Origin of the sequence: Nonomuraea sp. B5E05 (assembly GCF_039880665.1) — a bacterium.
Classification (GTDB): Bacteria; Actinomycetota; Actinomycetes; order Streptosporangiales; family Streptosporangiaceae; genus Nonomuraea.
On the sequence record NZ_JBDPMJ010000005.1, the window covers coordinates 284,085 to 339,486 of the forward strand.

Below are 55,402 nucleotides of genomic sequence, written 5' to 3' on the forward strand. Positions count from 1 at the left end.
GGGTGACTTCGTCAAGATCCTGGGTTCCTTCGAGAAAGCCACCGACGAGCTTCTGGCCAAGCTGAGGACCGAACTGGCCGGTCACTGGGAAGGTGGCGCCGAGGAGTTCTTCAGGCAACACGAGCAGAAGTGGCAGCAGGCCGAGGCACAGATGCGGCTGCAGCTGGACGAGCTGCAGCGTGCCGTCCAGATCGCCAACGAGAACTACCGGGCCGCGGAGGCCCGTAACAAGGCCATCTGGTACGACGGCTGAAACCTGAGACCACGTAATTTCCCCGGCCACCGTACGCGGTGGCCGGATCATGTGAAGGGGGGCACATGGGCGAGTCGTGGCCAGGGCTCGACGACACCGACGACGAGCTCTACTACAACGTGGGCAAGATGCGGGCCGTCGCCGACGACCTCGAGGTCGCCCTGGCCCCCACGCAGGGCGCGGGCGGCACGAAGGAGGGCGTGACGGGCTCTGTCGAGTCTCTCACCAGGTATTTCTCGCTCGACGAGAGCCACATCGGCAAGTGGCCCGCGGCCAGCGCGTTCGCCGCGAGCGTGAGCAGCATCATCCCTGACACGAGCACCTACGGCCCGTACTGGATGGGAAACGGGCATGGGCTCGCCCAGCTCTACCAGGCGTACGTCGAGTGCTGCCAGGAGGTCGTCCAGGCGATCAGAGAGAGCGCCGACGTCTACGAGAGAACCAACCCACCGCAGGCTGACGCTGGAGAGTGAGCTGAGTGGCAGAGCGGAGCGTCACCGTCCGCGATTCGTCCGTCAGGCCGACGGAGGTCTGCATCGCCGCGAAACGCGAGCAGATCCTGGCCTGGCTGGAGGACACCTCGCCCGTGGAGGTCCACGACAGGGGCATGACGTACGCCAAGGTGGCCGAGAACATCAGGTCGCTGGCCGACGCGCTCCCCGAGGTCGGCACCGCGCTCAACGGCGCGTGGAGGGCGGGCAGCGCCGCGAAGACGCAGGAGGCCCTGCGCAAGCTCCAGGCCAGCGGCAGCCGGCTGGCGACGGCCATGCAGGACATGTCCGAGGCCCTCACCCTCTACGGGCGCGACTACCTGCCGCAGGCCATCGAGGAGGCGCGGAAGGATCCCTCGGACGACCAGGGCGACGACGGGCCGGCCCGGCTGGCGCTGGAGAAGCTCAACCGCCGCATCATCAGCCTGTACGAGAACAAGATCCCGCAGACCGTGAGCGTCGACCTGCCGGAGGTCTCCCCGACCGGAGACCCCGGCGGCACACGGCGCATGCCGCTCGACACGCAGTCGGCCTACCGGCAGGGCGACTACTGGAACGGCGGCGGCTCGGGTTCGTCGGGCGGCTCGACCGGCTCGAGTCCGTTCGGCGGCACCGGCTCGCACAGCGGCCCCGGCACCCCGGGGAGCGGCCCCGGCTCCGACAGCGGTTCGGACAGCGGCAGGGACCCCGGCTCGGACCCCGGCTCGGACGGCGGCACGGGCGACGACCCGGCGGCGGAGTCTCCGGCGTCTCCCGGCGACCAGACCGGCTCCACCGGCGACCAGACCGGCCAGTCGCCGACGGAGCAGAATCCCGGTGACGGCACCACGCCTGCCGTGATCGACAACAACGTCACCGACACGCCGGGCGACACGAGGGATCCCGGCAGCACCGAGTCGGCCAACGCGCCCGTGCAGAATCCCACCACCGCCCACACGCCGGTGACCCAGCTGCCCGTCGGCTCCCAGCCTCCCGGCACACCGGCGGTGATCGGCGGCGGCGGCTCGTACAGCCAGGCGGCCACCCTGGGCGCCGCGTCGGCGCGGCCGGCGGTGGGCGGCATGGGCATGCCGTTCCTCCCGATGGGAGGCATGGCGAGTGGCGAGCAGTCACAGGACCAGGAGCGCACGACCTACCTCACCGAGGACCGCGACATGTGGCATGCGGGGGAGCGCTCGACGTCGCCGGTGATCGGCACCTGAAGGAGGCGGGATGGCACTCGAACGCGATCCGGACTGGCCCGGCGCCTCGGACAAGGATGAGACGGAAGACCCCTACATCAACCGTACCGAGGTGCGGCGCATCGCCGGGGAGATGAACGATCTGCTCAAGAAGATCAGGGATCTTTCCGGCATCCCGGTGACGGAGTTCGCGGGGCCGGTGGGCGGTGAGGCCCCTGAACCACAGCTGCCCACGGGAGCCGGCTCCCTGGGCGACCTCCAGCGATACTGCGCGCTCGGCGAGCACCAGACGGGCCAGTGGCCGGCGGCCATGCAGTACGGTTTCTCGGCGCAGATGGCCTACAGCACTCTGGTCGGGGAGCCGGGCGCCAACAGCAGCGGCCTCTACGCGCAGTTGGTCGCCAGCGCGGAGGAGGCCTTCGACGATGGGCTGATGGAGACAGCCAGAACGTCGGAGAGAGCCGAGTCCGCGACCGAAGAGGCCGCCACGCAGCGGGACGTCTGATAGGAAGACGCGAACATGCCCGAGCCCGAGACGACCACCACCCGCCTCCACCTCAAAGACGCGAGCCTGGACACCTCGACGCCCGACGCCTCGTGGATGAAGAGCACCATCGCCAGCACCGGCTTGATGGACAGCACGATCGACGAGGTCAAGAGGTACATCGACGAGACGGACCCCGGGTCCGTGAAGCTGGCCGGGCTCTACTACGAGGCGGCCGAGCCCCTGCTCAACAGCTTCGCCGCCGACCTGAAGACGAAGGCGGCCGACCTGGCGGAGCACTATCAGGGCCCGGCGGCCTACCAGACCCAGTTGCAGTTGCAGGGCCTGGCGGCCAGCGCCCGTGAGCTGGCCACGAAGCTCGGCGCCATGGGAAGGTCGCTGAAGGGATACGGCGAGACGCTGCAGTGGGCCCAGGCCAACGTCGTCGAGTCGGCCTATCGCGACTCACGTTCCGACCAGGACATCGACTACGCCGCCGTGCTCAATCCGTTCAACAGCGCCAGCCGCGGTGACCACCGGGCGGCCGACCACATGAAGGCCGTCAACGAGCGCATCGCCGGGCACTACGAGCAGTTGCCCACCGAGGTGCAGCAGGCACTTCCGATTGTCGTAACACCTGAGATGCCGGACTTTCAGAACGGTCCGCGCCTGCCCGGAGGCCAGCCGGTGGGCGACCACACGAGCCTGGGCGGTTACGACCCCAGCTCGTTCGGCCCCGGCTCGGTCAGGGGCGTTCCGGCCGTGGCAGGGCCGGGTGACGGCGCCTACCCGGGTGCGAACTACCCCGGCGGCGACCGTCCCGGGTCAGGCGACCTGCCCGGCGGCGACGGTCCCGGAAACGGCCCCGGAGACGGCTCGGTGGGCAACGTTCCGTCGGGCCAGACCGGCATGCCCGACGGCGCGAACCCCGGAGACCCCGGATCCGTCGCCGGCCCCACCGCGGCCGGGCCGAACTCGGGCAGCACCGACCTGGCGGGCTACGACCCCTCGCTCGGGAACACCACGCCCGGCGGCGGCACGCCGACCACGACCGGGGGCCCTGGCACGGGCACCGGCGTTCCCGGCGGCGGGAGCGCGGGCAACGGCGGCGCGGCCCTCGCGGGCGCGGGGCGTACGGGAGCGGGCGGTATGGGGTTCCCGATGATGCCCATCATGGGCGGCGGCGCGGGCGGTCGCGACCAGGAGAACGACAGGGAGAGCTCGACCTGGCTCGCCGAGGACGACGACGTGTGGGGCGGCCCCGAGGGCACCACACAGTCCACGATCGCCTGATCTGCTCCGTACCTACCGCCAGAAAGGGCGACCATGGACACAGGGGGCAACTTCCCCACCGGTATGCCCGGAGGTCTCGGCAACGTCGAGATCAAGTGGGAACACGGCGCGATTGAGAAGGTCGGCCAGGATCTCGGCGCGGAGGCGCCGAACATGGGCAGGATCGCCCGGAACACCGGCGGCATCCACGTGCAGCCACCCGCTTTCGGCGTCATCGGGATCGGCCTGAACTACGCGCACGACCAGACGAAGGACAGCGCGGCGGGCGCGCTCGACACGGCGAGGAGCGTGCTGGCCGACTACGAGAGCGCCCTGGCGTCCCTGGAGAAGAACTACACCAAGGCCGACAAGGACAGCGACGGAGTCATCAAGCCCGGCGGGGACGATCCCGGCGGGGGGCCCGACCCGTTCGGCGGCGGTCTGCCCGATGGTGGTCTGCCGGACGGCGGTCTGCCTGATGGTGGTCTGCCTGATGGTGGTCTGCCTGATGGTGGTCTGCCTGATGGTGGTCTGCCGGACGGCGGTCTGCCGGACGGCGGCCTGCCCGATGGTGGCCTGCCGTCGGACAAACTGCCCGGCGCGGACGTGCCGTCGCCGGACATGCCGGACGCCAACGTGCCGTCGCCGGACATGCCGGATGCCAACGTGCCTTCGCCGGACATGCCCAGCACCGACATGCCGCAGGCCAACGTCCCCTCCATCGAGGACCAGCTCAACCGGGAGGTCCCGAAGCTCGACCCCAACAGCACCGATCTCGCGGGCTACAACCCCAACGTCCCGAACCCGTCGCTGTCCAACTCTGTGCCGAATCCCTCCACGTCTCTGGGGCCCGGAGCCGGGCCCGGCATGGGCACCGGTTCGCCCTCGGGCGGCGCCACCCCCGGCGGCCAGCCCGGCGCGGCCGGCGCCCGTGGCGGCATGAACGGGATGGGCGGCATGCCGTTCATGCCGATGATGCCGGGAGCCGGTGGCCAACAGCAGGAACGCGAACGGGAGAACCCCGAGTACGTGCGCGGAGACGAGGCCGACTGGCTCGACGACATCGACATCGCGCCACAGGTGATCGGCGAGGAAGAGTAGGAAGAGGGGACACCGTCGCATGGCGAGCGAGAACCCGTCATATGGGAATGACCGGGAGCAGTTCATCGCCGCGGCCGCGATGGCGACCGCGGCCGCCCTGGTGCTTCGTGAGTACCCGGCGGCCAGGACCATCGCCCTGGCGATCGGCGTTTGCGTCTCCAACCCCGGAGGCATGGACGAGGCCGCCGCGCAGTGGCGGGCTCCCTCGACCGGCGACGGTGAGGTGGACTTCGCGGGCATCAGGACGAGAGTCGTCGAACTCAGGGAGGACGTCCAGAAGAAGTGGGAGGGGCCTGCCCAGCAGACCTTCGACGACGCGCTGGACAAGCTGCTCGAACAGCTCGACGTGGCCGAGCGGCATTTCAGCAGCGTCGGTGACAGCATGCGGTTCACCGCCCAGCTCTATCACTGGGCCGCGCAGCTGGCCTTCGCGCTGGCCTCCCTCATGACGGCCCTGGCCGCCATCCGGGTGTGGACCCGCCTGGTTCCCTGGGTCGCCGTCCAGATCCAGTGCCACATCCTCATCAGCGCTGTTCTGTCGCAGGTCACGCCGCTGGCCAGATCGCTGGCGGCCAAGCTGGGCAAAACCATCGTGAGGACCACCGGCATCGTGGCAATAGTCAACATCATGTGCGCCACGATGACGCAGATGCTGACGCAGAATCGTCCCAAGCCCGACTACACCCCGACCGGGGTGGAGTACACGCCGCCGGAGCAGAAGGGCGGCGTGGGCGGCCTGCAGCCCACGAACAACGGCATGCCCAACATGGACGCCATGAACCAGGGCGGCGGCGGAATGATGGGCGGCATCATCTGAGGCTCGCGCCTAAGAGGCCGTCACCTGCAACGGCGACCGGGCGTCCTCGGGATCCAGCGTCGGGCCCTCGGGCAGCAGGTGCACGAGATTGCCCGGGATCGGCGCCACGTCCTCCGCTCCGTACCCCAGCTTGTTGATCTGGTCGGCGGACGTGAGCGGATATTTGCGTCCCTGGTCGGAGACCAGGAAATAGGTCTGGACGGACCCCTTCTGCCCGTCGCCGGGCAGGAGGCCGCCCAGCACCGCCGCCCCCGCCGGCAGCAGCACCTGGTCGAAGTGCTCCTGGTCGCCGCGCGAGCTCGGCGGCGGGATCGTCATGGTGCCGCCGACGGTCACCTTCGCGCGCGTCGAGCCGTTCTGCGTGTCGGCGTACACCGAGCAGAGCGGGCTCGACGAGGGCACGACCTTCGGCAGGGTGGTGGGCAACCCCGATACGGCGAGGTTCTGGCGGGAGGTCCTGGCGTTCGCCGTGGCGGCGTCGATCTCCAGCGGCTTGGCGACCTGCCTGCCGTAGGCGCGCTTGATGGCGGGGTCCTCGAGCAGCAGGGTGGCCTGGGTGAGGGTGATGGGCGCGAGCCCGTCGGCGAGAAGGACGTACCACCGGGCCGCGGTCCCGCTCACGCCCTGCACGGTGTACACCTGGCCGATGGCGGCCCGGCCGCCGCTCGGCCCGCGTACTTTCCGGCCCAGGTTCGCGATCTTGGGCGGCAGGAAGTCGGGCCCGGGAGGAATGGCGTTGATCCAGGTCGGAGGCACCTTCTTGGGCCGGGCGTTGAGTGCGCGGACGCCGCTGTCGTTCACCTTCATCCGGGTGTCGTTCCAGATGACCCACGACTGCTTGCCGTCCGTGACGACCAGCGCGCCGGCGCCGACATGCGTGCCGCCGACGTTCGTGCCGCCCACCAGCGTGACGTACGGCACCGGCGTCCCCGAGGCGTTGGGCGCCTCGGTCACGCACACCGACCAGGGCCCCTTGACCAGCTTGTCCTTCTCGGGCAGCGAGTCCGGCGCCCCGGCGATCCCCACCAGGGGTCCGCGCGGATATTTCGCCAGCGAGGCGGAGGAGACGCTTCTGACCTCGAAGTTCGACGTGTCGAGCAGCAGCAGGGCGGAGACGTAGTTGGCGACCGGCAACAGCCGCTGCTGCTCCTGGCTGTAGACGTATTTGGCGCCGGTCTCCTCCTCGACGAGCAACCTGCCGGGCTCTTCGAGCTTCGTCGCGTTGCCGGGGCTGAGCAGCCCCCAGATGCCGAACGCCGCCATGATCAGCACCGCGACGATGATGCCGCAGAACGTGGCGACGTTGTGCCGCCGCATCGGCGTCTCGGGCACGTCGGGCTCGGCCTGCAACAGCGCCAGGCCCAGGCGCTGCTGCATGAGCCGATGCGCTTGATAGAGGTCCTTCTGGGTCTGCATCTCACCTCTCCCGAGTCCCAGGAATCAGCATAGAGCGCCCAGGTGTCATGAATTCCGGTCAATCGACCAGGAGCCGCTCGAAGCTCCTGGTCTCGCTACGGGAGCGCCAGGTCCCAGTACAGAGCCCACGGGAGAAACACCGCGCCGCCCGTGACCAGCACGCCCAGCCGTACCCTCTCGCCGCGGGCCGTGACCCGTCGCCGGCGCACCGCGACGATCAGCGTCCCGGCGACGGTTGCCACGGCGAGCGCCTGGAGCGCGAGCCAGATCACCGGCCGCCCGCCCACCACCGGTCCGGGCACGGCCAGCTTCCCGCCGGTCATGATCAGGTAGGACAGGTAGCAGAACGCGCCGGCCACCGCCGCCAGCCCGGCGCCGCTGACCACCCGCGCGGCCACGAGCGGGGACTCCGGAGCGGCCGACCGCCTGACGCGGCACACCAGCGCCACGACCGGATAGCCGCCGGACGCCATACGTCCGCCTCTTCACGCTCCCCGCCGACGAGGGCTGACCCCTACGGGCCGCCGGGGAGGGCCACCTGGACGGGGGTGAAGGCGCCGGTCGTCACCAGGAAGCCGCGCCCCGGCGGGCCCCCGGGCGCGCCGCGCGGCAGGCGGATGGAGAAGAGGTCGCCGTCCGCCTGGCTCTGCACGGCCAGCAGGAGCCCCGTCCTCGACTTGCGCGTCTCCGCCACGAACCCTCGGTAGGCGACGGCCAGGTCGCCCGTCACGCCGGCGATGAGCAGCCCGTGGTCGCCGTCCCTGCCCGACCTGAGCACCTCCTCCAGGGCGGCGCCCAGCGGGCCGTCCGCGTTGATCAGCTCGGCGTCGTCCACCACCACGACGTAGCCATGCAGGTCCGCGACGAGCTCCGGCAGGTCGGTGGCGTTGCCGTCCACCACCGCCACGGCGCCGTCCAGCTCCTTCAGCGGGCTGCGCCGCGGGGCGACCGCGACGACCGGGGTGCCGCGGGCGATCAGCGAGCGGGCCGCCGTCAGCAGCGCCGACGACCGGCCGGAACGCGACGGCCCCGCGATCACGGCGCCGGGGCCGTGGGCCAGCAGGTCGAGCCCGAGCGGGGCCAGGGCGTCGCCGCCCGCGCCGACCAGCGCCCACAGCGGCGACGGCGGGCTGAAGGCAGGATCGAGGGCGAGCGTCTGGGCCGCCGTGATGCGCATCGGAAGCGCGTCCACCCGCAGCGGAGGATCTCCCTCCCAGCGCCAGACGCCCCGGCCGGCCTCGTGCGCCGGGCCCGGCCTCGGGCCTGGCGCCGTGCCGGTTTCGTGCGCTGGGTCCGGCTTCGGGCCTGGCGCCGTGCCGGGAGGGCCGGCGGCGGCGCGGGCCAGAGACTGCAGCGCGGCGACCTGCGCCGGGCCCGCCGGGTCCGCGTCCAGGAGGGCGATGTGGTGCTCCACGATCCCGTGCTCGCCCAGCGAGAGCGCCCGGCCCGGCGGTATCGACGACGGCAGGCCCTTGAGCGGGAACCCCGCCAGGCCGTAGTCGGAGGAGTCGGACAACCGCAGCAGCAGCCGGTCGTCGAAGACCGTCGAGACCTGCCCGAGCAGGCCGGAACGGTCGCTGGTGACCACCGCTCGCAGGCCCACCGCCGGACCCTCGCGCAGGAGCTGGAGCAGCCCTTCGATCATGCGGCCGTAGTCGTAGCCCTCGAAGGCGGCGACGAAGCCCTCCCAGCGGTCGAGCAGGAGCACCAGCCAGGGCAGCCGGTGGCCCGCCTGCCGGTACTCGGCCAGCGACGCGTGCCCGGCCTCGGCCAGCAGCTGCTGGCGGCGGCCCACCTCGGCCTTGAGGCGGGTCAGCAGGCGCTCCACCCGGTCGAGCTGGTCGCGGGTCACCACGGCGCCGCAGTGCGGCATCGCCACCAGCGGCAGCAGCGCGCCCGAGCCGCAGTCGATCGCGTGCACGTGCACGTCCGAGGGGGATGCGTGGGCCGCGATGGAGCCCGCGATCGTGCGCAGGGCCGTCGACCGGCCGCTGCGGGCCGCGCCCGCGATGAGCAGGTGACCGCCCTGCGCCACGTCCAGCGCCAGCGGGTGCCGGTCCTGGGCCCACGGGCGGTCGGTGACGCCGAAAGGCAACGGCGCCACCTCGGCGAACGCGCCCGCGTACGCCGCGGTGCCGGGAATCGGGGCGGCCAGGACGGGATGCCCGGCGGAGGGCTGGTCGAGGACGAGGCCGGTGGGCAGCGGGTCCAGCCACGGACTGGGCTGGACGGGGACGCCCGCCAGACGCGCGGCCTCGATGAGGGCGTCGGCGACGAGCCCGAGGTCCGTGCCGGTCGCGTCCTCCTCCGGCTCCGGTGGCGGCGGGAGCGGACGACCCAGCGAGCGCCACCCGACCTCCAGCACCCGCACGTTCCCCGCGCGCGACGGCCCGCCGGCGGCCGGGCTGCGGCCGCCGACCCTGGCCGTCTGCACGGCGGTCGCCGCCCCCACGCCCGAGCGCACGTAACAGCGGCCGGGCGTCGACTTGGAGATGTGGGCCGCGTCGGGCAGGTCGATGACGTCGGACGACTCCGCCGGCTCGGTCACCCGCAGCGCGATCCGCAGCGAGGTGTTGGCCTGGATGTCGGCGGTGACCACGCCCGCGGGCCGCTGCGTGGCCAGGATCAGGTGGATGCCCAGCGACCGGCCCCTGCGGGCGATGTCGACCAGCCCGGTGACGAAGTCGGGCAGCTCGGCCACCAGCGCGGCGAACTCGTCGATGATCAGCACCAGGCGGGGGAGCGCGGGGCCGGTGTAGTCGTCGATGTCCTTGGCCCCGGCCGCCAGCAGCAGGCGCTCCCTGCGGCGGATCTCGGCCGCCAGCGAGTCGAGGGCGCGCTGGGTAAGGTGGCCGTCGAGGTCGCTGACCATGCCGACGGTGTGCGGCAGGCGTACACATTCCTTGAAGGCGGCGCCGCCCTTGTAGTCGATGAGCACGAACGTGAGCTGGTCGGGCCGGTTGGCCACCGCGAGCGAGCAGATGAGCGTCTGGAGCAGCTCCGACTTGCCCGCGCCCGTGGTGCCGGCGATGAGCCCGTGGGGGCCGTCGAGCTTGAGGTCGACCGAGAAGGGGCCGTCGGGGCCGACGCCGATCAGCGCCTCGGTGGTGCCGCTTTCCCGCCAGCGGGCGGCCAGCTCCTCGCCGGAGGGTTCGGGCAGGCCCATCAGGTCGAGCAGGCGCACCGCGCCGGGCAGGTTGCCCGCCGGGTCGTCCCTGCTCACGTCGCGGATCGGGGCGAGGGCTCTGGCCAGCCGGTCGCACCAGCCGGGTGAGACGAGGTCGGCCAGGACCGGCCCGATGACGTCGAGGCCGCCGCCGCGCAGCTGCGCGAGGCCGTCGTCGCCGCACGCGGCCACCGTCTGGCACTCCTCGGGCAGCAGGCGCTGGTCCTCGTCGAGGGCGAGGGTGTACACGCCGCAGCGCGGCCCCTGGCGCAGCACCTGCGGCATCCCGGGCAGCCCGCGCAGCACCTGGGCGCCGTCCAGCACCACCAGCACGTCGTACGGGCGCACGTCGTAGGAGGAGAACGTGGGCTTCTCGGGCCCGCCGAGGTCGTCCCACCCGGTGGGGATCTTGCCCAGCTCGGGGATCGCGGTGTTCTGGCGTTCGTCGATGAGCTGGGCGAGCTCGGAGACGCGCCGGGCGGCCGACTCGGGATCGGTGCCGGCCAGCGTCACGCATTCCTGTCCCGACCGCGGCGAGCAGTGCGGCAGCCAGCGCATCCAGCCCCAGCGCTGCTCGCCGTCGGCGTGCGCGGAGACGATCACGATGGCCAGGTCGCGCGGGCTGTGCAGGGTCGCGGCCTGGGCGATCAGCCAGGCGGCCAGGCCGGTCGCGGCCTGGCGGGAGCCGGTGACGCCGGCCACGCCGAGCCGGCGCATGGGCAGCGCCACCGGCACGGAGCGGCAGACGGGCGGTTCGATGCGCCCGCCCTGCTCCTCCGACAGCTCCAGGTCGGCCGGCAGGTCGGCCAGCCCCACCCGCAGCCTGAGCGCGTCGTCGTCGTGGCTCCTGCGCTCCCACAACCTCCTGCGCGGGCCGGTGGCCGTCAGCAGCACCTGGGCCGGGTCGGGCGCGTTGGACCTGCGGACCGCCTCGTCGGCCACCCTGGCCCGCTCCACGGCCTCGTCGTACGCCTGGAGCCGCTCCTTGTGCTCCTTGACGGCCTTCTTGTGCTGCTTCTTGCCGTGGCGGCGGTCGCTCCACCACTGGCCGATCATGATGACCGGCGTCATGAGGGCGACGAGCAGGTAGTACCACTGTTGCAGCGCGATCGCCAGGGTGAAGCCGAGCACGGCCGGGAGGAAGGCGGCGAGCAGTTGGAGGCGCATGCCCTCGTTCCTGGTCGGCTCCTTCGGCCTGACGAACGTGCGCTCGGGCTCCGGGCGCTTGAGCCTCGGCGGGCGGTTGTAGGCCACGCCGCCCTCGCTCCTGGGGGCCAGGTGGGCGTCCTTCGGCTCGATCGAGGTCAGCACGAACACCGACGAGCCGCATGTCAGCACGGCCTGGTCGGGCCAGTCGACGGGTTCGGTGAGCGGCCGGCCGTCGAGCTCGGGGGTCTCGCCGTAACCGGCCGTGAGCTCGGCCGCCTCGCGTTCCGCGACCCGCGCCGTGAGCTCGGCGACCTCGTCGGCCCACCGCCCCTTGAGCTTGAGCCTGGGCGCCTCGTCAGGCTGACGCCACGCCCGCTCCACGGTGATCGCGTCCGGTGTCACGCGTACGGCCACCGCCTCGGGAGCCAGCGCGGGGTCGTCGACGGCCATCGCGCACATCGGGTCGGACCCGATGACGTGCACGCCGAGCCCCAGCCGGTGCACCGTGCCCGCGCGAGGGCCGCCGACCACCCGCACCTCGGCGACCCCGCCCGGCTCCTCGACCACGGTGGCGCGGGCGAGGCGGGCGTCGAGCGTGACCTTGTCGCCGTCGCGCAGCACGGCGGCGGCCGGCGCGCGCGGGTCGAGCGGGCGGCCGTCGCGCCAGAGCGCGGGCGTGTGGCCGGGCGGCCCGCCGGTGTCCCGCTGCGGCCTGCGCGGCTGGGGGATGTGCGGGCTGTCGGCCGACAGTCCGTAGGGGGCTCGGGCTCTGGGCAGCCGGACGACGTCGGCCAGCGGCCCTTGATCGCTGAGCGCCTCGCTCACCCTCGCCACCGTGGCGCCGTCGTCTCCGTCGATCACGACGTCACGGTCGCCCTGCCCGCCGAGCACGGTGAGCATGATCCGCATGGTGCCGTCTCCTCGGTCGACCTCGGGCGCCAAAGGTAACGCCCGGAGCGGGAACAAGCGCGTGAGTTGACGGCAATGGCATGGGGAATCTGCAACGACTTGGACCGATATGCTGCCATAAAGGTGTGAAAAAAGTGACTGCTGTGATCAAAGTGGCGACTAGCTGGAAAAATCAATACTCGTCAACTGGTTAGAAACAATAGGCATCGATTATTTCGAGTTGACATCCCGCCACCTGCGAAACGAGCATTGGTCCTCGCATTCCGCCCCCGTCACCACGTCAAGCCCCACATAATGGCGTGAATTCCGCAATTCACTTCCGGGAGCCCCCCACCCATGAGGACCAGTGAAAAGCCTGCCGCCGACGCGGCGGCGGGGTTGTCCGGCCCGGCCTCGCGCAAGCTCCCCGTGCCACCCCGCGAACGCAAGCCGGCCCTCGCCGCGCTGGCCGTCCTGCTCATCCTGGGCGGCGCGCTGGCCACGACGCTGCTCGTCCTGCGCAGCGGCGACCGCGTCTCCGCCATCCGCGTCACCCAGCAGATCGGCGCAGGCCAGAAGTTCACCGCGCAGGCGCTCGAAGAGGTCAAGATCGCCGCTGAGGGCGTCGACTACGTCAGCTGGTCGCAGCTCGACCAGGTCGTCGGCAGTTTCGCGGCCGTCACCATCCTGCCCGGCACCCTGCTGACCAACCAGATGGGCGCCAAGGCCAGCAGCGAGCTCGGCGAGGGAAAGGCCACCGTCGGGCTGGCGCTCAAGCCGGGTCAAATGCCCGCGGGCCTGAAAGAAGGCGACCGCGTTCAGCTGGTGCACGTTCCGAGCCGGGCGAGCCAAGGAGAAAGCCGGGTCCTGGCCGCGAGCGCGCTCGTCTTCTCCGTCGGCGACAAGTCCCGCACGGGAAATTCCGGCCAGATCACGGTGGTCGTCGATTCTTCGGCGTCGCCCGAAATCGTGGCCTTCGCCTCCAGCGGGGAGATCGCGGTGGCCGAGCTCCCGGGGGCACGCTGACGTGGCGCTCATCGTCCTGGCCGCCGACAAGGGCGCGCCGGGTGTGACGACCGCGGCCACCGCCCTCGCGGCGGTCTGGCCGCGGCCCGTGCTGCTGGCCGAATGCGACCCGGCGGGCGGCGACCTCGCCTACCGGCTGCCCGCCGCCGACGGCGGCGTGCTCAACCCCGGCAAGGGCCTGCTCACGCTCGGCGCCACCGCCCGGCGCGGCCTTGAGCCCGCGCAGATCCACCAGCACACGCAGAAGATCGTCGGCGGGCTCGACGTGCTGGCCGGGCTCACGCACGGCGAGCAGGCCGCGGGGCTCACCTGGTTGTGGGGCCCGCTGGGCCGGGCACTCGCGGCCATCCCCAACGCCGACGTGATCGCCGACTGCGGCCGGCTCGGCGCCCATCCCCAGCTCGGCGACCTGATGGCCGAGGCCGAGCAGGTCGTGCTGCTCACCCGGGCGACCCTCGACCACGTCGCCCACCTGCGCGAGCGGCTGCAGATCACCAAGGCGCACGGCGTCGCCGTGATCGCCGACCCGCGCAACTACCGCGCCTCGATCGACGACGTGCGCCGGATCGTCGGCAACACCGTCCAGTACGTCTACGGCCTCGCCCACGACCCCAAGGGCGCCGAGCTCCTGCGCGGGCAGTGGGGCGGCCGGCTCGATCGCTCCCTCCTGATCCGTACGGCACGCGACCTCGCGGGAAGGCTGGTGAGCCACCGATGATCGACCATTCGCTCGTCAAGCGCTTCCGCCAGGAGGTCGGCGACCGGCTGGCCCACCAGCGCCGGCTCGACCAGGCCAACGGCCTGCCCGCGATGACCGGCGAGGACGAGCGCCAGTTCGCCAGGGCGCTGATCTCCCAGGTGCTGGAAGAGCACGCCCGCGGCGAGATCGGGCTCGGCCGCACCCCGCCCACGGTCGAGGAGGAGGAGGCCCTCGCGGCCGGCATCCACGCGGCCCTGTTCGGCGTGGGCCGCCTCCAGCCGCTGCTCGACGACACCCAGGTCGAGAACATCGACATCAACGGCTGCGACCGGGTCTTCGTCAGCTACGCCGACGGCCAGGAGCTCATGCACGACCCGGTCGCCGACTCCGACGACGAGCTGATCGAGCTGATCCAGATCCTGGCGGCCTACTCCGGCCTGTCCAGCAGGCCGTTCGACACCGCCAACCCGCAGCTCGACCTGCGGCTGCCCGACGGGTCCCGGCTGAGCGCCGTCATGGACGTCACGGTCAGGCCGGCCGTGTCGATCCGCCGCGCCCGTCTCGGCAAGGTCTTCCTGTCCGACCTGACCGGCAACGGCACGATAAGCCCCGACGTCGCGAGGTTCCTGACGGCCGCCGTAGCCGCCAGGAAGAACATCATGATCGCGGGCTCCACCAACGCCGGCAAGACCACCCTGCTCAGGGCGCTGGCCAACGTGATCCCGCCCGGCGAGCGCCTCATCACCGTCGAACGCGCCCTTGAGCTCGGACTCGACCAGTTCCCCGAGCTCCACCCCAACGTCGTCGCCTTCGAGCAGCGCCTGCCCAACTCCGAGGGCCAGGGCGAGATCTCCATGGCCGAGCTGGTCAGGCGCTCCCTGCGCATGAACCCCAGCCGCGTCATCGTCGGCGAGGTCCTCGGCGACGAGATCGTCACCATGCTCAACGCGATGACCCAGGGCAACGACGGCTCCCTGTCGACCATCCACGCCAACTCCAGCATGGAGGTCTTCAACCGCATCTCCACCTACGCCCTCCAGGCCGGCGAGCGGCTGCCCATCGACGCCACCCACATGCTCATCGCGGGCGCCATCGACTTCGTCGTCTTCGTCGAGAAGCGCAACGACTACCACGTCGGCGGCACGCTGCGCCGCTACGTCTCCAGCATCCGCGAGGTCAACGGCTGCGACGGCCGCGTCCTGTCGAGCGAGGTGTTCGCGCCGGGCCCCGACGGCGCCGCCGTCCCGCACGCCCCGATCTCCTGCATGGAGGAGCTCGCCGCCCACGGCTACACCCTGGGGGGCTGGTGAGCATGGGCGCGTTCACGTTCGACCCGCTGGCGCTGCTCGCCGGCGCCGTGGCGGGCGGCGGCCTCTTCCTGTTCTGCATCTCCCTGTACGGCCTGCGCCCCCGCCCGCCCCGGCCCAGGCGCCACCTGGTCAAGATGCTGACCACCCGCGCCGCGATCGCCGCCGTGGCCGCCGCCCTGGTCCTGATCGTCACCGGCTGGCCGGTTGTGGCGGTGGGCACGGTGCTGCTCGTGTTCGCCTGGCGCGGGTTGTCGGGCGGCGCGGCCGAGGAGCGCGCCGCCATGCGCCGCCTCGAAGGGCTCGCCGCATGGACCGAGTCGCTGCGCGACACGATCGCCGGGGCGGCCGGGCTCGAACAGGCCATCCCGTCGTCCATCAGGGCCGCCGCGCCCACGCTCAGGCCACACCTGCGGTCCCTGATCGACCGGCTGCACACCAGGATGGCGCTGCCGCAGGCGCTCGCGCTCTTCGCCGACGAGCTCGACGACCCATCGGCCGACCTGGTGGTGGCCGCGCTCATCCTCAACTCCCGGCTGCGCGGTCCCGGCCTGCGCGACGTGCTGGGCGCGCTGGCCGTCTCGGCCCGTGAAGAGCTCGACATGCGCCGCCGCGTCGAGGCCGAGCGCCGCGCCACCCGGCGCAGCGTGCAGATCGTGGTGATCACCGCTCTGGCCTTCGCCGGGATCCTCGTCGTGTTCAACCCCTCCTACGTCGAGGAGTACGACGGCCCTCTCGGCCAGGCCGTGCTCGTGGTCGTGGCGGGGCTGTTCGGGGCCGGGTTCGCCTGGATGCGGCGGCTGGCCAGGTTCGACAAGCCGACGCGGCTGCTCATGGGAGGAGGCGGCGATGGTTGAGGGCGCACTGGCCGGTGCCGTGATCGGGCTCGGCCTGCTCGTACTGTTCAGGGCGCTCTTCCCCGCCCGTCCCGGGCTGGTGGCGCGGCTGCTGGCGCTCGACGCCGTACGCGAGGACACGGGCGCGCCGCGCATCCAGCTCCTGCTGCCCGACGAGGAGGTCAGCGCGTTCCGCCGCGGCCTCGGCGTGCGGCTGGCCCGCCTCTACAGCGCCCGCGGCTGGGAGGTCAGGTCGCTCCGATCGGACCTGGCGCTGGTCGGCCGCTCCTTCGAGGCGTTCCTGGCCACGAAGGTGCTGCTGGCGGCCGGCGGCCTGCTGGCCTTCCCGCTGCTGCTCGGCTGGCTGGTGCTCATGGAGTGGGGCACCTCGCTCGCCATCCCGTTCTGGTCCGCCGTGCTCGTGGCGGTCGTGTTCTTCTTCCTGCCCGACCTACAGGTCAAGAAGGACGCGGCGGCCAAGCGGCGCGATTTCCGGCACGTCGTGGGCGCGTTCCTCGACCTCGTCTCGATGAACCTGGCCGGCGGCCGCGGCGTCCCCGAGGCCCTGATGATGGCCGTCTCGGTCAGCGGCGAGCAGCCCAACTGGGCGATGGGCCGCATCCGCGACGCGCTGGCCGGCGCGAGGATCGTCGGCATCACTCCGTGGCAGGCGCTCGGCCAGCTCGGCGAGGAGATCAACGTCGACGAGCTGCGCGACCTGTCGGCCGCGCTCGGTCTGGTGGCCGACGACGGCGCCAAAGTACGCGCCTCGCTGACGGCCAGGGCGGCCACGCTGCGCCGCCGCGAGCTGGCCGAGATCGAGGGCAGGGCGGGCGAGCGGTCGCAGTCGATGCTCGTGGCCCAGCTCCTGCTCTGCGCCGGTTTTGTGATCTTTCTCAGCTATCCCGCCGCTATGAAGATGTTGGGGGCATGATGAACCATCCCTGGATCATCTATCTGACCGCGTACCTCGGCGTGCGCATCCACCGGGCCAGGACCGCGCCCACCCGCGGGGCGTCCGCCGTCGAATGGGTGATCATCACCGCCATCATCGCCGGCGTCGCGCTCGGCCTGGCCACGCTCATCAAGACCTTGGTCGAGCAGAAGCAGAGCGAGATTCAGGGCACCTTCGGCGGCGGTGGCGGTGATGGCGGCGGAGGCGAATAAGCCGGAGGGCGAGCGCGGCGCCACGGTGATCGAGCTGGCCATGCTGATGCCGGTCATCCTCGCCGTCGTGCTGCTCATCGTGCAGGTCGCGCTCTGGTTCCACGGCCGGCAGGTCGCGGAGGCGGCCGCCAGGGAAGGCGCCCGCGTGGCCAGGTCCGCCCCGTTCGACTCGGGCGACTGGGAGGGCGCGGCCACCACGAAGGCCACCGACGTCGTGCGGGCCATCGGCCCTCAGCTGCTCGGCAACGCCACCGCCACGACGTCCGAGAAGGAGCCCGACGAGCGCTTCGTCACGGTGACCGGCAGCGCCGTACAGGTCATCCCGCTGCTGCCCGAGCTCTCGTTCACGATCACCGCCACCGCGGGCGGGCCCGTCGAGTGCTTCCGCCCCGACAACGGCGGCGAGGACTGCCGATGAGACGGGCCGAACGCGGCTCCATGGCGGTGGAGACGGTGATGCTGGCCCCGGTCTTCCTGCTGTTCCTGCTCTTCCTGGCCGGAGCCGGGGTGCTGGTCGAGGCGCAGGGGCGGGTCAACGGAGCCGCCCGCGACGCCGCCCGAGCGGCGTCCGTGCAGCGCACGCTCGACGACGCCGGGTCCGCGGCCGAGGCCATCACCACGAGCGTGCTCGACGGCCGCTGCCAGTCCTCGTCGGTCTCGCTCGACGGGTCCGAGTGGGAGCAGGGCGGCCACGTCGAGGCCGAGGTGACGTGCGAGCTCGACCTGGCCTTCCTCGGGTTCGGCGGCACCAAGCAACTGACCGGCACCGCGGTGGTGCCACTGGAGCAGTTCAGGAGGGTCGAATGAGGGTCGGCGAGCGGGGGTCCATGTCGGTGTTCACCGTGCTGTTCTCCGTGGTCGTGTTCCTGCTGGCCGGCCTGCTGGTGGACGGCGGGGCGGCGATCAACGCCCGCCTGCGCGCCACTGACGTGGCCGAGCAGGCCGCCAGGGCAGGCGCCGACCAGGTCGACGTCGACCACCTCCGCACGACCGGAGAGACCCGGCTGCTCGGCGACGCCGAGGTGTGCGGCAGGGCCGACGAGATCGTGCAGGCGCACGGCGGCGGCGACGTGACCCGCGGCGAGTGCGCCGTCGAGCAGGGGCAGGCCCAGGTCACGGTCACCGTGACGGTGCGTTGGGAGGCCTTCTTCCTGAGCGCGATCGGGTTCCCCGGCTCCGAGATGACCGGCGAGGCCAGCGCTGCCCCGGAAGCGAGATAGACCGAAACCGACCACTCGATGGATGCGGAACGCACGAGACACGACGCTGGAACAGAGGAGGGAGAGGCGATGCCGCCGCGAGAGCAGACGCGACAGCCCGCGCGTCCACCCGGACGTCACGTGCCCGTGCGCGTCCCGGCCAGGCGCAGCGCCGGCGACGTGCTCGCCGGGCTCGGCGCGCTGGTCGTGCTGGTCGCGCTCGTGGGCGGGGTGCCGTACGCGCTGCTCACCTTCGTCGGCCCGCCGATCGCGCCCGAGCTGCTCGATCTCGGCGTGCTCACCAGCAGGGTCGGGCCGAGCACGATCGTGGCCGTGCTCGTGCTGCTGGTGTGGCTGGCCTGGTTCCAGCTCTTCCTGTGCGTGCTGGTCGAGGTGTACGCCGGGGTGCGCAGGGTCGGCATGCCCGCCCGCGTGCCGCTCTCCGGAGGCATGCAGGTGCTGGCCAACAAGCTGGTCTCGGCCGTGCTGCTGCTGTTCACGGCCGGGGCGATGGTCGCGCCGGTCGCCCAGCTGACGCCGACCCCGGCCGCGCCGCCCGTGACCGCGGTCGCCTACTCCGCGCCGATCGTCGAGCAGGAGCTGGAGCTGGAGACGCGCGGGACCAGGAAGGTGTACGTCGTGCAGCCGCCGCACGGCCGCCACCACGAGAGCCTGTGGGAGATCGCCGAGAAGTGCCTGGGAGACGGCCGCCGATATCCCGAGATCTACCGGCTCAACCAGGCGAAGGAGCAGCCCGACGGCACCCGGCTGCGCATGGCCGACCTGATCAGGCCCGGCTGGGTGCTCGACATGCCGGACGACGCGAAGAACGTGCACGTCGTCCCCGCCGACCAGCCGCGCGAGCAGACGTTGCGCGAGCACCCGGGCAGGGCCGACCCGGGCCCGGGTCGTGGAGACAGGGCGGCCGAGCGCGACGACCGCGCGGACCGCGAGGAGCGGCGGGACCACCAGGAACGCGAGGAGCGCCAGGACCGCGAAGAGCGCGGGACGCCCGGGCACGAGGGCAAACACCGCCAGACCGAGCCGGGCGGGCAGGACGGCCGGCAGCCGATCATCCAGGAGCGCCAGGGCGAGCTGACCGACTACCTCGGCGCCGCCTCGCTGGCCGCGGCCGGGCTGCTGTTCGTGCTTGCCAGGCGGCGCAGGGAGCAGCTGTGGCGGCGCCTTTCCGGCCGCAGGATCGCCCGCCCCCGCGACGACGCCGCCGAGGCCGAGGTGGCGCTCAGGCTCGGCGGCGACGCCCCCGGCGCCCGCATCCTGGACGTCGGGCTGCGGCTGCTCGGCGCCGAGTTGGCCGCGCAGCGCCGCACCCCGCCCACCGTGTACGGCGCGCACCTGTCGCCACGCACGCTCGACCTGTGGATCCATCCGCCGGACAACGACCCGCCCGCGCCCTGGACGGCCCAGGACGGCGGCCAGGTCTGGCGGCTCCCCGCGCACGAGGGGCGGCTGCTGCCGGACCGGAGGAGTGACCTCCACGGCAGCCACGAGCAGGCGGGCGGGGCTCCCTACCCGGGGCTGGTCTCCATCGGCACGGACGCCGGCGGGCGCGTGCTCATCGACCTGGAGGCCGCCCAGGGCCTGATCAACGTGCGCGGCCCGCAGACCACCGCGGCGCTCGCGGCGCTCGCCGTCGAGCTGGCCACCAACCGGTGGTCCGACCGCATGCGCATCACGCTCGTCGGTTTCGGCCAGGAGCTCACCGCGATCGCCCCCGAGCGGATCAGGGCGGTCGGCGGGCTGGCCGAGGTGCTGCCCGAGCTGGAGGCGAACGCGGCCCCGCGCAGAGAGGTGCTGACCGGGCGTATCAGCGGCGGCCACAGCGTCGCCCACTACCTGCTGTCCGCGGTGGCGCCCACGCACGAGGAGGCCAGGCGGCTGGCGCTGCTGGCCCGCCGCGACACCGCCGGTTACGTGGTGGCCGGCGACGTCCCGCACGCCACCTGGACGATGGAGATCGGCGACGACGGCAGGGCCAGGATCGCCGAGCTGGGCTTCGAGGTGGAGGCCCAGCTCCTGCCGCGCCGCCACTACCGCGCGCTGGTCGACCTCTTCCGTACGGCCGACCGGCTCGACGGCGAGGCCATCCCCGAGGCCGAACCGCTGGAAGGGCTGCACCCGCCCGCGGTCGAGATCAGGGTGCTCGGCCCTCTCGAGATCGCCGGCCTGCGCCCCCTGGAGGAAGGCCGGATGGAGCTGGCGGCCGAGCTGCTGGTGTACCTGGCCACGCATCCGGGCGGCGTGCATCCCGCGGTGCTCGGCGGCGTACTGTGGCCGCGCGGCGTGCAGACCACGGTCAGGGACGCCACGATCTCCAGGGTCGCCGCGTGGCTGGGGCCCGACCACCTGCTCACCGACGAGTCCGGCCGGCTGCGGCTGGGGCCCGACGTGCGTACGGACTGGGCGCTGTTCCGCGAGCTCGTACGCCGCTCGCACGGCGACCCGACGGCCATGGCCGTGTTGCTGGAGAAGGCGCTCGGCCTGGTCAGAGGCCCGCTGCTGGCCGGCAGGCCGCCCGGCAGGTACGCCTGGCTGGCGGCGGAAGACCTGGAGTACGACGTGACCGCGGGGGTGGCCGACGCGGCCCACCAGCTCTGCGAGCTCAGGCTCGCCCACGGCCGGCCGGACGCCGCGGTGGCCGCCGTACGCGCGGGCCTGCTGCTGGCGGCCGACGACGAGGGGCTCTGGCGCGACCTGCTGCGGGCCACGCACGCCACCGAGGACATCGTGCGCCTGCGCGCCGTCGTCGAGGGCCTGACCCGCAGGGCGGCCTCCCACCCCTACGGCGGCGGGATGGCCCCGGAGACCGAGGCGTTGATCGAAGAGCTGCTGCCCACGTGGCGCATGCATGTGGTGAGGGAGTCGTCGGCTTGACTTCCTCCCCACGGCTGAAGCCGGGGGATTCCAACCGTCGCCGGTTGGTCTTCCTGCTTCACCGCCAGCCGCCCGCCGGGCTTGCGCCCTTGAGGTCTTACACCGGCTCCACAGGCGTTTCAGCTCTCCGCCAGCCCGGCGGCGAGCACGTTCTTGGCCGCGTTCACGTCCCGGTCGTGGACCGCGCCGCAGGCGCACGTCCACTCCCGGACGTTCAGCGGCATCTCCTCCTGCAGCGTCCCGCACCGCGAGCACAGCCTGGAGGAGGGGAACCAGCGGTCCACAGCCACGAGCGTGCGCCCGTACCAGGCCGCCTTGTACTCCAGCATCGACCGAAGCTCCCGCCAAGAGGTGTCGGAGATGGCGCGGGCCAGACGATGGTTTTTGACCATGTTGCGGACGGTCAGGTCTTCCACGGCGATCACTTGGTTATCGCGAACAAGCCGTGTCGTGACCTTGTGCAGGTGATCCCTTCTGCGGTCGGTGATCCGGGCGTGGACGCGGGCTACCTTCAGGCGGGCCTTGGCCCGGTTGCTGCCACCCTTGGCCTTGCGGGCGAGCGCCCGCTGCGCCTTGGCCAGCTTGCGCCGGTCGCGGCGTTCGTGACGAGGGTTGACGATCTTCTCGCCGGTGGACAGTGTGGCCAGCGCCGTGATCCCGGCGTCGATCCCCACGTTCGCGGCGACAGGTGGCAGCGGGCTGATCTTCTCTTCGACCAGCAGGGACACGAACCAGCGCCCAGCCGCGTCCTTCGACACCGTGACCGTGGACGGCTGCGCACCCTCGGGAATCGGGCGCGACCACACGATGTTCAGCGGCGCGTCCATCTTCGCCAGCGTCAACTGCCCGTCGCGCCACCGGAACGCCGACCGCGTGTACTCAGCCGACGCCCGCGCCTTCTTCTTGCTCTTGAAGGTCGGATACCGGGCCCGTTTGGCGAAGAAATGCGCGAATGCCGCCTGAAGGTGGCGCAGCGCCTGCTGCAACGGCACGGACGACACCTCGAACAGGAAGTCGTAGTCGCCGCTGCGTTTCCACTCGGTCAGCTTCGCCGACGACTCCACGTAGGAGACGCGGCGGCCTTCCATGGTGTAGGCGCGGGTGCGTTGTTCGAGGGCTTTGTTGTAGACGAGGCGGACGCAGCCGAACGTCCGGGCAAGCTCTTCGGCTTGGCCGGGGGTCGGGTAGAAGCGGTACTTGTAGGCCCGCTTCGCGATCTGCGCCACGCGTCACATGGTACCACGCGATCGGCTAAGCATCGTTCGTGTGTTCGGTATGCGGCGCTGTGCCGCGTTTCCTCCCCAGGGCTTAAGCCCGGGGTCTCCACGCTTAAGGAGATTCGATGAGACGAGTCATGGCGGTGCTGGGCGTCTTCGGGCTGGGCGCCGGCGTACTGGCGGGATGCGGACCGGCCGAGCGGCCGTACACGCCCCAGGAGGCCGCTTCGCCCGCGAGCGGGCGGCCGGCCCCGAGCCCGTCGAAGAGCGAGAGCGGCGCCGCTCCTGCCTCAGGGTCCGAAACCCTGAAGATCGGCGGCGACAAGCTGCAGGTGCGGATCGAGTGGCCCGACGACCCCGACCCGCTGCTGAAACTCATCACCGGCTACTACGTCGCCTCCAGGAAGGCGCTCGTCTCCGGAAGCGATCGATACCTGAAGGATCTGGATCTCGAACTCACGGCGGTCCGCGAAGCGTACGACTGGGTGCACGGATACACCGAGGAGGACATGACCGTGAGAGGCGACGCCCGGCTCTACAACCTGCGCGTCGCCGCGCTGGTGGGCAAGGGCGCGCAGGTCAACGCGTGCGTGGACGAGTCGGGGGTGCGCGTGCTGTCCTCGCGTACGGGGGAGGCCGTCGAGCCTCAGCCTGCCTTCGTGCGCGAACCGTACCTGCAGGCCGTGCTCGCGCACCGCGGCGATGACGGGGTGTGGCGGATCAGATCGTTCAGCTATGGCGAGAAAGGGTGCACCCGATGAACCCCATGAGCTCGATCGCCGTCGCCGCGCTGCTGGTGCTGGCGGCCGCGGCAAACCCCGACGACGACGGTGGACGGACGGTGGGCACCCCCATCAATGAGGGCCTCACGAGGGGCCTCAACCTCGCCCACTCGAAGATCGTCGTGTCCGGCGACGGGACCAGGGGCGGTAAGAGCGACGGTTACGTGCTCAAGCGCCCATGCTGGTACGAGCCCGGCTTGGACGCGAACGAGATGCTCAAGTCGCAGGAAAGCTTGCGGGCCTACTGGTTCAGGTTCACGGAGAACCCCACCGAGGAGAAGTGGCAGGCGTTCCTCAAGCAGTTCGAGGACAAGATCGGAAAGGACGGGCGCTGGTGGGGGCCCGCGTACAACGCCGCTGACCCGAAAGGGCAGGCCTGTTTCGCCAGTCTCGACCCGTTCGTCTTCGTGCCGCCCGGCACCACACCGCCCTCCGGCATCACGATCCAGGAACTGGCCGAGATCGCCAGAGCCGCGCTGACCGTACCCGAGCCCACGGTCAAGCTGAACCCTGACGCCAAGAGCTACGTGAATCTGCCCACCTGGGTGTGGCTGGAGGGCATCGGCCAGCCGCGCAGGTCGGTGACCGCGACGATCCCCGGTGTCATGAGCGCGACCGTGGTCGCCACGCTCGAAAGCATCACGATCGACCCGGGCACCACGAAGGACCGCGCCGAGGTGCACGAGGAGGGGTGCGGGACGTCCGGCAAGCCGTACACCAAGGGCGGCACGTTCTCGTGCGGCGTGCGCTATCTGCGCTCGTCGATCGACCAGCCGCGCGAGGAGTACACGCTGACGGTCTCCACCGTCTGGCCGGTCGAGGTGGTCGACAACGTGGTGCCGGTGCAGTTCGCGCCCGTGGAGGTCGGCGCCACCCGCGACGTGCCGGTGGGGGAGATCCAGAGCAATGTCAAGCCCTGAACCTGTTGTGGCCAGGGGCCGGTACGGGTGCCGGCCCCTGGATTCTCCTGCGGTGAGCCTCTAGAGGAACAGTTCGTCGGCGCTCTCCGCGGTGGCGGCCTTGCGCACCCAGGACTCCAGGGTGTGCAGGTCGGTGCAGGCGAGGATGCGGGCCCGTGCTTCGTCGGGGAGCGAGATGCCCCGGGCCTCCAGGATCAGCAGGACGGCCTTCGCCTCGCCTTCCGCCTTTCCTTCCGCCTTTCCTTCCGCCTTCCCTTCGGCCTTCCCTTGCGCCTTTCCTTCAGCCATTCCTTGGGCCTTACCTTCGGCTCTGCCCTCGGCGAGCCACGCGCGCACCACTGCGCTTCTGGGGTGGTCAGTTGCCATGGCCATCCTGAGCTCCCTGATCACTTTGTCGAGCATGAAGTCGGGCAGACACGAAAGGACGAGGTCAGAATACTCGCTGAACTCTTCGGGCAGCTGCCCCAGTGCCTCGAAGAGGGTCAGAATGTTGCCGAGGCCCGCTTCCGACTGGCCGTGCACGATGGCCGAGACGGTCGCGAGCTCAGGCTGGTCGACGGCCCAGCCGAGATCGATGATCGAAGGGATCCCGTCCGGGCCGATGACGATGGGATGCAGCACCCACCTGGGATGCCCCATCTCGATGGGTTCCGCGCAGCGGCGGGCTGTCCTGGAGTCCTCGCAGAAGACGAGGAGCAGCACGGGACACTTCGTACGCGCCCTGAGCGTGGACAGGTATACGGGCCAGGACCAGCGTTTGCGGGTGTCCGGTTCGCGTTGCACCTCGAGGACCACCGCAGAAACCGGGGTGCCCTCCTTGCAGAGGATCACCACCGAGTCGGCGCGGTATTCGGTGGGCGTGCAGTCCGTGAAATCCGCATTGCCCAATCGCGCCTCGTCGAACGTCGGTACGGAGACGCCCGTCCCGGCCAGCAGCGTGGCGACCAGGGACGGGCGGTTGCGTACGAGCTCGATCAGGTATTCGTGTTCCTGTGTCGGCATGCCGAACACATTACCGAATGTTGTCGACTCATTACCAAGCGTTAGTGCTTTCTCCGGATTCGTGGGCGATCAGCCACTCTTTCACCGTTACGCCGTAGTAGTAGCCGCCATATCCACCGCCGCTGGGCAAGACCCGGTGGCACGGCACGAACGGTGCGATCAGGTTCTGGGCGCAGGCCGAGCCCGCCGCCCTGGCGGCCGTCCTCGGGAGCCCGGCCCGCGCGGCGAGTTCCGCGTACGTGACGGTCGTGCCCGGCCTGACCTCGCGCAACGCGGCGTGGAGCCGCTTGCGGGTGGGCGTGCCGGGCTGCGAGACCGGGATGGCGTCGAGGGCCTCCAGGTCGCCCGCCAGGTAGGCGAGCACGGCTTCCCCGGCAGGGCCGGGACCGTCCGCGACCTCCAGGCCCTCCGACTGGAGGGCGGGTGTGAGGCGGGCGTACATCTCCTTGGGTTCGGCGGTGAAGCCGGCCGCGACCAGCACCGTCTCGCGGGACAGCAGGGACAGCGGGCCCATGGGTGTGGGAACGAGCCTCGCAGTGATCATGATGAGCTCCAGAGGTGCAGGGCGGCGTACGCCCGCCACGGGCGCCACCGCTCGATGTGGTCGTGCGGAATGCCCAGGGCGGCCATGCGCTTGTCGAGCACGAGGTCGCCCACGGGCCAGGCGTCGGGGTCGCGCAGCGCCCGCAGCGCGACGTAGCTCGCCGTCCACGGGCCGATGCCGGGGACGGCGAGCAGGCCGGCCACCGCGTCGGCGGGGTCCTGGCCTCCGTCGAGGTCGATGCTCCCGTCGGCCAGGCGGGCCGACAGGTCCTTGAGGGTGGCGATCCTGCGGTTCGTCAACCCGAGGCCGGTGAGGTCGGTGTCCAGGAGCCGGGCGGCCGTGGGGAAGAGCCCGCCGGGCGCGGTGGCTCTGGCGACGATGCGGCCGAGCAGGGTGCGGGCGCCCGCCACGGAGATCTGCTGGCCGACGACCGCGCGTACGGCCAGCTCGAACCCGTCGAACGTGCCCGGCACCCGCAGCCCGGGCCGCGCCGCGACGAGCGGGGCGAGTGAGCCCTGGCCGAGGGCCTCCGCGATGGCGCCGGGGTCGGCGTCGAGGTCGAGCAGGCGGCGGCAGCGGCCCACGAGCCGGGTGAGCTGCCGCGTGTCGTCCACCGCCACGTCGAGGGCGACGTGGTCGTGCTGGGCGGTGAGCGTGATCGTTCCGCCGGGCACGGCCCTGGCGTACGACGTGCGGTCCGCCACCTCGAGCCCGGGGATGGCGCGTGAGGCCAGGAAGCCGAACACGCCGTCCGCGTCGTACGGCTCGCGCCGGTGCAGCCGCAGCCGGAGCGTGACCGGCCCGGCGGCGTCGGCGACCCTGGCCGCCACCCGGCCGGCCGTGGCCCGCAGCTCGCTGGGCGTGAAGTCGTACGTCTCCCGCATCGTCGCGTTGAACTGCCGGACGCTGCCGAAGCCCGCCGCGAATGCCACCTCCGTGACCGGCAGGTCCGTCTCGGTGAGCAACTGTTTGGCGAGCAGCAGCCGTTTGGTCCGCGCCACCGCCAGCGGCCCGACACCCAGCTCGGCCACGAACAGCCGGTGCAGGTGGCGCTCGGTGATGTGCAGCCGTCTGGCCAGCCCGGCGACGCCCTGCTCGTCGGCGGCGCCGTCGTCGATCAGCCGCAGCGCCCTGCCTATGAGGTCGCCGCGGATGTCCCAGCCGGGGTCACCGGGGGAGAGCTCGGGACGGCAGCGCTTGCACGGGCGGAACCCGGCCGCCTCCGCCGACGCCGCGTGCCGGTAGAAGCGCACGTTGCGGAACGACGGCGTACGGGCCGGGCAGATCGGGCGGCAGTAGATCCGCGTCGTCGTCACCGCGGTGTAGAAACGCCCGTCGAACCGGGCGTCCCTGGCGGAGACCGCCCGGTAGCAGGAGTCGAAGTCGAGCTCAAGTGGTGACATGTCTCCGACGCTACGCGCCCGCGGGGCACGTCACCCAGCGGAAATCGGACCTCACCGTGGGATCGCAGGTCAGCAGGTCGAAACGGGTGACCGGCGGGAATCGGACCTCGCTGCCGACAGGTTCACGCGGAGCCTGCCGTGACGGTCACGGCTGGTGGCGGAGCGGGGAGAACAGGTACGGCACCCAGCTCAGCGCCATGATCGACGCGCCAAGCCAGAGCGCCGAGCGTACTCCCCACAGCTCGCCCATCGCGCCCGCCAGCAGCCCGCCCAGCCCTATGGCGCTCATCAGCAGCAACCGCATCGTGGCCGTCATCCGGCCGAGCAGGTCGTCGGGGGTGACCCGTTGCCGGAGGCTGACGAGCAGCACGTTGTTGAGCCCGGTGCGGAACGTCAGCACGAACCAGGCCGCCGCGGCCGCCCACATCCACGGCCCGTGCCCGAGGAACGGCAGGACGAGCGAGGCGGGCGCGGTGGCCAGGCTCGCGAGCCAGGCGGCCCGCCCGGTGCCGAGCCGGCGGCCGAACAGGTGGGCGGCGGACGAGCCCGCCAGCGTCCCGAGCCCGCCGGCGGCGAGGTACGCCCCCAGGACCCACGCGGGATAGCCGAGCTGCTCCACGATGAGCACCGGCAGCAGGACCGAGCAGAGCGGGAACGCCAGGTTCGCCATCGTGCCCTGGATCAGGGCCGCCACGAGCGTGGAGTTGCCGAAGAGGAAGCGTACGCCGGCGCGGATCTGCCGGACGATCGGTTCCCGGTCCTTCGGCGTGCCCACGGCCGGTTCGCGCACGCCGCGCAGCCAGGCGGCCGACCACAGGTAGCTCAGCGCGTCCAGCAGGATCGCCACCGGCGCGCCCGCGGCCTGCACCAGCACCCCGGCCGCACTGCGTCCTCCGATGTCCATCCCCGCGCTGGTGCCGACGAGCAACGAGTTGGCCGCCGTCAGCCGCTCGCGCCCCACGAGGCCGGGCACGAGGCTCAGCTGTGCCACGTCGAACAGCAGCGTGCCCGCCCCCACCAGCACCGCCACCGCGTAGAGCTGCTCCATGGACAGCCAGCCGCCCCACCACCCGACCGGCACCGACAGCAGCGCGGCCGCCCTGAGCAGGTCGGTGGCGACCATCACCGGACGCCGCCTGACCCGGTCGACCCAGGCTCCCGCGGGCAGTCCCAGCAGCAGCACGGTGAGCGTTCCGAGCGCCGACAGGAGCCCCACCTCGCCCGCTCCCGCGCCGAGCGCGGTGACGGCGAGCAGGGGCAGCGCGACGTAGCTGATCTGGGAGCCGAACTGGCTGACCGCGCCGGCGACGTACAGGTTGCGGAACGGGCGCAGGCACAGCAGCGGCTGCTCCACCACAGTTGCTGACATGTCGGCAACGATGCTGAAATGTGGGTAAAGAGCGCTATGGATTAAGTGACCCGCGAATCGAATGACCCTGGACCTGACGTTCACCGCCCGCGACATCGCCAACACCCGCTTCGCGATCTCCCCGCTCGGCGAGGTCGTCGCCAGCGTCCGCGTGGCGAAGGACCCGGCCGCCCACCCGCTGCTGCGCCCCTGGGCCGAGCAGGTGCGCCGCCGCCTCCGAGGGGTGGGCTGGCGTCTGCTGGCCGACCTCGTCCCGGTGCCGACCGTCGTCATCGCGGGCTTCACGTGTACGCCGCCGTCGACGTCCATGCCGGATCTGAGCCTGGAACTCGCCACGATGCGGGGCGCTGCCGGACGGGTCCGCTCGGATCAGGACGCGGTACCCGGTCCCCGCACGAAACGGGTGCAGGCGCTCTACGACGACCCGGAGCGAGGGCTGGAACGGCTGGCGGAGGAGGTGCAGGCCTACTGGGACGCCGCGATGGCGCCGTACTGGGCGCGGATCAGGGCACTGCTCGAAGGCGAGATCCTGTACCGCGCCCGGCTGCTGGCCGAAGGGGGCGCCCAGCGTATGCTGGCCGACCTCGACGACGCGGTCACCTGGCGCGACGGAACCCTGAGCATCGCGCACCGCCACGTCTCGGGCGCCCGCTCGTTGCGCGGGCTCGGGCTGCTGCTGGTGCCGTGCGTGTTCGTCTCGCCGCGGGTCTTCTCGGTCACGACGCCGCCGTACCAGCCGGCCGTGCGTTATCCGCCGCGCGGCATCGCGACGTTGTGGGAGCGCCGTGAGCTGGAGCCGCCCGAGGCGCTGGCGGCCGTGCTCGGCAGGACGCGCGCGCGGCTGCTGGCCGAGCTGGACCAGCCCGCCTCCACCCGCGACCTCGCCCAGCGCACGGGCCTGTCGGAGCCGGGCGCGAACCAGCACCTCACCGCGCTGCGCCGAGCCGGTCTGTGCACGGCCCACCGTGCGGGGCGCTACGTCCTGTACGCGCGTACGGCCACGGCCGAGGCCCTCCTCGAACGAAAGGAGCGCTATTTGGACGAGACGCCCACGCCCAGGTCGAACTCGCGGTAGACCCGCGCCCAGAACCCGTCGCGCAACCACACCCGCGCCTCGGGGTAGGGCCGCAGCGAGTGGCCGAGCTCCTTCTCCGCCTCGATGAGCAGCTCGGTGTCGATCACTGTCGGCAGGATCGGGCCCGGCAGCAGGTCGCGGATGTTGTCGCGGCCGCGGGTGAGGATCCACTTCTGGGCCACGTGCTCGCCGACGTCCTCGACGCGGGGCCGGCTCGGGCCGAGCTTGGCCACCTGGCCGGGCTTGGCGTGCGGCTTGACCGGGGCGCGCCCGGCGAACACCTGGGCGGGGGAGGGAGCGGCGGCGGCCGGCGGAGTGACCGGGACGGGCTGGGGAGCGCGGCTGAAAAAGGGCCTCAGGAAATCAGCGGTGATCACTTCAACGGTGTCGGACTCCCACACGAGGCGCTCGGCCTGGTTGGTGCCGTAAGGCGGCTCCACCCCCCACAGATGGATGCGCACGCCGTAGGCCTGCGCCGCCTCCACCGCGGGAACCATGTCCTCATCGCCTGCCAGCAGGATCGTGTCGGTGACCGCATGATGCCGGGCCAGGGCCTCCAGATCGCTCCTGATCTGCGCGTCCACGCCCTTCTGCTGGCCTCGGGCGTTCAGGTTGCCAAGTCGCACCTTGACCCAGGGGAGCTGGGCGATGACCCTTTGGTCGACGGTGGGCACGCGGTCACGGGCTGCGTCATACCAATAGATCCTCAGGAGTTCGCCAGAAATACGTTCCTCTGCATGTTTCTGTAGGCTCTGGATGAGCTCATCGGCGGCCACCCGATATTCCTTGCGCTCCTTCGCGCCGAGCAGCACCTCACCTGCCGCAGCGTACAGATAACCGACATCCACTAGGACGGCGTACTTGGCTGCCACAGGATGCGGCATGAGGTCTGGGATGGCCATGTCGTCCTCCAGGCCGCGGGTGTTAGTTGATCGGCTGACTATATACGCCTACTTTCTCTAGATAGTCCCAACTCCCGGGGAACTTGACACCCGATTCACAGGATCTATCTACGGTAGAGCGCTCATCCGCCATGCCGACTTCCCTGGGACGACAGGCTTACGCATACCTCTGACGGGGTTTCGCCACGTTTGCCGAGGGCGGGCGGGAGGCGGCTGTGGTTCGGCGTGTCGGGCGGCGAGTACCGCCACCAACGCGGCGATCTCCTCGGGCGCGGCGTCGCCACGAACAATGCGCAGATGGCTCGTCATAGCGGGATGTTCCCATGCTTCTTGGGCGGCAGCGTCGCCCGCTTGTTCCGTAGCATCCGCAGCGCCCTGATGACCTGTGCCCGGGTCTCGGCCGGCCGGATCACCGCGTCCACGTAGCCGCGCTCCGCCGCGATGTACGGATTGGTCAGCGTGTCCTCGTATTCGGTGACGCGCTTCGCGCGCACGGCGTCGGGGTCGTCGGAGGCGGCCAGTTCGCGCCGGTAGAGGATGTTGACCGCGCCCTGCGCGCCCATGACCGCGATCTGGGCCGTGGGCCAGGCCAGGTTGACGTCGGCGCCCAGGTGCTTGGAGCCCATGACGTCGTACGCGCCGCCGTACGCCTTGCGCGTGATCACCGTGATCAGCGGCACCGTGGCCTCGGCGTAGGCGTAGAGGAGCTTGGCCCCGCGGCGGATGATTCCGTTCCATTCCTGATCGGCCCCGGGGAGGAAACCCGGTACATCAACAAAAGTCAGGATAGGAATATTAAAAGCATCACATGTTCGAATAAATCTTGCGGCCTTCTCGGAGGCGTCGATATCCAGGCACCCGGCGAAATGCATCGGCTGGTTGGCCACGACCCCCACGGGCTGGCCGTCGACGCGGCCGTAGCCGACCACGATGTTCTGGGCGAACAGCGCGTGGACCTCCAGGAACTCCCCGTCGTCCAGCACGTGCTCGATCGCCCGGTGCATGTCGTACGGCTGGTTGGCCGAGTCGGGGATCAGCACGTCGAGCTCGGGATCCGGCTCCAGGTCGACGGCCGGCTCGAAGACCGGCGCCTCGTCCAGGTTGTTGGACGGCAGGTACGACAGCAGCGCCTTGACGTAGTCGAGGGCGTCGTCCTCGTCGTCGGCCTGGTAGTGGGCCACCCCGGACTTGGTGTTGTGCGTGTGGGCCCCGCCGAGCTCCTCGAACGTGACCTCCTCGCCCGTCACCGTCTTGATCACGTCGGGTCCCGTGATGAACATCTGCGACGTCTGGTCCACCATGACGACGAAGTCGGTCAGCGCGGGCGAGTAGACGTGGCCTCCTGCTGCGGCGCCCATGATGAGCGAGATCTGCGGGATCACGCCGGAGGCGTGCACGTTGCGCTTGAAGATCTCCGCGTAGAGCCCGAGCGCGACCACGCCCTCCTGGATGCGCGCGCCGCCGCCCTCGTTGATGCCGATGATCGGGCAGCCGGTCTTGATCGCCAGGTCGAGCACCTTGACGATCTTCTCGCCGTACACCTCGCCAAGTGAGCCGCCGAAGACCGTCACGTCCTGCGAGAACACGCACACCTGCCGGCCGTCGACAGTGCCGTGGCCGGAGATGACGCCGTCGCCGTAAGGCCGCCGCTCCTCCAGCCCGAACATCGTGGACCGGTGCCGGGCGAACTCGTCGAACTCCACGAACGAGCCTTCGTCCAGCAGCGCCAGCACCCGCTCTCTGGCGGTCATCTTGCCCTTGGCGTGCTGCTTGGCCACCGCGGCCGCCGACCCGGCGTGGGCGGCCTCGTCGAGCCGTCGCTCCAGGTCAGCGATTTTTCCAGCAGTGGTATGGATGTCCAGCTTTTCCGGTAGGTCGTCAGCCGCTGCAGTCATGCGCGCAAATCTAGTCCGTCCGTCAGAGTGGATCCATAAGAGTCTCCCTAGGGGACCGTCGCCTTGAGGCGACGGGTGAATCGGTAGCGGGAGGGCCGTCAGGGCCCGAGTGTGTCCTGACCTGTCAGGTCTACGCTTCACGGATGTTCTTCCTGGTTTTGTCGGCGCCAGCCGGTATCGTGGTGGTGTCGTTACCGAACGTGATAGGGGTGGGGTGTGCGCAGGTCGTTCCGATTCCTGCTGCGCCCCACCGCCCGGCAGGTGGCGGCGCTCGCGGCGTGCCTGGAGGACCACCGGCAGCTGTACAACGCCGCCTTGGAGCACCGGCGTACCGCCTACGCCAAGGCGGGCGTGAGCGTCCGCTATGGCGATCAGTCGGCCGAGCTGAAACACATCCGCGCCGATGATGCGGACGGGCAGGGGCGTTGGTCGTTCTCCTCCCAGCAGGCCACCCTGCGACGGCTCGACAAGGCGTTCGGGGCGTTCTTCGACCGGGTCAAGGCCGGGCGCGCGCCGGGGTTCCCGCGTTTCAGGGGCGTGGCCGGTTCGACACGGTCGAGTGGCCGAAGGACGGCGACGGCTGCCGGTGGGACTCCCAGCCCGGCCACCCCACCACGACCTACGTGCGGCTCCAGGGGGTCGGGCACGTCCGCGTCCACCTGCACCGGCCCGTGCGCGGCCGGGTGAAGACGATCAGCGTCAAGCGCGAGGGGTCCCGCTGGTTCGTGGTGCTGTCGTGCGACGACGTGCCCGCCGAACCGCTGCCCGCCACGGGCGTGGCGACCGGGATCGACATGGGTGTGGCGTCGCTCGTCACGACCAGCGACGGAAAGCATCTGAGCGACCCCCGCCACCTGGCCGCGTCCGCAGGCCGGCTGGCCGCCGCGCAGCGGACTCTGGCCCGCAAGGAACGGGGTTCCACGCGGCGGCGTAAGGCGGTGGCCCGCGTGGCCGCGCTGCACGCCAGGGTGCGCAGGCAACGTCTGGATGGCGCGCACAAGGCCGCGCTCGCTCTGGTGGCCGCCTATGACGTGATCGTGCACGAGGACCTGCGGATCGCGAACATGACCCGCTCGGCGTCCGGCACGACTGAAGCCCCCGGCCGCAACGTCGCCGCCAAGTCCGGGTTGAACCGGAGCATCCTGGACGCGGGCTGGGGGGTGTTCCTGACGATCCTCGCGCACAAGGCTGAAAGCGCCGGTCGCAAGCTGATCGCGGTGAACCCCGCCGGCACCTCCCGCACCTGCGCCCGCTGCGGGCACAACGCGAAGGAGAACCGCCTCACCCAAGCCGAGTTCGCCTGTACGGCGTGCGGGCATGCCGCGCACGCCGACGTCAACGCGGCGATCAACATATTGAGGGCAGGGCTTGCCCTTCGCCAGGCTGCGCAAGCGGCTTAGCGAGAAGCCGCTCCCTTCAGCTTCAGGGAGTGGAGGAGTCACGACGGATGCCGTTCGTACCTCGGCGGGGTTGGCGCGAGCCGGTATGCCGTGACGGCATGTCGTTGAACTATTCGGCGAACGCGTTTTCCACGTCCCCGCCGACTGCGGCCAAGGACTTCGCCACCAAGAAGGTGAAGGTGACCGAGGACGGTCAGCCGGTCATGGTGGTGAGGCTGCTGGCGATGGACGGCAGCGACTCCACCATGATCAAGTTCAACCTGGCGGGCGAACAGCATCACCTGGTGCTCGCGGCGGTGTCGAAGCCCACCTGACCTGCCTGGACCCAGTGGTCTAGTCCATTTGATGAGACCGGTCTACGGTCGTTCGTGGCGACTCGCTACCCTTCGAAACATGATTGACCAGGGGCTCGAACATCGCAGCGCCGCCGTGACCGAGATGCCGGACGAGCTGCGCCACGATGTGCGCCTGCTCGGCAAGCTGCTCGGCCAGGTGCTGGCCGAACAGGGCGGCGAAGACCTGCTGGCCGACGTCGAACGGTTGCGCAAGGCGGTCATCGCCGCGCGCAGGGGCGAGATCTCGGCCGACGAGATCACCGCCATGATCGCAGAATGGGAGATCGAGCGGGCAGTCGAGGTGGCCCGGGCGTTCACCTGCTACTTCCACCTGGCCAACCTGGCCGAGGAGCACTACCGCATCCGCACGCTGCGCGAACGCGACGCCGAGGGCAGGGTGCAGCGCGAGTCGCTCGCGCAGGCCGTACGCGAGCTGGGCCACGAGCGCGTCACCGAGCTGGTGGAGGGCCTTGAGCTGCACCCGGTGCTCACCGCGCACCCCACCGAGGCGCGCAGGCGCGCGGTCGTCACCGCGATCCAGCGGGTCAGCGGTCAGCTCACCGAGTACAACTCCCCGGGTCGCGGCGCCTCCGAGCGGGCGGAGAGCAAGCGGCGCATGCTGGAGGAGATCGACCTGCTGTGGCGTACGGCCCAGCTCCGCTCCACCAAGCTCGACCCGCTCGACGAGGTGCGCACCGCCATGGCCGCCTTCGACGAGACGCTCTTCCGTACGGTGCCGCAGGTCTACCGCGCGCTCGACGCGGCGCTCGGCGCGGCGGCCGGCCCTGCCCTCGACGGGGGCACCGGCACCCGCCCGCCGCAGGCCAGGCCGTTCATCCGCTACGGCAGCTGGATCGGCGGCGACCGCGACGGCAACCCCAACGTCACGGCCAGGGTCACCCGCGAGACCGTCCAGATCCAGTCCGAGCACGTGCTGACGGCCCTCGAGACCGCCTGCTCGCGCATCGGCCGCACGCTGACGGCCTCCGCCCAGTTCGCGCCCTGCTCGACCGAGCTCAAGACGGCGCTGGCCACGGCCGTGGACGCCTACCCCGAGGTCGTCTCCGAGCTGGCCACCCGCTCGCCGCGCGAGCCGCACCGGCAGTGGTTGCTGTTCGTGGCCGCGCGCATCGCCGCCACCCACCGCCGCGACCTCGACCTGGCCTACCGCTCGCCCGACGAGCTGCTGGCCGACCTGCGCCTGGCGCAGGAGTCGCTGGCGGCGAGCGCGCCGCGGCAGGCGTACGGCGAGCTCCAGCACCTCATCTGGCAGGTCGAGACGTTCGGCTTCCACCTGGCCGAGCTGGAGGTGCGCCAGCACTCCCAGGTGCACGCCGCCGCGCTGGAGGAGCTGCGGGCGGGCGGCGAGCCGTCGGAGCGCACCGAGGAGGTCCTGGCCACGATCCGGGTGATCGCCTGGATCCAGGAGCGGTTCGGGGTCAGCGCCTGCTCCCGCTACGTGGTCTCCTTCACCCGCTCGGCCGGCGACGTCGCGGCCGTCTACGAGCTGGCCGTGCACGCGCTCGGCGACCGCGCGCCCGTGCTCGACGTCGTGCCGCTGTTCGAGTCGGGCGAGGACCTGGCCAACTCGCCGCGCGTGCTCACCGGCATGCTCGACATCCCGCAGGTGCGGCAGCGCCTGGCCGACACCGGCCGGCGCATGGAGATCATGCTGGGCTACTCCGACTCGGCCAAGGAGCTCGGCCCCGCCGCGGCCACGCTCCGGCTCTACGAGGCGCAGGAGGAGCTGACCCGCTGGGCCGCCGAGCACGACGTGAAGCTGCGCATGTTCCACGGCCGCGGCGGCGCGCTCGGCCGCGGCGGCGGCCCGGCCAACCGCGCCGTGCTGGCCCAGGCCCCCGGCTCGGTCGCGGGCCGGTTCAAGGTCACCGAGCAGGGCGAGGTCATCTTCGCCCGCTACGGCCACATCGCGATCGCCCGCCGCCACCTGGAGCAGGTGGCCAACGCCGTGCTGCTGGCCTCATCGCCGACGATCGGGTCGCGCACCGCGGCCGCCGCCGAACGGTTCCGCGGCCTGGCCGAGCAGGTCGCCACGGCGTCCGAGCGGGCCTACAGGTCGCTGACCGAGGCGGAGGGCTTCCCCGAGTGGTTCGGCCTGGTCAGCCCGCTCGAGGAGATCGGCACGCTGCGCCTCGGCTCCCGCCCGGCCCGCCGTGGCCTGGGCGCGCCGCGCTCGCTCGACGACCTGCGGGCGATCCCGTGGGTGTTCGCGTGGGCGCAGACCCGGGTCAACCTGCCCGGCTGGTACGGCCTCGGCACCGGCCTCGCGGCCGTCGGCGACATCGAGGAGCTGCGGGCGGCGTACGCCGAGTGGCCGCTGTTCAACGCGATGCTCGACAACGCCGAGATGTCGCTGGCCAAGACCGACCGCTCGATCGCCAAGCGTTATCTGGCGCTGGGCGGCAGGGAGGACTTCGCCCGGCAGGTGCTGGAGGAGTACGACAGGACCCGCGAGCTGGTGCTCAGGGTCACGGGGCACAGGCGGCTGCTGGAGAACCGCAAGGTGCTCTCGCGGGCGGTCCAGCTGCGCGACCCGTACGTCGACGCGCTGTCGCACCTGCAGCTGCGGGCCCTGCGCGCGCTGCGCACCGGCAACCCGTCGGAGCGGGAGCGCGACCGGCTGTCCACGCTCCTGCTCCTGTCGGTCAACGGCGTCGCGGCGGGGCTGCAGAACACCGGCTGAGCTAGCGGAGAGCGTCGAAGAAGGCCCGGATGTCGGAGGTGAGCACCTCCGTGGCGCTGTGCGCGGTGTAGTGGCCATGCGCCGGGGCGGGCAGCGTCTTCCAGGAGACGATGTTCGCGTGGTCGCGCTCGGCGAAGCGGCGGATCGACCGGAAGTCGCCCTCGGCCATGGCCAGCGCCGTCGGCACGGTCGTGGGCTCCTTCGGCTGATCCATGCGGGCGTTCTCCCAGTAGAGCCGCAGCGCGGAGCCCGCGGTGCCGGTGAACCAGTGGACGGCGGCGTTGGCCAGCACGAAGTCGTCGTCGAGGTCCTCGTCGAAGAGCTGGGCGAGCCAGCCCACGAGCCCGGCGGGGGAGTCGGCGAGGGCGTGCGCGAGCGTCTGCGGCTGTTGTGACTGCAGCACGTTGAAAGCGCCCTTCTCCTTCCAGAACCAGTCGAGCACGGCCAGCCCCGCCTGGTCGTCCTCGCTCAGGCCGGCGAACTCCGCGGGGTCGCCGGACGGGAACGAGAAGAGCTGCGTGACGTGCACGCCCACGACGTGCTCGGGGTCGATCCGGCCGACCTCGGGCGAGATCATCGACCCGGCGTCGTTGCCCACAGCGCCGTAGCGCTCGTAGCCGAGCTCGGCCATGAGCGCCGCCCACGCCCTGGCGATGCGCTGGTTGTTCCAGCCCAGTTCACGCGTCGGCCCCGAGAAGCCGTAGCCGGGCAGCGACGGGACGACCAGGTGGAAGTGGCGCGACAGCGGCTCGATGGCGTCGAGATATTCGACGACGGAGCCGGGCCAGCCGTGGGTGAGGATCAGCGGCAGGGCCTCGGGGTTGCCGGAGCGCACGTGGAAGAAGTGCAGGTTCTGCCCGTCGATCTCGGTGGTGAACTGCGGGTACGCGTTGAGCCTGGCCTCCAGGGCCCGCCAGTCGAACCCGTCGCGCCAGTGGCCCACCAGGCGCTTGACCCGCTCGACGCTCACTCCCTGGCCGGCGCCGTCGATCTCGTCGGTGAAGCGGGTCAGGGCGAGACGGGCCCGCAGGTCGTCGAGGTCGGCCTGCGGGATGGCGATGCGGAAGGGGGCGATGCTCATGGCGATCCTCTCGGGAACGGTTCGTTCTGTTCCGATAATAGCAGAACGGAATGCTTCATTCCAACAGGGCTCCCGCCGTCAGGGGACCCACCGCCATCGGCCAAGATGGGGAGATGGCCAACTCGCGCTACTCCGACCTCGACCGCCCGCCACTGAACGCGGCGGCGCTCAACCGCGCGCTGGTCCGCCCGGGCTCGTTGTGGACGGGCGTCACGGTCGTCGAGAGCACCGGCTCGACCAACGCCGACCTGGCCGGCGCCGCCAAGGAGGGGGCGCAGGAGGGGTCCGTGCTGGTGGCGGAGGCGCAGGCCGCGGGCCGCGGGCGGCTGGGCCGCTCCTGGTCGGCTCCACCCCGCTCGGGCCTGACGTTCTCGATATTGCTCAGGCCGCAGGTGCCCCTCGCCTCCCAGGGCTGGCTGACCCTCATGTACGGCGTCGCCGCCGCATCGGCGGTGCGCCGCCTGGCCGAGGTCGACGTGCGCCTGAAGTGGCCCAACGACCTGCTGGTCGGCGAGCGCAAGCTGGCCGGCGTGCTCGCCGAGCGCGCCGACGACGCCGTCGTCATCGGCATGGGGCTGAACGTGTCGCTCAAACCCGACGAGCTGCCCGTCGAGACCGCCACGTCACTGGACATCGAGCAGGCGGCCTGCCTCGACCGCGATCCGCTGCTGCGGGCCGTGCTGCGCGAGGTCGAGAGCCACTACCACGACTGGGTCGACGCCAAGGGCGACGCGGAGGCCTCCGGGTTGCGCTCGGCGTACCTCGCGACCAGCGCCACGGTCGGGAGGCAGGTCAGGGTGGAGCTGCCGGGCGACCAGGCGCTGACCGGCCGGGCGTCCGGCATCGACCAGTGGGGGCACCTCCAGGTGGAGTCCGGCGGCGAGCACTACACGCTGAGCGCGGGCGACGTCGTCCACGTGCGCGCGGCCTGACGTGCGGAGGGTGCGCGCCGCACCACCGCGATAGCCGCCGGGGCCGCGATAATGGCACCATTCTGCGCATGACCCTTCCCGACCATCATCTGACGCAGGGTGAGCGGCGCGTCAGGTCCTTCCACCCGCACTGGAAGCGGCTCGTCGGCCCCTTCGTCGCGCTGGTGCTCATCGCGGCGGCCGCCGGCGCGGCTCTCTACTTCATCCCGGCCGACTGGGAGTTCGCCTTCCACGCCAGGATCGCCACCGGCGTGATCGGCCTCATCCTGCTGACGATCTGGTCGTTCGTCCCCTACCTGCAGTGGAAGAACACCGGCTACGTGCTCACCACCCATCGCTTCACGATCAGCACCGGCGTGCTCAACAAGTCGACCGACGAGATCCCGATCGCCAAGGTCAACACGGTCAGCTCCGACCAGACGTTCCCCGAGCGGCTGCTCGGCTGCGGCACCCTGACCGTCGAGTCCGCCTCCGACAGGGGCGAGATCGTGCTGCGCGACATCCCGAGGATCCAGGACGTCCGCACCGACCTGTTCCGGCTCGTCGAGGACGCCTCCGACGGGACGATCGACGGCCGCTGACGCACGCTCCCGAGGGTGGGAGGATCGCCTCCGGCCGGACGGCCCGGCGTGGTGCGGCCCTATGCCTTGCGGAGATCATCCTCCTGACACAAGATGGCTGGCATGCCGTACGAAGTGCAGGGCGTGATCGCCAGGGGCAAGGGTCAGGAAGTTTCGCTCGAGACGGTCGTGGTCCCCGATCCAGGGCCGGGCGAGGCGGTCGTCAATGTGCAGGCCTGCGGGGTCTGCCATACCGACCTGCACTATCGGGAGGGCGGGATCGGCGACGACTTCCCCTACCTGCTCGGCCATGAGGCGGCGGGCACCGTCGAGGCGGTGGGCGAGGGGGTCGCGGGGCTGGAGCCGGGCGACTTCGTCATCCTCAACTGGCGGGCCGTGTGCGGCCAGTGCCGGGCCTGCCTGCGCGGCCGTCCGTGGTACTGCTTCAACACCCACAACGCCCGCCAGAAGATGACGCTCGCCGACGGCACGGAGCTGTCGCCCGCCCTGGGCATCGGCGCGTTCCAGGCCAGAACGCTCGTCGCCGCCGGCCAGTGCACCAAGGTCTCCGCCGAGGCGCCCGCCCAGGTCGCGGGGCTGCTCGGCTGCGGCGTCATGGCCGGCATCGGCGCGGCGATCAACACCGGCGGGGTGACGCGCGGCGACAGCGTGGCGGTCATCGGCTGCGGCGGCGTCGGCGACGCGGCCGTGCTGGGCGCTTCGCTGGCCGGCGCCGCGAAGATCATCGCGGTCGACGTGGACGACCGCAAACTCGAGTGGGCCCGCGGTTTCGGCGCCACCCACACGGTCAACTCCCGCGACAACGACCCGGTCGAGGCCATCCGCGACCTCACCGGCGGTTTCGGCGCCGACGTGGTCATCGAGGCGGTGGGGCGGCCCGAGACGTACGAACAGGCCTTCTACGCCCGCGACCTGGCCGGCACGGTCGTGCTGGTCGGCGTGCCGACCCCGGAGATGCGGCTGGAGCTGCCGCTGCTCGACGTGTTCGGGCGCGGCGGGTCGCTCAAGTCCTCCTGGTACGGCGACTGCCTGCCCTCGCGCGACTTCCCCATGCTGATCGACCTGTTCCTGCAGAACCGCCTGCCGCTCGACCGGTTCGTGACGGAGACGATCCAGCTCGGCCAGGTCGAGGAGGCGTTCGGCAAGATGCACCGCGGCGAGGTGCTGCGCTCGGTGGTGGTCCTCTGATGATCGACCGGGTCATCACCTCGGGCACGTTCTCGCTGGACGGCGGCACGTGGGAGGTCGACAACAACGTCTGGCTGGTGGGCGACGCCCGCGAGGTGGTCGTCATCGACGCCGCCCACGACGCCTCGCTGATCGCCGAACGGGTGGGCGGGCGCGCGGTCAGGGCCATCGTCTGCACCCACGCCCACAACGACCACATCAACGCGGCCGGGCCTCTCGCGGGCCTGACGGGGGCGCCGATCCGGCTGCACCCCGCCGACCAGGTGCTGTGGGAGCAGCAGTACGGTGACTCGCTGTCGTACGAACCGCTGGCCGACGGCGAGAAGATCGCGGTCGGCGGCATCACGCTGCAGATCCTGCACACGCCCGGCCACGCGCCGGGAGCGGTCTGCGTGTACGCCCCCGAGCTGGGCGCGCTGTTCAGCGGTGACACGCTGTTCAAGGGCGGACCGGGGGCGACCGGGCGTTCCTACAGCTCGTTCGACACGATCATCGACTCGATCAGGGAGCGCCTGCTGACGCTGCCCGCGGAGACCGTCGTGCACACCGGGCACGGCGACTCGACCTCCATCGGCGCGGAGGCGCCGCACCTTGAGGAGTGGATCGCCCGGGGTCACTGAGAGGAATGACTCGCTCGCGTACGGGTACATCACTGTGGCGTACCTAACGTAGGCAAGCCTTACCAAAGTGGGCTACCTTAGGTGTGCCTTACCTAATGGCGTTCCCCCTTTGGCTCGAGAGAGGCTTGTCCCCGGATGTACGTGTGCGTGTGTCGTGCGGTGACCGAGAACGAGGTGCACGACTGCATTGCCGCCGGGGCCACCAGCGCGAAGCAGATCCGTGACACCACCGGGGCTGGTGGTGACTGTGCCCGATGTGTACGGAAAATCTGTGCGATCCTGAAACGGTCTGAAGAACTGACGACCGCGTAGCCGGATAGCAGCAAGGGGCCTGCCATGCAGGGCGACAAGCAGATCATCGAGCTGCTCAACGAGCAGTTGACCGCCGAACTGACCGCGATCAACCAGTATTTCCTGCACGCCAAGATGCAGGAGAACTGGGGATACACCAAGCTTGCCGAGCACACCCGCGCTGAGTCGTTCGACGAGATGCGCCACGCCGAACGCCTGACCGACCGCATCCTGTTCCTCGAAGGGCTGCCCAACTACCAGCGCCTGGGCACCCTGCACATCGGCCAGACCGTCGAGGAGCAGCTCAGGGCCGACCTCGAGGTGGAGCTGTCGGTGGTGCAGCGGCTGCGGCCGGCCATCCCGCTCATGCGGGAGAAGGGCGACATCACCTCCGCCCGCATCTTCGAGGAGATCCTCGAGGACGAGGAGGAGCACATCGACTACCTGGAGACGGAGCTCGACCTGATCCGCAGCCTCGGTGAGCAGCTCTACCTCGCCCGCTACGCCGAGCCACCCTCGGCGGACTGACCGCTCCCCGTCACAACGGTGTAGGCCGCCCCCGCGGCGGCGTTCCAGGCCAGGGTGTGGCCGGAGCGGTCCGCGGCCACGTCGTCGCCCCGCTCGTCCAGCACCCGGCTGCCGGCCGTGATGGCCGCCGAACGTAACGTGATCGGGCCGGTGCGCCCTGTGCGCAGCGTGACCCGCTCGGCGGCGCCGTCACGCCAGGAGGCGTCCACCGTCACGTCACCCCTGGCCCGCAGCCCGCGCACCGACCCCGCACCCCAGGCGGACGGCAGCGCGGGCAGCACGTGGATCTCGCCGGGCCGGCTCTGCACCAGCATCTCCGCGATGCCCGCGGTGGCGCCGAAGTTGCCGTCGATCTGGAACGGCGGGTGCGTGTCCCACAGGTTGTCCAGCGTGGAGTGCCTGAGCTGCTGGCGCAGCATCGTGTGCGCGTGGTCGCCGTCGAGCAGCCGCGCCCAGAAACTGATCTTCCACGCCTTGCTCCAGCCGGTACCGCCGTCGCCCCTGGCCGTCAGCGTGACCCTGGCCGCATCGCCCTCGCTGCTCTTCGCCGTGATCTGGCGTCCGGGGTGCAGCGCGTACAGGTGCGACACGTGCCGGTGCGTGTTGCCGGGGTCGTCCCAGTCGGCCTTCCACTCCTGGAGCTGCCCCCAGGATCCGATCCGGAGCCCGGGGTCGAGCCTCGCGAGCGTCTCCCGCACCCGCGCGCGGAATGGGGCGTCGACGTCCAGCGCGCCGGCGGCCTCGGCCACATTCGTGAGCAGGTCCCAGACGATCTGCTGCGCCATCGACGCTCCTGCCGAGAAGTCGCCCTGCTCGGGCGAGTAGCTCGGCGAGACGACCAGTCCGCCGTCGCGCGGGTCGGCGTGCAGCGTGTCCAGCCAGAACCGCGCGGCGCCCTTCATCACCGGGTAGGCGGTCTCGCGCAGGTAGCCGGTGTCGCCGCTGAACAGGTAGTGCTCGTACAACTGCCGGGTCAGCCAGGCGGCCGCCTCCGGGAACCAGAACGCGGTGGCCCAGTCGTGCACGCCGGTGAACCCGAACGGGTTCGTCTCGTTGTGCGCCACCCAACCGCCGGCCCCGAACATCTCCCGCGCCGTCACCTCGCCCGGCGCCACCAGCGCCGTGACGAAGTCGTCGTACGGCCGCGCCGTCTCGGCCAGGTTCGTCACCTCGGCGGGCCAGTAGTTCATCTGCAGGTTGATGTTGGTGTGGTAGTCGCCGGACCAGGGCGGGCTGGTGGAGTCGTTCCAGACGCCCTGCAGGTTCGCGGGCAACGATCCGGGCCGCGACGAGGCGATCAGCAGGTAGCGGCCGTAGGCGAAGAACAGCGCCTCCAGCGCGCGGTCGTCCGCCCCCGGGCCGCCGGTGTAGGCGGCCCGCAGCCGGTCCGTGGGGACGGACGGCGCCCGCTGCCCGAGGTCCAGCACCACCCGGTCGAACAACGCCCGGTGATCGTCCTGGTGGGCCCGCCTCAGCGCGTCGTAGCCCAGCGCCACGGCCCGGTCCACGGCGGCGGTGACGGCGGCGTGCGGGTCGTCGCCGCGGTAGGCCGGGTACGTCCCGGCGTAGTCGGTGCCCGCCGACATCACGAAGAACGCGCTGTCGGCCCCGGTGACCGTGATCAGGCCGTCCCCGTCGGTGCGGGTGCCGCCGTCCGCGACCACGTGCACCTGGGCCTCGTACCTCAGCCCGTTGTCCGCCAGTGCCCCCCTGAGCGTCAGCCGCCCGTTCGCGACGCCCGCCTGCCCGCCGGGCGGCAGGTGCGGCGAGGTCGCGCGGAGCGTGAACGACACCGCGCCCGCCCGGTCGGCCGAGAGCCGCCCGGCGATCACGTTCGCCGGATGGCAGGCGAAGTATTCGCGCGCGTGGCGTACGCCGCCCGCGGTGTAGCCGACCCTGGCCACTGCCTCCCGCAGGCGCAACTCCCGCCGGTAACCGCCGCCCGCGCCGCCCGCGCCGCCCGCGCCCTCCGCGCCGCCCGCGCCGCTCTCGGCCATCTCCAGCCACAGGTCGCCGAACGCCTGGTAGGCCCCGAACCCCGACTTCGGCTGCCCCAGCTCCGCCGAGACCTCCTCGGGCGACATCCGCTGGTCGCGGTCGAGCCGGCGCCTGACCCCGGCCAGGGCGCCCGGCCGGGGCGAGGCCCAGTTGCCGAAGTCGTAACCCTGTGCCGACCCTGGCCCGCCGGTCCACAAAGTCTTCTCGTTGAACTGGAGCCGCTCGGTGCGGGTGCCGCCGAAGACCATCGCCCCGAGGGCGCCGTTGCCGATGGGCAGCGCCTGGGTCTCCCAGTCGGTGGCCGGTTCGTCGTACCAGAGCGTCAGGTCATCGGGTGTATCTCCGGAGAGGTCCGCCATGCGGCCTCAGGTTAGCAGGGCCGCACGGCGAGACATCCGATCTCTGCTCAGGGAATGAGCCGGTAGAAACGCCAGAAGCCGAAGTCCTTGATGGGCAGGGTCTCGACGTCGGAGAAGCCGGCCTCGCGGGCGTAGCGGCGCAGCGTGCCCGGCCGCATCACGGTGCCGGTGGCGGCCGAGGGCTGCTCGTTCATCGCGTCGGGCAGGCAGATGAGCAGGCTGAAGCCGTACATCAGCCGCTCGACGTCGTCCGCGGGGGCCGTGAAGGAGTCGCCGACGGCCTCGTCCATGATCACGACGGCGCCGTCCGGGCGCGTCGCCCGCCGCGCCGCCGCCAGCGTCTCCACCGGCCGCGGCATGTCGTGCACGCACTCGAAGGCGAAGACGGCGTCGTAGCGGCCCTCGTCCAGCAGGGCCGCGTCGCCGCGGCGGAAGGTCACCCGGTCCCCGAGCCCCGCGCCGCCCGCGTTGCGGGTGGCCAGTTCGACGGACGGGCCGTCGATGTCGACGCCTTCCACGGTCGCCCCGGGGTAGGCCCTGGCCAGCGCGATGGCCGACCATCCGCCGCCGCAGCCCACGTCGGCGAGCCGGGCGCCGGGCCGCCGCAACACGGTGTCCAGGCCGGGCACGCCCGCGAGCGCGTCCGGCAGGGCGTGCTCGAACCAGGGCCGGTTCATGTCGGCCTGCGACTCCCGCATGTCGGTCCCGTACGCCGCCCAGGGCACCCCGCCGCCGTCGCGATAGGCGTCCAGGAGTGCGGGCAACTGGACGGACGCCGCGGCCAGCATCCGGGCCAGCGGGGCGAGGTAGGCCAGGCTGGACTCGTCGGTCAGCACCTCCGCCGCGCCGCCGGGCAGGGCGAAGCGGCCGTCTTCCGCGGTCTCCAGGATCCCGGTGGCGGCCTGCTGCTCCAGCCACTCCCTGGCGTACCGCTCGTGGCCGCGGGAACGGGCGACCAGTTCGGCGGCGTCGGCCGGGCCGTGCGCGGCCAGCGCGCGATACCAGCCCATCCGGTCGCCGATGTGCATGGAGAGCAGGTCGATGGTGCCGAGCGCCGATCCCAGCAGGCGGTCGGCGAACGCGTCGCTGCTCGTGGTCATCATGATCATCTCCTTCTTCCGGCCGGGCCCCGATCGAGGATCGGGGCCGCGCGGCACCTGGAAAAGGTCTTTCGCCACACAACCGGTTCCGCCCCGGACGCATCCCCTACCCGGGCTCCCGACCGGGGAAAGTGATCGGCGGAAAGTGCTGGGCGGAATTTTCACTCTGGCGCATCGTGCACGGGCGGCCAAGTTTCGCGTCGATAATCACGGTAATTTAATCCTGACTAAGTGATATTTAGCCGAGTTTGCCCAGGTCAATGGATAGGTCAACTACGAGTCAAACCGCGCGCTGTGCCCGGGAAACGATCGCCTAAGGTCCTACGATCGCTTCATGACCTGCGTACTTCTAGCCGAGGATGACACCTCGATTTCCGAGCCGCTCGCGCGTGCGCTACGCCGCGAGGGTTATCAGGTCGAGGTGAGTCCCGATGGCCCGCAGGCCCTGGAAAGGGCCCTGTCGGGCGGCATAGACCTCATCGTTCTCGACCTTGGCCTGCCCGAAATGGACGGTCTGGAGGTGGCCCGCCGGATCCGCGCCGAAGGGCACGGCACTCCGGTTCTGATACTCACCGCACGCGTCGACGAGGTCGACACGGTCGTCGGGCTCGACGCGGGCGCCGACGACTACGTGACGAAACCGTTCCGGCTGGCCGAACTACTCGCCAGGGTCCGCGCCCTGCTGCGGCGAGGCACCTCGGAGACCCCGGTCGTCCAAGGGGTGCGCATCGACGCCGACTCGCGCCGGGCCTGGATGGGGGAGAAGGAGCTCCACCTGACGACCAAGGAGTTCGACCTGCTGCGCGTGCTCGTGCGCGACGCCGGCAAGGTCGTCACCCGCGAGCAGATCATGCGGGAGGTCTGGGACACGAACTGGTGGGGTTCGACCAAGACCCTCGACATGCACATCTCCTGGCTACGCCGCAAGCTCGGCGACGATGCCGCCAAGCCCCGCTACATCACGACCGTCCGGGGAGTCGGCTTCCGGTTCGAACGCGAGTAGGCGGATGCGCCGCCGACTGCTCACCTCCACCCTGGTCGTCGCGGTCATCGCGGTCCTGTTGCTGGGGGTCCCCCTGGGCGTCGTGGTGAGTCGCCTGATCGTCGACGAAGCGGCTCAGGAGCTTGGGTCCGAAGCCAAGCGTCTCGTGGGAGAGGTGGAATACGCCCGTGTCCAGGAGACGCCACTCGACCCCCAGCAGCTGGAGCAGAAATACCCGGGAAGATACATCCAGATCTGGGAGCACGGAACCCCCCTCCGGGTGACCGTGGTCGGCTCGCCTCCGCCGTCCGGCCACCTCATGACGGAGGACGCCCAGACCAACACCGGCGTCTACGTCCGGATCAGTCGCGACCGCGACCAGGTCGAACAGGACGTGGCCGCCCGCCTGCTGCTCATCGTGGCTCTGGCCGTGGCCGCTCTGGCGGTGGCCGTGAGCCTGGCCGTGGTCCAGTCACGCCGGCTGACGCTCCCCCTGCAGGACCTGGCGAAGATCGCCGACCGGCTCGGCTCGGGCGACGCGCGGCCGAGCAAGCACCGCTACGGCATCCCCGAGCTCGACCGGGTGGCCCAGGTGCTCGACCGCAGCGCCACCCGCATCTCCGACCTGCTCACCCGCGAGCGCGAGTTCGCCACCGACGCCTCCCACCAGCTCCGCACGCCGCTGACCGGCCTGACCATGCGGCTGGAGGAGATCGTCGCCTCCTCCGACGAGCCGGAGGTCGTCCGAGAGGAGGGCGAGGCGGCGATCGTCCAGGCGGAGCGGCTCACCGCCGTGATCGACGAGTTGCTGGCCGCGGCCCGCCGCCAGCGGCACGCCCAGGCACATCCGGTCGCCATCGACGAGATCCTCGGCCAGCAGATCATCGAGTGGGAGCCGGTCTTCCGCGACGCGGGCCGCGAGATCCGGCTCGACGGCACCCGCGGGATGAAGGCGATGGCCACCACCGGCGGCTTCGGCCAGGTGATCGCCTCGCTGCTGGAGAACTCCCTGCGCCACGGCGGCGGCGCCGTCACCGTGACGTCCACCTGCGGCGACAACTACGTGGTGATCGAGGTCGCGGACGAGGGCCAGGGCATCGCCGACGAGATCGCCCCGAGGATCTTCGAGCGGAACGTCAGCGGCGGCGGAGGCACCGGACTCGGCCTGACGCTGGCCCGCGCGCTGGCCGCCGCCGACGGCGGCCGGCTGGAGCTGGTGCGCCGGCGCCCGGCCACGTTCGCCGTCTTCCTGCGCCCCGCGGAGGAGAACGGCGGCAACCGGGTGGTCAGCGGTCCTGCTTGACCCCGGCTTCGGGCAGCTCGACCGGGATGGGCTCGGTGGCCTCCAGGAACACCCACTTCTTGTACGACCAGAAGCGGAACAGTGTGCCGAGCCCGACGCCGATGATGTTGGCGATGTTGGCGCTGAGGGGGTCGTCGAGGTGGAGCGTGTACGTGGTGAAGCCGATCACCAGCAGCCCGAACAGCAGCGCGATGCCGTTGAGCAGGAAGAACAGGAAATATTCGCGCCCGAGCCCGCTCTGCTCCCTGTGCCGGAACGTCCAGTAGCGGTTGCCCAGGTAGGCGAACGTCGCCGAGATCGTGGTCGCGAAAACCTTGGAGGTGAGCGGCCCCACGTCGACCCCCAGCAGGAAGAGGTTGTAGGCGCCGGTGTCGATCAGGAACGCGATGGCCCCGATGCTGCCGAACTTGGCCAGCTCGTGCAGCAGGGAGGCGAACCGCTCGTAGAGGCGTTTGGCGAAGTCCACGTCTCTGCTCGGTCCCTTCCCTTGTCGAGCCTGACCAACTCAGCGTACCGGTCACCGTGCAGGCCCGGTGTCAGACAGATGAACATACCGCGCAAAGGAACGTTCATCGCGAAATCGTCCTAACCCCCGCCAAGCCCGCTAACCTGCCATGATCTGGAAGGGCCGCCCGTCAGGGAAGTCGTTCCGTCCCGGTAAGCTCACCTGGCGTGAGTTCCTACAGCCCTATCGGACCGGTCGTGGGCATCGTCGGCGCCGGCCAGCTCGCCCGGATGACGCAGCCGCCCGCCATCGCGCTCGGCGTCGAACTGCGGGTGCTGGCCGCGGCCCCCGGCGAGAGCGCCGCCCGGGTGATCACCGACGCGCGGGTCGGAGACTATCGCGACCTCGGCGACCTCCGCGCGTTCGCCAAGGGCTGCGCCGCGATCACGTTCGACCACGAGCACGTGCCCACCGAGCACATCAGGGCCCTGGTCGCCGACGGCCACACCGTGCACCCGGGGGCCGAGGCCCTCGTGCACGCCCAGGACAAAGCGGTCATGCGCGAGCGGCTGACCGCGATCGGCGTGCCCTGCCCGGCCTGGGCCAGGGTCGGCACGGCCGCCGACGCCGAGCGCTTCGCCGGCGAGCACGGCTGGCCGGTGGTGCTCAAGGCCGTGCGCGGCGGCTACGACGGCCGCGGCGTGTGGGTGTGCAGGTCGGCCGCCGACGTCGCGGAGGCGTTCGCGTCCGGCGTCGAGCTGATGGCCGAGGCGTTCGTGCCGTTCGAGCGGGAGCTGGCGGTGCTGGTGGCCCGCTCGCCGCACGGGCAGGGCGTCAGCTACCCGGTCGTGGAGACCGTGCAGGAGGACGGCATCTGTGTCGAGGTGCTGGCCCCCGCGCCCGGGCTCGACCCCGAAGACGCCGCCCAGGCCCAGCGCATCGGCCTGAAGATCGCCCACGAGCTGGGGGTGACCGGGCTGCTGGCGGTGGAGCTGTTCGAGACCACGCAGGGGCTGGTGGTCAACGAGCTGGCCATGCGGCCGCACAACAGCGGCCACTGGACGATCGAGGGCGCCAGGACCTCGCAGTTCGAGCAGCACCTGAGGGCGGTGCTCGACCTGCCGCTCGGCTCGCCCACGATGACCGCGCCCGTCGTCGTCATGGCCAACCTGCTCGGCGGCGACGACCCCGGCCTGTTCAAGCGCTACGAGCACGTGCTCGCCCACGATCCGGGCATCAAGCTGCACTTCTACGGCAAGGAGGTGCGTCCGGGCCGCAAGATCGGCCACGTGACGGCCCTCGGCTCCAACCTCGACCAGGTGCGCGCCCGCGCCCGCCACGCCGCCGTTTACCTCACCACCGGGGAGTACACATGAGTGCGCCCGCGGCGCGCGTCGGCATCGTCATGGGCAGCGACTCCGACTGGCCCGTCATGAAGGCCGCCGCCGAGGCGGTCGCCGAGTTCGGGGTGACGTTCGAGGCCGACGTGGTGTCGGCCCACCGCATGCCGGTCGAGATGATCGACTACGGCCGCCAGGCCGCCTCCCGCGGCCTCCAGGTGATCATCGCTGGTGCGGGGGGCGCCGCCCACCTGCCCGGCATGCTGGCCTCCGTCACGCCGCTGCCGGTGATCGGGGTGCCGGTGCCGCTCAAACACCTCGACGGTCTCGACTCCCTGCTGTCGATCGTCCAGATGCCGGCCGGGGTGCCGGTGGCCACCGTGGCCGTCGGCGGCGCCCGCAACGCGGGGCTGCTGGCCGTACGCGTTCTCGCCGCCTCCGACGACGGGCTGCGGGCGCGCATGGAGGAGTTCCAGGCGCGGCTGAAGGAGCAGGCGTACGCCAAGGGCGAGCGGTTGCGGGCCGAGGCCGCCGAGCTCTGACCCAGGCGCGGACGCCCCTGGGAAAGCGCTCGCACGGGCCTGGCCGTACGGCTAGGGTGCCGTGGATGGACAACGTGATCAGGGGCCATGCCGCCCGGGTGCGGGCGGCCGACCCGCTGGTCGCAGGACACGAAGGGCTGCCCGGCGCGGGCGGGGTGCGGCTGGAGACCCGCGACGCCGCGGGGCTGGCCTCCGTCGACCGCATCGACCGGGGCGACCTGCGCGCCTCCTGGTCGCCGCTCGTCGTCCACCGGCTCCAGGCCCGCGTCGGCGGGCCCGAGCCCGAGGCCGCGCTGGGCGGGCTGCTCGACCGGTGGATGGCGGGGTTACGCGATCCCGGCCCCGGGCAGGCGCTGGCCGTGTCGTGGCCGAGCAGGGACACCGCGCCGGTCAGGGCTCTGGCCGTGCGGGGGTTCGCACCCATCTCCGTGGCCGCCGTCCGCCGGCTCGGTGAGCGCTCGGCACGCACGCCCGGCGCCGGCCGGCTCGGTGAGCGCGAGGTGGGCGCGCCCGCCGTCCGCCGGGCCACCGCGGATGACGCGGAGGCCGTCGTGCGGATGTACGAGCGGCTGGTGGCCTACGACGCGCAGTTCGGCTGGGTGGCCGTGCGTGACTCGACGCCGGCACGCATCAAGGAGCTCGTGGCGGCGGAGGTGCTGCCGCTGGAGTGGTGCTGGGTCGCCGAGACGGGCGGCCGGCCGGTGGGCTGCGTCATCGTCCAGCCGCCGGGCCGCTCCCGCTGGATCGGCAAGGACGTACGTGACTCGCCCGTGGCCTACCTCGGGGTCATGTACGTCGAGCCGGCCTGGCGGGGCCGCGGCGTGGGCGCGCCGCTCGTCGACGTGGCCCACCGCCACGCGTCGGAGCGCGGGGTGTCGTCCATGATGCTCCACCACGCGCTGCCCAACCCGCTGTCCACGCCGTTCTGGGCGCGCCGCGGCTATCGCCCGCTGACCACCCAGTGGGTGCTCCACCTGCGATGACTCACGGTCGGCCCAGGGCACGGTAGTGCCAGCCGGCTGAGCGCCACGACTCGGGGTTGAGGCAGTTGCGGCCGTCGACGATGCGCCGGGTGGCGACCACCGCGCCCAGCTGCTCGGGATCGAGCTCCAGGAACTCCTGCCACTCCGTGAGCAGCAGGACCACGTGCGCCCCGCGCACCGCCTCGACGGCGGAATCGCCATAGTTGAGCTCGGGATGAGCCTTACGAGCGTTGTCGAGCGCGATCGGGTCGTAGATGGTGACCTGTCCGCCCTGCTGGCCGATGGTCACGGCGACGTTGAGCGCGGGGGAGTCGCGGATGTCGTCGGAGTTGGGCTTGAACGCGGCGCCCAGCACGCCCACGGTGCACCCGTGGAAGGAGCCGCCCGCCAGCTCCCTTGCCAGGTCGACCATGCGGGCCCGCCGGCGCATGTTGATGTCGTCCACCTCGCGCAGGAACGTCAGCGCCTGGTCCGCGCCCAGCTCGCCGGCCCGCGCCATGAAGGCCCTGATGTCCTTGGGCAGGCAGCCGCCGCCGAAGCCGAGCCCGGCGTTGAGGTAGCGCCCGCCGATCCTGTCGTCGTACGACAGTGCCTCGGACAGCTGCTTGACGTCGGCGTGGGCGGCCTCGCAGACCTCGGCCATGGCGTTGATGAAGGAGATCTTGGTGGCGAGGAAGGCGTTCGCGGCCGTCTTGACCAGCTCGGACGTCGCATAGTCGGTCACCACGAACGGGATCTCGCCCAGCGGCTCGTACACCTCGCGCAGCACCTTCTCCGCCCGCTCGCTGCGCACGCCGAGCACGATGCGGTCGGGGTGGAGCGTGTCCCTGACCGCGAAACCCTCCCGCAGAAACTCGGGGTTCCAGGCCAGCTCGGCCTCGGCGCCCGCGGGGGCGAGCCGGGCGAGCTTGTCGGCCAGCCGCTCGGCGGTGCCGACGGGCACGGTGGACTTGCCCACCACCAGGCATTCCCGGTCAAGGAGCGGGGCCAGGGACTCGATGGCGCTGTCCGCGTAGGAGACGTCCGCGGCGTATTCGCCGCGCTTCTGCGGGGTGCCGACGCAGAGGAAGTGCACGTCGCCGAAGGCGGCGACCTCTTCGAAGGAGGAGGTGAAGCGCAGGCGGCCGGACTCGAGCCCGCGTTGGAGCACCTCTTCGAGCCCGGGTTCGTGGATCGGGAGCTGCCCGTTGTTGAGCCGGTTGATCTTGTCGGCGTCGATGTCGAGGCCCAGGACTTCGTATCCGAGATCGGCCATGCACGCCGCATGGGTGATGCCCAGGTATCCGGTCCCGATCACCGTGAGGCGATATGGCACGAGAGAGCTCCTTTCGATCGCTGAGGCATGTTACCGGCCCGCGCTATCTCCTTCGTGCCACCTCCTCCCTTTTGCAAACCGTACCCGCTGGTAACAAGATGGTCGGACGTCCTAGTATTCGTCGCATGAGCTTCCCCCTTTACGCGCCCGCCGAGGAACACGACATGCTCAGGGAGACCGTCCGCGCCCTGGCCGACGAGAAGATCGCTCCGCACGCCGCAGAGGCCGACGAGACCGAGGAGTTCTCCTGGGACGTCTACAAGGCGCTCGTCGCGGCCGACCTGCACGCCGCCCACGTCCCCGAACAGTACGGCGGCGCGGGGGCGGACGCGCTGGCCACGGTGATCGTCATCGAGGAGGTCGCCCGCGCGTGCGCGTCGTCCTCCCTGATCCCCGCGGTCAACAAGCTGGGCACCGTCCCGCTGCTGCTCTCGGCGTCGGAAGAGCTGAAGTCCCGCTACCTGGCGCCCGTCGCCCGGGGGGAGGCCATGTTCTCGTACGCGCTGTCGGAGCCGGAGGCGGGCTCGGACGCGGCGGCCATGAAGACCCGCGCGGTCGCGGACGGCGACACGTACGTGCTCAACGGCACCAAGATGTGGATCACGAACGCCGGCGTCTCCGAGTACTACACGGTCATGGCGGTCACCGACCCGTCCGCCGGGGCACGCGGCATCTCCGCCTTCGTGGTCGAGAAATCCGACGAAGGCGTCTCCTTCGGACCCAAGGAGAAGAAACTCGGCATCAAGGGCTCACCCACCCGCCAGGTGATCCTGGACGACGTACGCATTCCGGCCAGCCGCATGATCGGCGACCCTGGCACCGGCTTCAAAACCGCCCTCGCCACCCTCGACCACACCCGCGTCACCATCGCCGCCCAGGCCCTCGGCATCGCCCAGGGAGCCCTCGACTACGCGATCGGCTACGTCAAGGAACGCAAGCAGTTCGGCCGGCCCGTGGCCGACTTCCAGGGGCTGCAGTTCATGATCGCCGACATGGCCATGAAACTGGAGGCGGCCCGGCAGCTGACGTACCACGCGGCCGCGAAGTCGGAGCGCGCCATGCACGGCGAACCCCAGAAGGACCTCACCTTCCTGTCCAGCGCCGCGAAGTGCGCCGCCTCGGACGCCGCCATGGAGATCACGACGGACGCGGTACAACTGCTGGGCGGGTACGGCTACACGAAGGACTTCCCGGTGGAGCGGATGATGCGCGACGCCAAGATCACTCAGATCTACGAGGGCACCAACCAGATCCAGCGCGTGGTGATGGCCAGGCAGCTGTTGAAGTAGGCGGTGACCTGCAGGGCTGGTCGAGGACGCGCTCAACCATGCGATGTCGAGCGCGCAGGGGTCGACCGAAGGTGGAGCGGGCCTTCGTGTTCGTCAGGACAATCTCGGGATCTTGCCAACACCTCTACCGAGGCTTCCGCTGCGCGGATCACGTAAGCGTAGACCCTGGGAGTGATTGATGGGCCGGCGTGGCCGAGGCGGGCCGCGACGACATGGAGGGCCAGCCGGCCAGGAGCAGCGTGGTCGCCTGGATATGGCGGAGGTCGTTCGGCCTGGCATGCATTCGGCGGGCGGGATGGGCGGCCCCGGTCCGGAACGGCCCCGTCCAGAGCGGTCTCTGAGGCGAGCTGACGCGCTCAGGGGTGCAGGAGGAGCAGCGGGTCGCAGGTGTCGGTCCCGACGAGCTGGCGGTTGTTCGGGTCGCGCAGCTGGTTCTCGCTGTTCACGATGAAGTAGCCGCCGGACGTCCGAGGAATCACGATCAGCGTCTGGAACCGCATCTGGTCCTGGGCGTCGGCCACGGTCGCGCCCTGGCCCATCGCGTGGACGAGCATGGTCCGGAGCATGTCGAAGAGGTTGTCGTGGCTGAACCCCGGCCAGATCAGCACCCGGTAGACGTGCGGCAGGATGCCGAGTTGCTCGCTGAACCCGCGGACCGACACGCGGGTGTGCGCCCAGTCCGCGACGTTGTGAGCGGCGCTCCCCTGCTGCGACTCCAGGTCGCTCCGGGACACCGGCCGTGCGGTGGCCATGTGGATGTGGAGCTGGTTGAAGTTCCGGGCGCGCTGCGAGTTGATCCCCAGCCCAACCGGTGGCCGCACCACAGTCGGCTGCCTCGTGGCGAAGTAGTTCGCGGCGTCCCAATAGTTGGGGGCGTGGCTGTTGCAGATCCAGGGGCACTCGATCCCGTTGATCCGCTGAGTGGGAACGAGGATGTAGTTCGTGTACCCGGAGGCGTTGTTGTTGCCGGGCATCACGACGTAGTCGTCGCCGTTCTGCAGGCAGCTGTTGGTGCTGTGGCAGCGCTGCATCGAGACCCACAGGGAATCCGTGCTGCTGGTGCTGCCGCACACGGCCGGGTCGGGGCCTCCAACGGTGGGGGGCGGTGGCGTCGGCCCGTCGGCCGCCGCCAGGTCCTGGCCGGCGGCGGCGAGCACGACGCTCGCGCCGGCCGCGCCGGAGAAGCGGACGAACCGGCGCCGGGTCAGCCTGTCCGTCGCGTTTTCCGGCATGCCGTTCTCACCCATGAACAACCCCAAGATCTCCGCGAGCATCCGCCACACGGGAAGTACAGGTCCGGCGCACGGCCGGAGACGCTCTCGGACCGAGAGCCGAACAGCGCCTTCGCGGTGCCGTCCCCCGAGCGGGGAGTCGGCACGCACGAATCAGAATGCTCCCCTTCGCGATCAGCGGTCGAAACCTACCGGTTCGAGACTTGGGCCTTCGCTGGCGAGAACGAGACGCTCTTCGCGATGTCCGCCCATCCACTCGCACCGGCACATGTCATCACGAGGTCGACAATTGGCGTGCCACGTACTCCCTGAGATGGCAGCCGGTCGGTGGTCAGTTCCCGGTGACGAGCACCATGCGGAAACGGGCCGCGCCGCTGGTCGCCCTGGCGAAGGCGGC

53 protein-coding genes (1 of these 53 running past the window's edge) are annotated in these 55,402 nt (G+C 71.1%); 36 read left to right on the forward strand and 17 right to left on the reverse strand.

The genetic code is table 11. The features are described from left to right. From ABGB01_RS12290 to ABGB01_RS12320, 7 genes are all read left to right on the forward strand, one after another. Positions 1 to 253: the 3' portion of a WXG100 family type VII secretion target gene (locus tag ABGB01_RS12290; RefSeq protein ID WP_347773360.1), read on the forward strand. Its footprint begins 56 nt before the window's first position; only the last 253 of its 309 coding nucleotides appear in the window; the start codon falls outside the window, past its left edge; its stop codon occupies positions 251 to 253. 65 nt (positions 254 to 318) lie between these two features. After that, positions 319 to 726 carry a hypothetical protein gene (locus ABGB01_RS12295; RefSeq protein WP_347773362.1) on the forward strand — a complete coding sequence of 136 codons (408 nt, stop codon included), beginning with the start codon at positions 319 to 321 and terminating at the stop codon, positions 724 to 726. A 5-nt stretch (positions 727 to 731) separates the two neighbouring features. Continuing rightward, positions 732 to 1,946, forward strand: a complete 1,215-nt coding sequence (locus tag ABGB01_RS12300) for a hypothetical protein (RefSeq protein ID WP_347773364.1) — start codon at positions 732 to 734, stop codon at positions 1,944 to 1,946. A 10-nt stretch (positions 1,947 to 1,956) separates the two neighbouring features. Further along, entirely contained in the window at positions 1,957 to 2,430 is a 474-nt protein-coding gene (locus ABGB01_RS12305) for a hypothetical protein (RefSeq protein WP_347773366.1), read from the forward strand. Between the two features lie 15 nt (positions 2,431 to 2,445). Beyond that, the gene (locus ABGB01_RS12310) at positions 2,446 to 3,702 is read left to right on the forward strand and encodes a hypothetical protein (RefSeq protein WP_347773368.1); all 1,257 of its coding nucleotides are present in this window, start codon (positions 2,446 to 2,448) and stop codon (positions 3,700 to 3,702) included. A 63-nt stretch (positions 3,703 to 3,765) separates the two neighbouring features. Beyond that, a complete protein-coding gene (locus ABGB01_RS12315; RefSeq protein WP_347773370.1) occupies positions 3,766 to 4,782 on the forward strand; it encodes a hypothetical protein in 1,017 nt (338 codons plus the stop codon). Positions 4,783 to 4,801: 19 nt separating this feature from the next. Beyond that, positions 4,802 to 5,599 carry a hypothetical protein gene (locus ABGB01_RS12320; protein WP_347773372.1) on the forward strand — a complete coding sequence of 266 codons (798 nt, stop codon included), beginning with the start codon at positions 4,802 to 4,804 and terminating at the stop codon, positions 5,597 to 5,599. A gap of 9 nt (positions 5,600 to 5,608) precedes the next feature. On the opposite strand, the gene eccB is transcribed toward ABGB01_RS12320, so the two are convergent. The 3 genes from eccB to ABGB01_RS12335 form a co-directional block, all read right to left on the reverse strand. Beyond that, the gene (eccB, locus tag ABGB01_RS12325) at positions 5,609 to 7,015 is read right to left on the reverse strand and encodes a type VII secretion protein EccB (protein ID WP_347773374.1); all 1,407 of its coding nucleotides are present in this window, start codon (positions 7,013 to 7,015) and stop codon (positions 5,609 to 5,611) included. A gap of 95 nt (positions 7,016 to 7,110) precedes the next feature. Next, positions 7,111 to 7,488, reverse strand: a complete 378-nt coding sequence (locus ABGB01_RS12330) for a hypothetical protein (RefSeq protein ID WP_347773376.1) — start codon at positions 7,486 to 7,488, stop codon at positions 7,111 to 7,113. Between the two features lie 41 nt (positions 7,489 to 7,529). Then, complete coding sequence (locus ABGB01_RS12335) at positions 7,530 to 12,239, reverse strand: FtsK/SpoIIIE domain-containing protein (RefSeq protein ID WP_347773378.1); 4,710 nt, start codon at positions 12,237 to 12,239, stop codon at positions 7,530 to 7,532. Between the two features lie 336 nt (positions 12,240 to 12,575). Between ABGB01_RS12335 and ABGB01_RS12340 the strand changes: the two genes are divergently transcribed. The 10 genes from ABGB01_RS12340 to ABGB01_RS12385 all read left to right on the forward strand — a co-directional run bounded on the left by ABGB01_RS12340 (position 12,576) and on the right by ABGB01_RS12385 (position 21,348). Beyond that, complete coding sequence (locus ABGB01_RS12340) at positions 12,576 to 13,244, forward strand: SAF domain-containing protein (protein ID WP_347773380.1); 669 nt, start codon at positions 12,576 to 12,578, stop codon at positions 13,242 to 13,244. A gap of 1 nt (position 13,245) precedes the next feature. After that, positions 13,246 to 13,962, forward strand: coding sequence for a hypothetical protein (locus ABGB01_RS12345; protein ID WP_132591063.1), 717 nt, complete (start codon positions 13,246 to 13,248; stop codon positions 13,960 to 13,962). Then, positions 13,959 to 15,254 (forward strand): ATPase, T2SS/T4P/T4SS family, encoded by a 1,296-nt coding sequence (locus tag ABGB01_RS12350; RefSeq protein WP_347773383.1) that lies wholly within the window; start codon positions 13,959 to 13,961, stop codon positions 15,252 to 15,254. Before ABGB01_RS12345 ends, ABGB01_RS12350 begins: the two co-directional genes overlap by 4 nt. Positions 15,255 to 15,256: 2 nt before the next feature. Continuing rightward, positions 15,257 to 16,108, forward strand: coding sequence for a type II secretion system F family protein (locus tag ABGB01_RS12355; RefSeq protein WP_347617692.1), 852 nt, complete (start codon positions 15,257 to 15,259; stop codon positions 16,106 to 16,108). After that, complete coding sequence (locus ABGB01_RS12360; protein WP_347773385.1) at positions 16,101 to 17,021, forward strand: type II secretion system protein; 921 nt, start codon at positions 16,101 to 16,103, stop codon at positions 17,019 to 17,021. Before ABGB01_RS12355 ends, ABGB01_RS12360 begins: the two co-directional genes overlap by 8 nt. After that, complete coding sequence (locus tag ABGB01_RS12365) at positions 17,018 to 17,254, forward strand: hypothetical protein (RefSeq protein ID WP_246083657.1); 237 nt, start codon at positions 17,018 to 17,020, stop codon at positions 17,252 to 17,254. The genes ABGB01_RS12360 and ABGB01_RS12365 overlap by 4 nt, the downstream gene beginning before the upstream one ends. Continuing rightward, positions 17,235 to 17,672, forward strand: a complete 438-nt coding sequence (locus ABGB01_RS12370; protein ID WP_347773387.1) for a TadE family protein — start codon at positions 17,235 to 17,237, stop codon at positions 17,670 to 17,672. The genes ABGB01_RS12365 and ABGB01_RS12370 overlap by 20 nt, the downstream gene beginning before the upstream one ends. Next, complete coding sequence (locus ABGB01_RS12375) at positions 17,669 to 18,061, forward strand: TadE/TadG family type IV pilus assembly protein (protein WP_347773389.1); 393 nt, start codon at positions 17,669 to 17,671, stop codon at positions 18,059 to 18,061. Before ABGB01_RS12370 ends, ABGB01_RS12375 begins: the two co-directional genes overlap by 4 nt. Further along, positions 18,058 to 18,474, forward strand: a complete 417-nt coding sequence (locus ABGB01_RS12380; protein ID WP_347773390.1) for a Tad domain-containing protein — start codon at positions 18,058 to 18,060, stop codon at positions 18,472 to 18,474. The genes ABGB01_RS12375 and ABGB01_RS12380 overlap by 4 nt, the downstream gene beginning before the upstream one ends. Before the next feature lie 120 nt (positions 18,475 to 18,594). Next, positions 18,595 to 21,348: a BTAD domain-containing putative transcriptional regulator gene (locus ABGB01_RS12385; RefSeq protein ID WP_347773392.1), complete on the forward strand. Its 2,754-nt coding sequence runs from the start codon at positions 18,595 to 18,597 to the stop codon at positions 21,346 to 21,348. 119 nt (positions 21,349 to 21,467) lie between these two features. Here ABGB01_RS12385 and ABGB01_RS12390 read toward each other — a convergent pair whose 3' ends face one another. Next, positions 21,468 to 22,574: an RNA-guided endonuclease TnpB family protein gene (locus ABGB01_RS12390; protein ID WP_347773393.1), complete on the reverse strand. Its 1,107-nt coding sequence runs from the start codon at positions 22,572 to 22,574 to the stop codon at positions 21,468 to 21,470. 116 nt (positions 22,575 to 22,690) lie between these two features. Between ABGB01_RS12390 and ABGB01_RS12395 the strand changes: the two genes are divergently transcribed. Both ABGB01_RS12395 and ABGB01_RS12400 read left to right on the forward strand, forming a co-directional pair. Beyond that, positions 22,691 to 23,326, forward strand: a complete 636-nt coding sequence (locus tag ABGB01_RS12395; protein WP_347773395.1) for a hypothetical protein — start codon at positions 22,691 to 22,693, stop codon at positions 23,324 to 23,326. After that, positions 23,323 to 24,267 carry a hypothetical protein gene (locus ABGB01_RS12400; protein WP_347773397.1) on the forward strand — a complete coding sequence of 315 codons (945 nt, stop codon included), beginning with the start codon at positions 23,323 to 23,325 and terminating at the stop codon, positions 24,265 to 24,267. Before ABGB01_RS12395 ends, ABGB01_RS12400 begins: the two co-directional genes overlap by 4 nt. 60 nt (positions 24,268 to 24,327) lie before the next feature. Here ABGB01_RS12400 and ABGB01_RS12405 read toward each other — a convergent pair whose 3' ends face one another. The 4 genes from ABGB01_RS12405 to ABGB01_RS12420 all read right to left on the reverse strand — a co-directional run bounded on the left by ABGB01_RS12405 (position 24,328) and on the right by ABGB01_RS12420 (position 28,585). Further along, positions 24,328 to 25,269, reverse strand: a complete 942-nt coding sequence (locus ABGB01_RS12405; RefSeq protein ID WP_347773399.1) for a hypothetical protein — start codon at positions 25,267 to 25,269, stop codon at positions 24,328 to 24,330. A gap of 31 nt (positions 25,270 to 25,300) precedes the next feature. Beyond that, the gene (locus ABGB01_RS12410) at positions 25,301 to 25,813 is read right to left on the reverse strand and encodes a methylated-DNA--[protein]-cysteine S-methyltransferase (protein ID WP_347773401.1); all 513 of its coding nucleotides are present in this window, start codon (positions 25,811 to 25,813) and stop codon (positions 25,301 to 25,303) included. Continuing rightward, positions 25,810 to 27,216, reverse strand: coding sequence for an AlkA N-terminal domain-containing protein (locus ABGB01_RS12415; RefSeq protein ID WP_347773403.1), 1,407 nt, complete (start codon positions 27,214 to 27,216; stop codon positions 25,810 to 25,812). Before ABGB01_RS12415 ends, ABGB01_RS12410 begins: the two co-directional genes overlap by 4 nt. Positions 27,217 to 27,361: 145 nt before the next feature. Then, a complete protein-coding gene (locus tag ABGB01_RS12420) occupies positions 27,362 to 28,585 on the reverse strand; it encodes an MFS transporter (protein WP_347773405.1) in 1,224 nt (407 codons plus the stop codon). A 61-nt stretch (positions 28,586 to 28,646) separates the two neighbouring features. On the opposite strand from ABGB01_RS12420, the gene ABGB01_RS12425 reads away from it, so the two are divergent. Further along, positions 28,647 to 29,660, forward strand: coding sequence for a DUF5937 family protein (locus ABGB01_RS12425; RefSeq protein WP_347773407.1), 1,014 nt, complete (start codon positions 28,647 to 28,649; stop codon positions 29,658 to 29,660). Here the strand turns inward: ABGB01_RS12425 and ABGB01_RS12430 are convergent. From ABGB01_RS12430 to ABGB01_RS12440, 3 genes are all read right to left on the reverse strand, one after another. After that, complete coding sequence (locus ABGB01_RS12430) at positions 29,618 to 30,562, reverse strand: NYN domain-containing protein (RefSeq protein WP_132591039.1); 945 nt, start codon at positions 30,560 to 30,562, stop codon at positions 29,618 to 29,620. The genes ABGB01_RS12425 and ABGB01_RS12430 overlap by 43 nt on opposite strands. A 108-nt stretch (positions 30,563 to 30,670) precedes the next feature. After that, the gene (locus ABGB01_RS12435; protein ID WP_347773409.1) at positions 30,671 to 30,871 is read right to left on the reverse strand and encodes an acyl-CoA carboxylase epsilon subunit; all 201 of its coding nucleotides are present in this window, start codon (positions 30,869 to 30,871) and stop codon (positions 30,671 to 30,673) included. Further along, positions 30,868 to 32,457 carry an acyl-CoA carboxylase subunit beta gene (locus ABGB01_RS12440; protein ID WP_347773411.1) on the reverse strand — a complete coding sequence of 530 codons (1,590 nt, stop codon included), beginning with the start codon at positions 32,455 to 32,457 and terminating at the stop codon, positions 30,868 to 30,870. Before ABGB01_RS12440 ends, ABGB01_RS12435 begins: the two co-directional genes overlap by 4 nt. 216 nt (positions 32,458 to 32,673) lie before the next feature. Here ABGB01_RS12440 and ABGB01_RS12445 point away from each other — a divergent pair, with 216 nt between their 5' ends. From ABGB01_RS12445 to ABGB01_RS12460, 4 genes are all read left to right on the forward strand, one after another. Then, positions 32,674 to 33,144 (forward strand): helix-turn-helix domain-containing protein, encoded by a 471-nt coding sequence (locus ABGB01_RS12445; RefSeq protein WP_347773413.1) that lies wholly within the window; start codon positions 32,674 to 32,676, stop codon positions 33,142 to 33,144. Then, a complete protein-coding gene (locus ABGB01_RS12450; protein ID WP_347773415.1) occupies positions 33,081 to 33,857 on the forward strand; it encodes a transposase in 777 nt (258 codons plus the stop codon). Before ABGB01_RS12445 ends, ABGB01_RS12450 begins: the two co-directional genes overlap by 64 nt. Positions 33,858 to 33,955: 98 nt before the next feature. Further along, positions 33,956 to 34,171 carry a hypothetical protein gene (locus ABGB01_RS12455; RefSeq protein WP_347773417.1) on the forward strand — a complete coding sequence of 72 codons (216 nt, stop codon included), beginning with the start codon at positions 33,956 to 33,958 and terminating at the stop codon, positions 34,169 to 34,171. 79 nt (positions 34,172 to 34,250) lie between these two features. Further along, a complete protein-coding gene (locus tag ABGB01_RS12460) occupies positions 34,251 to 36,896 on the forward strand; it encodes a phosphoenolpyruvate carboxylase (protein WP_347773419.1) in 2,646 nt (881 codons plus the stop codon). 1 nt (position 36,897) lies between these two features. Here the strand turns inward: ABGB01_RS12460 and ABGB01_RS12465 are convergent, their stop codons facing one another. Beyond that, positions 36,898 to 37,977 carry an epoxide hydrolase family protein gene (locus tag ABGB01_RS12465; RefSeq protein WP_347773420.1) on the reverse strand — a complete coding sequence of 360 codons (1,080 nt, stop codon included), beginning with the start codon at positions 37,975 to 37,977 and terminating at the stop codon, positions 36,898 to 36,900. A 113-nt stretch (positions 37,978 to 38,090) separates the two neighbouring features. Between ABGB01_RS12465 and ABGB01_RS12470 the strand changes: the two genes are divergently transcribed. The 6 genes from ABGB01_RS12470 (at position 38,091) to bfr (ending at position 42,117) form a co-directional block, all read left to right on the forward strand. Further along, on the forward strand, positions 38,091 to 38,909 hold the full coding sequence (locus tag ABGB01_RS12470) for a biotin--[acetyl-CoA-carboxylase] ligase (protein WP_347773422.1): 819 nt from the start codon (positions 38,091 to 38,093) through the stop codon (positions 38,907 to 38,909). 68 nt (positions 38,910 to 38,977) lie between these two features. Next, positions 38,978 to 39,490 carry a PH domain-containing protein gene (locus ABGB01_RS12475; protein ID WP_347773424.1) on the forward strand — a complete coding sequence of 171 codons (513 nt, stop codon included), beginning with the start codon at positions 38,978 to 38,980 and terminating at the stop codon, positions 39,488 to 39,490. A 102-nt stretch (positions 39,491 to 39,592) separates the two neighbouring features. Next, complete coding sequence (locus tag ABGB01_RS12480; protein WP_347773426.1) at positions 39,593 to 40,678, forward strand: S-(hydroxymethyl)mycothiol dehydrogenase; 1,086 nt, start codon at positions 39,593 to 39,595, stop codon at positions 40,676 to 40,678. Then, a complete protein-coding gene (locus tag ABGB01_RS12485) occupies positions 40,678 to 41,298 on the forward strand; it encodes an MBL fold metallo-hydrolase (RefSeq protein WP_347773428.1) in 621 nt (206 codons plus the stop codon). The genes ABGB01_RS12480 and ABGB01_RS12485 overlap by 1 nt, the downstream gene beginning before the upstream one ends. 135 nt (positions 41,299 to 41,433) lie before the next feature. Continuing rightward, on the forward strand, positions 41,434 to 41,610 hold the full coding sequence (locus tag ABGB01_RS12490) for a (2Fe-2S)-binding protein (protein ID WP_132618226.1): 177 nt from the start codon (positions 41,434 to 41,436) through the stop codon (positions 41,608 to 41,610). 24 nt (positions 41,611 to 41,634) lie between these two features. Next, on the forward strand, positions 41,635 to 42,117 hold the full coding sequence (bfr, locus tag ABGB01_RS12495; protein WP_347773430.1) for a bacterioferritin: 483 nt from the start codon (positions 41,635 to 41,637) through the stop codon (positions 42,115 to 42,117). Here the strand turns inward: bfr and ABGB01_RS12500 are convergent. Continuing rightward, the gene (locus ABGB01_RS12500; RefSeq protein WP_347773432.1) at positions 42,090 to 44,474 is read right to left on the reverse strand and encodes a glycoside hydrolase family 95 protein; all 2,385 of its coding nucleotides are present in this window, start codon (positions 44,472 to 44,474) and stop codon (positions 42,090 to 42,092) included. The two genes, bfr and ABGB01_RS12500, sit on opposite strands and share 28 nt — an antisense overlap. A 47-nt stretch (positions 44,475 to 44,521) precedes the next feature. Next, entirely contained in the window at positions 44,522 to 45,577 is a 1,056-nt protein-coding gene (locus ABGB01_RS12505; protein ID WP_347773434.1) for a methyltransferase domain-containing protein, read from the reverse strand. A gap of 331 nt (positions 45,578 to 45,908) precedes the next feature. Here ABGB01_RS12505 and ABGB01_RS12510 point away from each other — a divergent pair, with 331 nt between their 5' ends. Both ABGB01_RS12510 and ABGB01_RS12515 read left to right on the forward strand, forming a co-directional pair. After that, positions 45,909 to 46,577, forward strand: a complete 669-nt coding sequence (locus tag ABGB01_RS12510) for a response regulator transcription factor (RefSeq protein ID WP_043620820.1) — start codon at positions 45,909 to 45,911, stop codon at positions 46,575 to 46,577. A gap of 4 nt (positions 46,578 to 46,581) precedes the next feature. Then, positions 46,582 to 47,859, forward strand: coding sequence for an ATP-binding protein (locus ABGB01_RS12515; protein WP_347616536.1), 1,278 nt, complete (start codon positions 46,582 to 46,584; stop codon positions 47,857 to 47,859). Here the strand turns inward: ABGB01_RS12515 and ABGB01_RS12520 are convergent. Further along, positions 47,843 to 48,325, reverse strand: a complete 483-nt coding sequence (locus ABGB01_RS12520) for a GtrA family protein (RefSeq protein WP_347773437.1) — start codon at positions 48,323 to 48,325, stop codon at positions 47,843 to 47,845. The genes ABGB01_RS12515 and ABGB01_RS12520 overlap by 17 nt on opposite strands. Before the next feature lie 206 nt (positions 48,326 to 48,531). Between ABGB01_RS12520 and ABGB01_RS12525 the strand changes: the two genes are divergently transcribed. The 3 genes from ABGB01_RS12525 to ABGB01_RS12535 all read left to right on the forward strand — a co-directional run bounded on the left by ABGB01_RS12525 (position 48,532) and on the right by ABGB01_RS12535 (position 51,169). Next, entirely contained in the window at positions 48,532 to 49,680 is a 1,149-nt protein-coding gene (locus tag ABGB01_RS12525) for a 5-(carboxyamino)imidazole ribonucleotide synthase (protein ID WP_347616534.1), read from the forward strand. Further along, a complete protein-coding gene (gene purE, locus ABGB01_RS12530; RefSeq protein WP_347616533.1) occupies positions 49,677 to 50,186 on the forward strand; it encodes a 5-(carboxyamino)imidazole ribonucleotide mutase in 510 nt (169 codons plus the stop codon). Before ABGB01_RS12525 ends, purE begins: the two co-directional genes overlap by 4 nt. A 65-nt stretch (positions 50,187 to 50,251) precedes the next feature. Beyond that, entirely contained in the window at positions 50,252 to 51,169 is a 918-nt protein-coding gene (locus ABGB01_RS12535) for a GNAT family N-acetyltransferase (protein ID WP_347773439.1), read from the forward strand. A 1-nt stretch (position 51,170) separates the two neighbouring features. Here the strand turns inward: ABGB01_RS12535 and ABGB01_RS12540 are convergent, their stop codons facing one another. Beyond that, positions 51,171 to 52,484, reverse strand: coding sequence for a UDP-glucose/GDP-mannose dehydrogenase family protein (locus ABGB01_RS12540; protein WP_347773441.1), 1,314 nt, complete (start codon positions 52,482 to 52,484; stop codon positions 51,171 to 51,173). Positions 52,485 to 52,609: 125 nt separating this feature from the next. On the opposite strand from ABGB01_RS12540, the gene ABGB01_RS12545 reads away from it, so the two are divergent. Further along, a complete protein-coding gene (locus ABGB01_RS12545; RefSeq protein ID WP_347773443.1) occupies positions 52,610 to 53,773 on the forward strand; it encodes an acyl-CoA dehydrogenase family protein in 1,164 nt (387 codons plus the stop codon). A gap of 356 nt (positions 53,774 to 54,129) precedes the next feature. Here the strand turns inward: ABGB01_RS12545 and ABGB01_RS12550 are convergent, their stop codons facing one another. Then, on the reverse strand, positions 54,130 to 55,047 hold the full coding sequence (locus ABGB01_RS12550; protein ID WP_347773444.1) for a CDP-diacylglycerol diphosphatase: 918 nt from the start codon (positions 55,045 to 55,047) through the stop codon (positions 54,130 to 54,132). Positions 55,048 to 55,402 lie beyond the last annotated feature (355 nt).

Bases quoted from the DNA above. Each gene is read 5' to 3' on its own strand.
- ABGB01_RS12295 (WP_347773362.1), top strand. From the start codon at position 319: ATGGGCGAGTCGTGGCCAGGGCTCGACGACACCGACGACGAGCTCTAC.
- ABGB01_RS12305 (WP_347773366.1), top strand. From the start codon at position 1,957: ATGGCACTCGAACGCGATCCGGACTGGCCCGGCGCCTCGGACAAGGAT.
- ABGB01_RS12310 (WP_347773368.1), top strand. From the start codon at position 2,446: ATGCCCGAGCCCGAGACGACCACCACCCGCCTCCACCTCAAAGACGCG.
- ABGB01_RS12315 (WP_347773370.1), top strand. From the start codon at position 3,766: ATGCCCGGAGGTCTCGGCAACGTCGAGATCAAGTGGGAACACGGCGCG.
- ABGB01_RS12320 (WP_347773372.1), top strand. From the start codon at position 4,802: ATGGCGAGCGAGAACCCGTCATATGGGAATGACCGGGAGCAGTTCATC.
- eccB (WP_347773374.1), bottom strand. From the start codon at position 7,015: ATGCAGACCCAGAAGGACCTCTATCAAGCGCATCGGCTCATGCAGCAG.
- ABGB01_RS12330 (WP_347773376.1), bottom strand. From the start codon at position 7,488: ATGGCGTCCGGCGGCTATCCGGTCGTGGCGCTGGTGTGCCGCGTCAGG.
- ABGB01_RS12335 (WP_347773378.1), bottom strand. From the start codon at position 12,239: ATGCGGATCATGCTCACCGTGCTCGGCGGGCAGGGCGACCGTGACGTC.
- ABGB01_RS12340 (WP_347773380.1), top strand. From the start codon at position 12,576: ATGAGGACCAGTGAAAAGCCTGCCGCCGACGCGGCGGCGGGGTTGTCC.
- ABGB01_RS12350 (WP_347773383.1), top strand. From the start codon at position 13,959: ATGATCGACCATTCGCTCGTCAAGCGCTTCCGCCAGGAGGTCGGCGAC.
- ABGB01_RS12355 (WP_347617692.1), top strand. From the start codon at position 15,257: ATGGGCGCGTTCACGTTCGACCCGCTGGCGCTGCTCGCCGGCGCCGTG.
- ABGB01_RS12360 (WP_347773385.1), top strand. From the start codon at position 16,101: ATGGTTGAGGGCGCACTGGCCGGTGCCGTGATCGGGCTCGGCCTGCTC.
- ABGB01_RS12365 (WP_246083657.1), top strand. From the start codon at position 17,018: ATGATGAACCATCCCTGGATCATCTATCTGACCGCGTACCTCGGCGTG.
- ABGB01_RS12370 (WP_347773387.1), top strand. From the start codon at position 17,235: ATGGCGGCGGAGGCGAATAAGCCGGAGGGCGAGCGCGGCGCCACGGTG.
- ABGB01_RS12375 (WP_347773389.1), top strand. From the start codon at position 17,669: ATGAGACGGGCCGAACGCGGCTCCATGGCGGTGGAGACGGTGATGCTG.
- ABGB01_RS12380 (WP_347773390.1), top strand. From the start codon at position 18,058: ATGAGGGTCGGCGAGCGGGGGTCCATGTCGGTGTTCACCGTGCTGTTC.
- ABGB01_RS12395 (WP_347773395.1), top strand. From the start codon at position 22,691: ATGAGACGAGTCATGGCGGTGCTGGGCGTCTTCGGGCTGGGCGCCGGC.
- ABGB01_RS12400 (WP_347773397.1), top strand. From the start codon at position 23,323: ATGAACCCCATGAGCTCGATCGCCGTCGCCGCGCTGCTGGTGCTGGCG.
- ABGB01_RS12405 (WP_347773399.1), bottom strand. From the start codon at position 25,269: ATGCCGACACAGGAACACGAATACCTGATCGAGCTCGTACGCAACCGC.
- ABGB01_RS12410 (WP_347773401.1), bottom strand. From the start codon at position 25,813: ATGATCACTGCGAGGCTCGTTCCCACACCCATGGGCCCGCTGTCCCTG.
- ABGB01_RS12415 (WP_347773403.1), bottom strand. From the start codon at position 27,216: ATGTCACCACTTGAGCTCGACTTCGACTCCTGCTACCGGGCGGTCTCC.
- ABGB01_RS12420 (WP_347773405.1), bottom strand. From the start codon at position 28,585: ATGTCAGCAACTGTGGTGGAGCAGCCGCTGCTGTGCCTGCGCCCGTTC.
- ABGB01_RS12425 (WP_347773407.1), top strand. From the start codon at position 28,647: ATGACCCTGGACCTGACGTTCACCGCCCGCGACATCGCCAACACCCGC.
- ABGB01_RS12430 (WP_132591039.1), bottom strand. From the start codon at position 30,562: ATGGCCATCCCAGACCTCATGCCGCATCCTGTGGCAGCCAAGTACGCC.
- ABGB01_RS12435 (WP_347773409.1), bottom strand. From the start codon at position 30,871: ATGACGAGCCATCTGCGCATTGTTCGTGGCGACGCCGCGCCCGAGGAG.
- ABGB01_RS12440 (WP_347773411.1), bottom strand. From the start codon at position 32,457: ATGACTGCAGCGGCTGACGACCTACCGGAAAAGCTGGACATCCATACC.
- ABGB01_RS12455 (WP_347773417.1), top strand. From the start codon at position 33,956: ATGTCGTTGAACTATTCGGCGAACGCGTTTTCCACGTCCCCGCCGACT.
- ABGB01_RS12460 (WP_347773419.1), top strand. From the start codon at position 34,251: ATGATTGACCAGGGGCTCGAACATCGCAGCGCCGCCGTGACCGAGATG.
- ABGB01_RS12465 (WP_347773420.1), bottom strand. From the start codon at position 37,977: ATGAGCATCGCCCCCTTCCGCATCGCCATCCCGCAGGCCGACCTCGAC.
- ABGB01_RS12470 (WP_347773422.1), top strand. From the start codon at position 38,091: ATGGCCAACTCGCGCTACTCCGACCTCGACCGCCCGCCACTGAACGCG.
- ABGB01_RS12475 (WP_347773424.1), top strand. From the start codon at position 38,978: ATGACCCTTCCCGACCATCATCTGACGCAGGGTGAGCGGCGCGTCAGG.
- ABGB01_RS12480 (WP_347773426.1), top strand. From the start codon at position 39,593: ATGCCGTACGAAGTGCAGGGCGTGATCGCCAGGGGCAAGGGTCAGGAA.
- ABGB01_RS12485 (WP_347773428.1), top strand. From the start codon at position 40,678: ATGATCGACCGGGTCATCACCTCGGGCACGTTCTCGCTGGACGGCGGC.
- ABGB01_RS12490 (WP_132618226.1), top strand. From the start codon at position 41,434: ATGTACGTGTGCGTGTGTCGTGCGGTGACCGAGAACGAGGTGCACGAC.
- bfr (WP_347773430.1), top strand. From the start codon at position 41,635: ATGCAGGGCGACAAGCAGATCATCGAGCTGCTCAACGAGCAGTTGACC.
- ABGB01_RS12500 (WP_347773432.1), bottom strand. From the start codon at position 44,474: ATGGCGGACCTCTCCGGAGATACACCCGATGACCTGACGCTCTGGTAC.
- ABGB01_RS12505 (WP_347773434.1), bottom strand. From the start codon at position 45,577: ATGATGACCACGAGCAGCGACGCGTTCGCCGACCGCCTGCTGGGATCG.
- ABGB01_RS12510 (WP_043620820.1), top strand. From the start codon at position 45,909: ATGACCTGCGTACTTCTAGCCGAGGATGACACCTCGATTTCCGAGCCG.
- ABGB01_RS12515 (WP_347616536.1), top strand. From the start codon at position 46,582: ATGCGCCGCCGACTGCTCACCTCCACCCTGGTCGTCGCGGTCATCGCG.
- purE (WP_347616533.1), top strand. From the start codon at position 49,677: ATGAGTGCGCCCGCGGCGCGCGTCGGCATCGTCATGGGCAGCGACTCC.
- ABGB01_RS12535 (WP_347773439.1), top strand. From the start codon at position 50,252: ATGGACAACGTGATCAGGGGCCATGCCGCCCGGGTGCGGGCGGCCGAC.
- ABGB01_RS12545 (WP_347773443.1), top strand. From the start codon at position 52,610: ATGAGCTTCCCCCTTTACGCGCCCGCCGAGGAACACGACATGCTCAGG.
- ABGB01_RS12550 (WP_347773444.1), bottom strand. From the start codon at position 55,047: ATGCTCGCGGAGATCTTGGGGTTGTTCATGGGTGAGAACGGCATGCCG.